Raw genomic sequence first — 57518 nt, 5'->3', positions numbered from 1 at the left:
AAAGGCGTGGCGGTGAATCTTGATGTAGAAAGCAACATCAATATTTCCAACAATTCCCGTGTTGCAGGTATTGCCTTGTCTCAGGGAAATACTTACAACAACACTTATACGACGGAATCCCATAACTGGGATAACAATATTAATGTATTTGACTCTACTGTAACTTCCGGTTCAGATTATATCCTGGATCGTGCTTATGATACTGGCACTGGTACTTTTGGCACTGGTCACTTTGGCAATTCCGATGAGCCGAGCGATTATACTGGTGCGGGCGACGTTGCATTATCTTTCACTGATGACAATGGTGCTTCAGACTATGCAATGAAGAACAATGTGTACTTCAGTAATTCTACGCTGATGGGTGATGTCAAATTTACCAGTACCTGGAACGCCAATTTCGATGCGGATGGTGATGATACTAACGGTGATGGTGTTCCTGATACCAACCATGGCTGGGCTGATGACGGCCTCAACGTCGACGAACTGAACCTTACACTTGATAATGGCAGTAAGTGGGTTGGTCAGGCGACTTATACTGTTGATACAACGTCCCGTATGTATGATGTTGAAACGAACAGCCTTACTCCAGGCGCAACATTGGAAGATAATGCCTGGAATCGTATCGTTGGTAATGAAGTTTTCCAGAGCGGCGTGTTTAACGTGACGCTGAACAATGGTTCTGAATGGGACACCGTTGGGGACTCGACTGTTGATACGCTGGCTGTAAACAATGGTTCTCAGGTTAATATTTCTGATTCTGATTTAACATCAGACACCATTGATTTGACTAATGGTTCTTCACTGAACATTGGTGAAGGTGGTTATGTTGACACCGATCACCTGACAATTGACTCCTATAGTACTGTTGGTTTGACCGAATCTACTGGCTGGAGTACTTACTCAAACCTGTATGCTAATACCATCACCGTAACTAACGGTGGTGTGTTGGATGTGAATGTTGGTCAGTTTGATACCGAAGTATTCAGTACTGATAAACTGGAACTGACCAGCGGCAATACTGCTGATCACAACGGTAATGTTGTTTCTGGTGTGTTCAATATCCATAGCAGCGATTATGTTCTGAATGCTGACCTGGTGAACGACCGTACCTGGGATACCACTCAGGCTAACTATGGTTACGGTACTATCGCGATGAACTCTGACGGTCACCTGACCATCAACGGTAATGGCGATATCAACAACGGCGACGAACTGGATAACAGCTCTGTTGACAATGTTGTAGCGGCTACCGGTAACTATAAAGTTCGCATCGACAACGCTACTGGTGCCGGTTCTGTTGCAGATTACAAAGGCAACGAGCTGATTTATGTCAATGACGCAAACACCGACGCAACCTTCTCTGCAGCAAACAAAGCTGACCTGGGTGCTTACACCTATCAGGCTAAGCAGGAAGGCAACACTGTCGTGCTGGAACAGATGGAACTGACCGACTACGCTAACATGGCGCTGAGCATTCCTTCTGCGAACACCAATATCTGGAACCTGGAACAAGACACCGTTGGTACTCGTCTGACCAACGCTCGTCATGGCCTGGCGGATAACGGCGGCGCATGGGTAAGCTACTTCGGCGGTAACTTCAACGGCGACAACGGCACCATTAACTACGATCAGGATGTTAATGGCATCATGGTCGGTGTTGATACCAAAGTTGACGGTAACAACGCTAAGTGGATCGTTGGTGCGGCAGCAGGTTTCGCGAAAGGCGATCTGAGCGATCGTACCGGTCAGGTGGATCAGGACAGCCAGTCTGCCTACATCTACTCTTCCGCTCGCTTCGCAAACAACATCTTTGTTGACGGTAACTTGAGCTACTCTCACTTCAACAACGATTTGTCTGCTAACATGAGCGACGGTACTTACGTTGACGGCAACACCTCTTCTGACGCCTGGGGCTTCGGTCTGAAACTGGGCTACGACTGGAAACTGGGTGATGCAGGTTACCTGACTCCGTACGGCAGCGTGTCTGGTCTGTTCCAGTCTGGCGACGACTACCAACTGAGCAACGACATGAAAGTTGACGGTCAGTCCTACGACAGCATGCGTTATGAACTCGGTGTAGATGCAGGTTATACCTTCACTTACAGCGAAGATCAGGCGTTGACGCCGTACTTCAAACTGGCTTACGTTTACGACGACTCCAACAACGATGCTGACGTAAACGGCGACTCTATCGACAACGGCGTAGAAGGTTCTGCGGTACGTGTTGGTCTGGGTACTCAGTTCAGCTTCACGAAGAACTTCAGCGCTTACACCGATGCTAACTACCTCGGCGGCGGTGATGTTGATCAAGACTGGTCTGCAAACGTTGGTGTTAAATATACCTGGTAATCATTTTCTCTCAGGAGAAATAAAGGTAATTTAAACTGAAAAATGCCCGTCAAGGACTTGACGGGCATTATTGCAAGGAATGCATATGTTATCTTTAAGCAAGCCACTACAGGAATTCAATAAACTCGATAAATGCCTTTCTAAGTATGGTACGCGTTTCGAGTTTGTTAACGATAAAGAGATTATCTGTTCACCTGATGAAAGTAATACCCATACCTTTGTTATTTTAGAGGGGGTTGTTTCGTTAGTTCGAGGTGATAAAGTTCTTATTGGTATTGTGCAGGCCCCCTTTATTTTCGGCTTAGCCGATGGTGTGGCGAAAAAAGAGGCACAATATAAATTAATTGCGGAGAGCGGTTGCATCGGTTATCGCCTCTCATCATCACAAACTCTCGCCATCATTGAGCAGAACCAACTGTGGCGTGAAGCCTTCTGTTGGCTAGTATGGAAAAGTCAGGTACTGGAACTTCGTGACAAGCAGCTCATTGGTAATAATTCTTACGACCAGATTCGTGCGACGTTAATGACAATGATTGAGTGGGATGAAGAACTTCGATCACGTATTGGTGTTATGAACTATATTCATCAACGAACGCGTGTATCGCGATCGGTGGTGGCGGAAGTCCTCGCGGCCCTGCGTAAGGGTAATTATATTGAAATGAATAAAGGCAAACTGATCAGTATTAACCGTTTGCCCTCCGAATATTAACAAAAATGTTGCGCCTCGTCTGATATAGCGCGAGGCGCGACGACTCAGGATGCAGGAATAGCAATCGGTTTATTGCCGCTTAGCTCAGTAACCAAATCGTTAATCCCGTCGCTCATATTGGTAAAACGAGTGAGGGGGGAACGGGTTACGACCACAAAAGCGCCAATATTATATTGTGGGATCATCGCCATATAGGTAATAAAACCGCCGCCGCCGCCTGTTTTCTGGATAATGCCAGGACGTCCGTCTTTTGGCGCCATATAGACCCAGCCCAGACCGAGCGCGTCGGCTTTACCTGGTACGTCCATCCCGATGATTTTCTTTAACTGTGTGCGCTGATAAATCAACGTTTGCATACGATCGGCCTGATGGCTACGGTGATAGAAATCTGACGACAGATACTGTTGCATCCAGCGCATCATATCTCCTGGCGTAGAATAGACCCCGCCGCTGCCAATGGCAGCCAGCGTATTATTACAGGGGCTTGCGCCTTTTTCTGCCACCATCAGACGCTTACACTGATCGGGAGAGGGGGTAAACGTGGTGTCTTTCATTCCCAGCGGGCGGGTAATCTTTTCTTCAAACAGTTGCGTATAAGGTTTGCCGGAGGCGGTCGCCAGCGCGTCGGCTAACAGGTCGAACGCCAGATTGGAATAGGCCGCCTGCGAGCCTGGCGCGACTTTTAACGTTGCTGTGGAGAGCCAGTTCCAGCGTTGTTCGCGGGTTGGCCAGACAAATACCGGACGATGCGCCGCGCCGCCGGGCTGTTCTCGCGGAAGCGCGCTGGTGTGGGTCGCTAAGTTGACCAACGTAATCGGCGTGCCTTGATACGTCGGGACATGCGCGCCGGGAGGCGCATATTTGCTGAGAGGATCGTTTAATTTTACCGTTCCCTGATCGAGCAATTTTACCAACATTTCACTGGTCATTAGCTTGGTGAGAGAAGCGATACGAATGACCGAATCAAGCTGTGGACGAACATTATTGCCCGGTCTGGTGTCACCGAAACTACGAAACACGCGTTGATTGCCGTCGATCACCACCAGCGCCATGCCCGTGGCGCCGCTACCATAAAAGATATGCTCGGCATAACGATCAACGATATCAGAGGCAAAAACCGGATCGGCAATCGGCTGAGCCGCCTGGACAGAAGTAAGTGATGCCGCAAACAGCATGGCAGTAAAAAGCAGACTACGTTTCAACGGTGATGTCCATAAGTGAAATAACGGTGGTTATGCGTATTTATACTACCCGGCGGCACATTGCAAAACGTTAAAGAGAAAAAAGTGGGTGAAAAAACGTAACGGCGGGTTTTCGTGATGAAGAATGTTTACTTTTGTGATAAAGCGCTTGTGATAACCTAATAGCGCCAGCCTGCCTGCTTAGAATGAAACTCGTCGAAACAATTCTGTTGAGCAGAAGTGCGAACTAAGCGTCACAACGTAGGTCACAATGCCTGGTTTAGCCCTTTCATTTGCGTGGGCATGGCGTGCTATTGCCGCCGTCACAGCAGCCGTAATAAAGATAAGAAGTTAGCAGGAGAGCATGATGTTTAAATCTTTTTTCCCAAAGCCAGGGCCGTTTTTCATGTCGGCGTTTGTTTGGGCGCTGATCGCCGTCATTTTCTGGCAGGCGGGAGGAGGAGATTGGGTGGCGCGACTTGTGGGGGCATCCGATGAAGTGCCTATCAGCGCAGCGCGCTTCTGGTCGCTGGACTATCTGATTTTTTATGCTTATTACCTGATTTGCGTGGGATTATTTGCAACGTTCTGGTTCATCTATAGCCCGCACCGCTGGCAGTACTGGTCGATACTTGGCACCTCGCTCATTATTTTTGTCACCTGGTTTTTGGTGGAGGTTGGCGTCGCGGTTAACGCCTGGTACGCGCCGTTCTATGATTTGATTCAAACGGCGCTCAGCTCGCCGCACAAGGTCACTCTTGGTCAATTTTATCATGAAGTGGGGGTGTTTCTCGGTATTGCGCTTATCGCCGTGGTGATCGGTGTGCTGAACAACTTCTTTGTCAGCCACTATGTATTTCGCTGGCGTACCGCAATGAATGAGCACTATATGGCGCACTGGCAGTACCTGCGCCATATCGAAGGGGCCGCCCAGCGTGTGCAGGAAGACACCATGCGTTTTGCCTCTACACTGGAGAATATGGGCGTGAGTTTTATCAATGCCATTATGACGCTCATCGCCTTTCTGCCGGTGTTGGTCACCCTGTCAGCGCATGTGCCGGATTTACCCGTCGTAGGACATATCCCTTACGGCCTGGTCATTGCCGCCATAGTCTGGTCATTAATGGGGACGGGCCTGCTGGCAGTCGTCGGGATCAAATTGCCGGGGCTGGAATTTAAAAATCAGCGAGTGGAAGCAGCTTATCGTAAGGAGCTGGTCTACGGTGAAGATGACGCCAGCCGCGCCACGCCGCCAACCGTCCGTGAACTGTTTAGCGCGGTGCGCCATAACTACTTCCGTCTCTACTTTCACTATATGTATTTCAACATCGCGCGCATTCTCTATTTGCAGGTCGATAACGTTTTCGGTTTGTTCCTGCTGTTTCCTTCCATTGTTGCCGGTACGATTACGCTGGGGCTGATGACGCAAATCACCAACGTGTTTGGCCAGGTGCGCGGTTCGTTCCAGTATTTGATTAACTCCTGGACGACTCTGGTGGAGCTGATGTCTATTTATAAACGTTTACGTAGCTTTGAACGCCAGTTAGATGATCAGCCAGTTCAGGAAGTGACCCACTCTTTTAGCTAACAGAAGGAAACGTTATGTCGGCGGCGTCCCGTCTTTATCCTCTGCCTTTTCTGGCGGTTGCCATATTGGCTGGCTGTAGTAGTCAATCCGGGCAGCCGGTGAGCAAGGGCGAGAAGCCTGTCGACGTGGCAAGCGTAGTACGTCAGAAAATGCCGGCCAGTGTCAAAGACAGAGAGGCCTGGGCGAAAGATATCGCGACAACGTTTAAGAGCCAGGGGCTGGCGCCGACGGTAGAAAATATCTGTTCGGTGCTGGCTGTCGCCCAGCAGGAGTCCGGTTATCAGGCGGATCCTGTCGTGCCGGGGCTAAGTAAAATCGCCTGGCAGGAGATTGATCGTCGTGCTGAACGACTACACATTCCGCTGTTTCTGGTGCACACCGCGCTGAAAATTAACTCCCCCAACGGCAAGAGCTATAGCGAACGCCTGGACACGGTAAGAACCGAAAAACAGCTTAGCGCTATTTTTGACGACTTTATCAATATGGTTCCTATGGGGCAGACGCTATTTGGCTCATATAACCCGGTGCATACGGGCGGCCCGATGCAGGTCAGCATTGCCTTTGCCGAACAGCACGCGAAAGGCTATCCGTGGAAGATGACGGGTACGGTACGTCAGGAGGTCTTTACGCGCCGTGGCGGGTTGTGGTTTGGAACCTACCATTTGCTGAATTACCCGGCGAACTACAGCGCGCCTGTTTTCCGCTTCGCCGACTTCAACGCGGGATGGTACGCCAGCCGTAACGCTGCGTTCCAGAATGCCGTCAGTAAAGCCAGTGGGGTAAAACTGGCGCTGGATGGCGATCTGATTCGTTATAACAGCAAGGAACCGGGCAAAACAGAGTTAGCGGTGCGCAAACTGGCAGGGCAGTTGGGAATGAGTGAGCGTGAAATTCGCAGCCAACTGGAGAAAGGCGATAGCCTGGCGTTTGAAAAAACGGCGCTCTACAAGAAAGTCTATAAACTGGCCGAGGCCAAAACGGGCAAGACGCTTGCGCGGGAAATGTTGCCCGGTATTCAACTGGAAAGCCCGAAGATCACGCGCAAGCTGACGACCGCCTGGTTTGCTAAACGAGTTGATGAGCGGCGGGTGCGGTGTATGGGGCGATAAATTTCGCGCTGGGATATTTTCTCCAGCGCGCTAAGGTTTATTGGTGACGGTGACGCCAGCGTAAAAACGCGGCGATAACGGCAAAAATGAGGCAGCCCGTGAGGAAGGGTACCAGGCCAAAAATCGTCCCGACGCCCAGCCCAATTTCTACCCGCGGTCGACCTGTATCCTGTACCTGCATCAGATGCTCATAGATGCCCGGCGCATGAACCAGCAGGTTTAAGAGTTGCGCTCCGGCCCAGAAGCAAAACAGTACAAATATGGCGTAAGCAATATTTCCGGGCGTAGAGGAGGTTTCTCGATGCTTCCCGCTGAACAGCGATTTTGAGAGAGTGAAATCAGCCATAAAGACCTCCAGGATGATCGGCTACGATCTGGCGTTATGCCATCGGCTTACTGTGAAGTCTGACAGGTCATTGTGTTTGTCAATATCAGAATCATGGTAATTTCACATACGAAATGTATCCATCGCGTAAATTTTTGTTAGTTGTCACAAAACGATCACTTTTATCAAAATCAATTAACATTTAAGAAATTCCGTATCCCCCACAGACTCGCTCGCCAGAAGTATGCAAAAATACGTTTTTGTTGCTGTTAATACGTCGGAGTCGTTATGCGTTTGCCTGTAAAAATTCGTCGTGACTGGCACTACTATGCCTTCTCTATTGGCCTTATCTTTATTTTGAATGGTGTCGTAGGATTGCTGGGTTTTGAGGCGAAAGGATGGCAAACCTATGGCGTTGGGCTGGTAACGTGGATTATCAGCTTCTGGCTGGCGGGGTTCATCATTCGCCGGCGCGAAGATGATGAGGTAAAAGACGCCCGATAAACGTTGCGCTATCGGGCGTGCGCTATTACATCGTGGTTTTTAAGGCGTTATTCGCCGTATGGCGTTCCAGCGCCAGCTCAATCAGGCGACTGATCAAATCGGTATAGCCCAATCCGCTCGCCTGCCAGAGTTTTGGATACATACTGATATTGGTAAAACCTGGCAGCGTATTGATCTCGTTAATCACGACCTCATTGTCTGCTGTTAAGAAGACATCGACACGCGCCATACCCGCGCACCCCAGCGTCTGATAAGCCTGGATCGCAATCGCGCGGATCTTGTCATTCACCCCGGAAGGGAGCTGCGCAGGCACGACAACTTGTGCGCCGTTATCATCAATATACTTAGTATCGTAGGCGTAAAATTCGCTATTCAGTACGATTTCGCCGCAGGTACTGGCCTGTGGGTTATCGTTACCTAATACGGCGCATTCGATTTCGCGCCCTTTGATCCCTTGCTCCACCACCACTTTATGATCGAATTCGAAAGCCAGCGCGACCGCCTGCTGATATTGCGCTTCGTTAGCGACTTTACTGACGCCGACCGAAGAGCCCTGATTGGCGGGCTTAACGAACAGCGGCAGCCCCAGACGGGATTCAACCTCGGCAAAACTAAACGCGTGACGATTCGTTCGGGTGAGTGTAATAAACGGGGCGATATTCAGTCCTGCATCGCGTAGCAGTCGTTTGGCGACGTCTTTATCCATGCAGGCTGCGGAGCTCAGCACGTCTGAACCGACAAACGGTAAGTTTGCGACGCGCAGCATCCCCTGCAATGAGCCGTCTTCGCCCAGCGTACCGTGGACGATAGGAAAAATAACATCTACCGTCGGTAGCGGCTGCCCGTTCTGGGCGTTAATCAATTGGTGTTGGTGTTTGCCAGGCACCTGGGCCAGACTGATTGCCGAAGGACGTAGCGCGATATGTGCCGGATCGTCTGCATTCTGCAAATAATTTTCCGCATCGTTAACATGCCATTGTCCTGCCTTATCTATCCCTAACAGCACCACGTCGAAGCGGGTTTTATCGATCGCATCAACGATATTTTTCGCTGATTGCAAAGACACTTCATGTTCCGCCGACTTACCGCCAAATACTATTCCTACCCGCAATTTCGCCATCTTAAAAACCCATTCCATCGAATGCAAAGCGTATACATTACCACGACAAAACGCGGGTTTCGCGGGCTTCTGCCATAATGTTTATGGGATGTGAGAACGGAGGCCGTGTGAGAGGTAAGGGTTTTCTGATTATTGTGCTGTTGGGCGGCATTGGCGGGCAGGGATATCGTTATCTTCCCTCTTATTATAATCCTTTTGCTCCGCTACAACTTGCCGATCCGCCAGGCTGGATCACTACCTTTAAACTACAGCGCCTTACGCCGTCGCAGTGCCGGGAGCTTTTAACGGCGGCCAATCAACAGGGATTAATTTCATCACAACCTGTTGCGGATAGCGCTGGTGAATGTCCCTTGTCCCATGTTGTGCGCGTCAGAGATTTTGGCCAGGTCAAACTGAGCAGCAGTTTTTTAGCCTCCTGCCCGCTGGCGCTGCGCTCCGCGCTGTTTGTCGAACAGCAGGTAAAACCTTTAACAGAAACGTGGATGAAGCGCCGCCTGACCCGCATCGAACATCTGGGCAGCTATGCCTGCCGTAATATTTATCACCGCCCGGATGCGCGTCGCAGTGAACATGCCAGCGCAGAAGCGCTGGATGTCAGCGGGTTTCAGCTATCGGATGGCCGAAAAATCACTATCCTGCGCGGCTGGGAGCGCGATGAGACGGGGCCCTGGTTACGCGCTATGTTAAACGCCAGTTGCCATTATTATGGCAATGGGCTCGGGCCTGACTATAACGCTGCGCATGCTAACCATTTTCATCTTGGAATGCGGGGCTACGGCGTGTGTCGTTAAAGCATAAACGTCTGCCTTGCGCGGCTATATAATGTGACATGTTTCACAAAAATGATGAACGGGGAGACAAAATAGCAAAGTGTGACGTATCGCACCTCTGGAACCACCAGGAAAAAGAGAGCCTGCTAAGCTAACGCGTATTTTCAGCTACTTATCGTTACGAGTCTTATGGAATCCTGGAAAGTTAATCTAATTTCCGTCTGGTTTGGATGTTTTTTTACCGGTCTGGCAATCAGCCAAATCCTGCCATTCTTACCCCTTTATATTTCCCAGCTTGGCGTCTCTTCCCATGAAGCGTTATCAATGTGGTCCGGGTTAACGTTTAGCATCACGTTTCTTATTTCCGCCATTGTGTCGCCGATGTGGGGCAGTCTCGCCGATCGTAAAGGGCGTAAACTGATGCTATTGCGCGCGTCGCTCGGGATGGCGATAGCTATTCTACTGCAGGCATTCGCGACCCATGTCTGGCAACTTTTCCTGCTGCGCGGAATCATGGGGTTAACGTCAGGCTATATCCCCAATGCCATGGCGCTGGTAGCCTCTCAGGTACCGCGCGAACGTAGCGGCTGGGCGCTCAGTACGCTTTCTACCGCGCAGATCAGCGGCGTTATCGGCGGGCCGTTAATGGGCGGCTTTGTCGCGGATCATATCGGGCTGCGGGCGGTATTTCTGATTACCGCCATGCTGTTGGTGGTGAGCTTTCTGGTCACGCTATTTTTAATTAAAGAAGGCGTGCGTCCGGTCATCAGGAAAAGCGAACGCCTGAGCGGTAAAGCCGTTTTTGCGTCGTTACCTTATCCTGCGCTGGTGATCAGTCTGTTTTTTACCACGATGGTCATTCAACTCTGTAATGGTTCCATCAGTCCAATTCTGGCGCTGTTTATCAAATCAATGATGCCGGACAGTAATAACATCGCCTTTCTTAGCGGGTTAATTGCCTCGGTGCCCGGTATCTCCGCGCTTATCTCCGCGCCTCGCCTGGGAAAACTTGGCGACAGAATCGGCACGGAAAGAATTCTGATGGCCACGCTTATCTGCGCAGTGCTGCTTTTCTTCGCGATGTCCTGGGTCACCACGCCGTTCCAGTTGGGGCTGTTGCGTTTCTTGTTAGGCTTTGCCGATGGCGCGATGTTACCCGCCGTACAAACGCTATTGGTGAAATACTCCAGCGACCAAATTACCGGACGTATTTTTGGCTACAACCAGTCATTTATGTACCTGGGCAACGTGGTTGGGCCGTTGATGGGCGCGACGGTATCGGCGATGGCCGGTTTCCGCTGGGTTTTTATCGCTACGGCGGCGATCGTATTGATCAATATTGGGCAACTGACTCTGGCGTTACGTCGTCGGCGTAACGCGCAAAAAGCGAAAGGCCAATAGCGGTGCATCGTAACGGCGCTTCTGCCGTTACGATATGGTTTAAATTAAAAGATATATTCTTTATCCGTGAAGTTTTTCTATAGATGGCATAACTTTAAATTATGATATAGCGTGATTATTGTTTTTTGATGGTTTATTATCGTCTCGTTTACGGTCTGAGAAACGTTTCGCTGCGGCGACAGTGATAATTATTTGTGTAAAGTTCTTCCTGTATCATAAAAATAGTACTTTCAGCCTCTAGGCAGTGGTTCTTCATAGTGATAACGTCATCCTGGAACTAATAAGGAAATATGGTCATGAAAAATCTCATAGCAGAGTTGTTGCTTAAGCTAGCCCAAAAAGAAGAAGAGTCGAAAGAACTGGTTGCTCAGGTAGAAGCGTTAGAGATTATCGTCACAGCAATGTTACGTAACATGGCGCAAAGCGAGCAGGAGATGTTGATACGTCAGGTAGAAGGGGCACTTGAAGGCGTAAAGCCGGATGCCAGCGTTCCTGATCACGATACGGAATTGCTGCGCCAATATGTAAAAAAGTTGCTGAGACACCCCCGGCACTAATCGTATCTAAAACAACACAGTTGTTATAACGTTACTTTTATGAAATAACATAGCTGCTTCGTTTTTATTTTCTTCTGGTTAATTCAGAGCAAAATAAAAACGAAGCGGCTATGGTAATAACAGTGTAACGTTATGCGTTGTTCTTCTGTATCCTGCCAGTGTGACTGTGGATAATCGAATTGCACAGTAGCCTACGGTTTGTCAATCAATAAAGCCTATATTGCTAACGGTAAGTAATACTTTTACTGCCGGGTGGTATTTTTGCCAGTAACAGCCAGACTTATATAAAGTCCCTGGGATATCTCCCAAAGGGACAACGTGTAATGTGTACACTGACAAAAGGATGGTGCTATGAAAATAACATTACTGGTGACTTTACTTTTTGGCCTGGTCTTTTTAACCGCCGTCGGCGCAACCGAGAAACCGTTAACGCCGCAACAGCAGCGCATGACGACCTGTAATCAGCAGGCGACAGCGCAAGCGCTGAAAGGCGATGCGCGTAAAACTTACCTTAGCGACTGCCTGAAAAACAGTCAGTCAGCCCCTGGCGAGAAAAACCTGACGCCGCAACAGCAGAAAATGCGTGAATGCAATGTTCAGGCGACGGAACAATCCCTGAAAGGCGATGACCGTAACAAGTTTATGAGCGCCTGCCTGAAAAAAGCGGCGTAGTGCTATCGGGTGAGCCCTGAAAAACACTCACCCGAAATTTCATACTCCCTCCATGCGCTCTGTTTCTATAATTTGGGAAAATTGTTTCTAAATGTTCCCAAAAATAATGAATGATGAAAATTTTTACCGAAAAGCGGTTGAACAGGCGGTAGCGCCGCCTGACCCTTCTGATGATCGTCAGCGCTCCGGGTTGCGCTTCGCCCGGCGCATCAGGCTACCGCGTGCGGTGGGGTTAGGGGGGATGTTTTTACCGGTGGCCGCCGTGTTAGTGACGCAACCTGTCTTTGGCGGCTGGTGGCTGTTGCTGGTCGGCTGGTCTTTTGTCTGGCCGCATCTGGCGTGGCAGTGGTCGGCGAAAGCCCTTGATCCGCTACGTCAGGAAATTTACAACCTGAAAGTGGATGCGATCCTCTCCGGCATGTGGATCGCGCTGATGGGCGTCAATATGTTGCCTGCCGCCGCGCTGTTTATGATGATGAGCATGAATCTGATGGGGGCTGGCGGGCGGCGGCTATTCACTGTCGGAATGGGCCTTTTGCTGGCGTCATGTCTGGTGACGTTGCAGCTTACCGGGCTACCCGTCGCGATGCGAAGCTCGTCGCTGGAAGTCACGCTCTCTTTGCCCGTCATTATGTTGTATCCGCTTCTGTTCGCCTGGGTAAGTTATCAAACGGCCATTAAATTAGCGGAACATAAGCGACGCTTGCAGGCGATGAGCTCGCGGGATGGCATGACCGGCGTCTATAACCGACGCCACTGGGAAATTTTATTACGTAATGAATTCGATCACAGCCGACGCCACCATCGGGAGGCGACATTGTTGATTATCGATATCGATCATTTTAAGAGCATTAACGACACCTGGGGACATGATGTTGGGGATGAGGCTATTATCGCCCTGACGCGTCAATTACAGATAACGCTACGCGGGAGTGATATTATCGGGCGCTTTGGCGGCGACGAATTTGCGGTGATTATGTGCGGAACGCCGGCAGACAGCGCGATTACCGCCATGTCGCGAGTGCATGAACGGCTAAATACCTTACGCTTGCCGGGCGCGCCGCAGGTCATGTTACGTATCAGCGTGGGCGTGGCGCCGTTAACGCCACAAATCGGTCATTATCGGGAATGGTTAAAGTCTGCGGATATGGCGCTTTACAAAGCAAAGAATGCCGGACGTAACCGCACCGAAGTGGCGGCATGACGTCCAGCCGGGCCTCAGGATTTACTGAGCGCCTCTGATTTTTCCATACACTTCGTCATCGCTTCTATTACCGCAGCGCGGAAGCCACGTTCTTCCAGAACGCGTACGGCTTCAATCGTCGTTCCGCCAGGCGAGCACACCATATCTTTCAGTTCGCCGGGATGCTTTCCGGTTTCGAGTACCATTTTCGCCGATCCCATAACGGCCTGCGCGGCGAATTTATAAGCCTGAGCGCGAGGCATACCGCCCAGAACGGCTGCGTCCGCCATCGCCTCGATAAACATAAACACATAGGCCGGCGAAGATCCGCTCACGCCAACCACCGGATGGATCATCGGCTCAGCAATCACTTCCGCCTCGCCAAAGCAGCGGAAAATATTCAGGACATCAGCCGTATCTTCCGGTGTGACCAGCGCGTTTGGCGTGACGGAGGTCATTCCTGCGTTGACCAGCGATGGCGTATTCGGCATAGCGCGAATGATTTTACGGTCATGTCCCAGCGCGCGCGCAAGCTGATCAAGCGTTACGCCTGCGGCGATAGAGACCACCAGCGAGTCTTTGTTCAGGCTGGAGGAGATTTCACTGAGCACTTTCACCATAATGCCCGGTTTTACCGCGCCGAAAACGATATCCGCGACCTGAGCGACCTCCTGCGCGCTTTGCGCCGCATTAATGCCGTACTGGTCATGCAGGGCGGCAACTTTATCGGGGGAGGGGGTGTAGACCCAGATCTGACCGGGAAGTACCTGACCGCTGGCAATCAGTCCGCCAAGAATAGCCTTGCCCATATTACCGCAGCCAATAAAACCGATTTTCTTCTCCATCTCGTCACTCCCTATGTTTGTGTGTTATGGGGAATGGTTAGCTTAACGCGGATTGAAAACGGGCAGAAGGAGAAACAGCACTTTGATGAAAGGCAAAAGCGCGAGACAATAAAAGATTGTATACCGTACGGGAGACATTATGACCATCTGGGTGGATGCGGATGCGTGTCCGAATGTCATTAAAGAAATTTTGTACCGCGCCGCCGAGCGGATGCAGTTGCCGCTTATTCTTGTTGCCAATCAGGCCTTGCGCGTGCCGCCTTCGCGTTTTATCCGCACGCTCCGCGTGGCCGCCGGGTTTGACGTGGCGGACAATGAAATTGTGCGTCAATGCGAAGCGGGCGATCTGGTGATTACCGCGGATATTCCGCTGGCGGCTGAAGTGCTGGAAAAAGGCGCTGCGGCTCTTAATCCCCGGGGAGAACGCTATAGCGACGCCACGATTCGCGAACGTCTGACGATGCGTGACTTTATGGACACGCTACGCGCCAGCGGCGTACAAACGGGGGGACCAAACAGTCTCTCGCCGCGCGATCGTCAGCATTTTGCCGCCGAGCTGGATAAGTGGTGGCTGGAAAGCCAGCGTAAAAAATAAATCGTGTAATGAAAAATTTACAGTTTATTCATTTCTGATTCTTGCTATAGTACTAATATTGTGACTTTAGTACCTTTGTGTAAATTATTATTTACATTTATGCGTTGTACTAGTTAGATGATATGATTATAACATTGCTGATATCAAATCCTGCGTATGCGCAGTTCCTGGGGGAACGCCTGCTATGATGCAACCTCTTTATCTTGTTGGCCCGCGGGGCTGTGGGAAAACCACCATCGGTATGGCGCTGGCGCAGGCAACCGGTTTCCGGTTTGCAGATACCGACCGCTGGCTGCAATCGCACGTGCAGATGAGCGTCGCTGATATCGTTGAAAAAGAAGGCTGGGGAGGGTTCCGCGCCCGGGAAACCGCGGCCCTGGAGGCGGTAAGCGCGCCTTCGACTGTCGTGGCGACGGGGGGCGGTATTATTCTCACGGAGTATAACCGACGTTATATGCACCGTGTTGGCGTAGTGATTTATCTGTGCGCGCCGGTATCCACGCTGGTTAACCGGCTTGAGGCTGAACCTGAAGCGGATCTGCGCCCGACCCTCACCGGCAAGCCGTTGAGCGAAGAGGTTCGGGAAGTGCTTGAGCAGCGTGACGCGTTGTATCGCGAAACGGCGCATTACATTATTGACGCGACGAAAGCGCCGGCCCAGGTCGTTTCTGAAATTATTGCGGCGCTGCCGCCGTCGATGCAACGGTTACAGGGAGATGTCTATACTTAACGCTCACCCAGAATAAAGGAAACACTATGCCAACCAGACCACCTTATCCGCGGGAAGCTTATATCGTCACCATTGAAAAAGGCGTGCCTGGCCAGACGGTGACGTGGTATCAGCTACGGGCTGACCATCCAAAACCTGATTCGCTCATCAGCGAGCATCCGACTGCAGAAGAAGCGATGGATGCGAAAAAACGTTACGAAGATCCGGATAAATCATAGACGCATGAACCACTCGGAAGGGATTCTGAGTACCCCTGAATTGTATCTTCATCACATTCTTGAAACATTTATACTGACAACCAAAACCGTAAATTAAGCGATAACAATACAATATTGGAGTTATTTGGAATCTTTACACAATACGTTGCTCATCTGCTGCTACGCTTTCTGAGATTTGTAGGGCAGGTAGCGCGGTGGACGTGTGCATATTTGCCCAGGAATTACGACGAAGTAATAAGGTGGAATAAAAATGAGTGCGTCGTTGGCAATCCTCACAATCGGCGTTGTGCCAATGAGCGAAGTGTTACCGCTTCTGACGGAATACATCGACGAACAACACATCACCCATCATAGCCTGCTGGGAAAAATGAGCCGGGAAGACGTTATGGCGGATTACGCTGTAGAGCCTGGCGACGATCCGCTTTTGACGTTGCTGAATGATAACCAGATAGCCCATGTTTCCCGCCAGAAGGTGGAGCGAGATTTACAGAGCGTTGTCGAGGTGCTGGATAACCAGGGTTATGATGTCATTATACTGATGAGCACCGCGGCGATTAAAAGTATGGCTGTCCGTAATTCTATTTTGCTTGAGCCGCTGCGTATTATTCCACCGCTTGTCGCCTCTATTGTGGATGGGCATCAGGTTGGCGTGATTGTGCCTGTTGCAGAACTTCTGGCGGCCCAGGAGAAAAAATGGCAGGTATTGCAAATGCCGCCGGTGTATTCGCTGGCGAATCCGGTTCACGGTTCTGAGCAACAGTTAATTGATGCCGGGCAGGCGCTACTGGATCAAGGCGCGGACGTCATTATGCTTGATTGTCTGGGGTTTCATCAGCGTCATCGGGATATTTTACAGCAGGCGCTGGATGTGCCGGTTTTACTCTCTAATGTTTTGATTGCGCGCTTAGCTTCAGAACTGCTTGTCTAATTTTACGTGACAGGCCGAACGTCAGGACTCTATATTGGGTGTTAATTTAATAATGAGACGGGGCCTGATTATGCTACAAAGCAATGAATACTTTTCCGGGAAAGTGAAGTCTATTGGATTTACCAGCAGTAGCACCGGCCGGGCCAGCGTTGGTGTGATGGCGGAAGGGGAGTATACCTTTGGCACCGCCGAACCCGAAGAGATGACGGTTGTGAGCGGCGCGTTGAAGGTACTGTTGCCGGGAACTGTCGAATGGAAAGTGTATACAGCCGGTGAGGTGTTTAATGTGTCTGGCCACAGCGAGTTTCATCTCCAGGTTGCTGAGCCCACCTCGTATCTGTGCCGCTATTTGTAACGGTGAGCCCCCTCTCCGCCGGAGAGGGGACCCTCTGGTTAGCGCTGCGCTTCGCCGCCTAATCCTTCCACCAGGCTTTGAATCAGCGCCGCCAGCTCGCCGGTCATCAGGATAAAGTCCGCGTCAAAACGTTGGGCAAAATCTTCCCGGTCGATATCTTCGTTTTGATCGCGCAGCTCATCGCAGAATTTCAGACGCTTAATGGAGCCGTCGTCGCACATGACGAATTGAATGCGCTGCTGCCAGTCGAGCGCCAGCTTCGTGACCACTTTACCCGCTTCAATATGAACGGCGATCTCGTCGCTGACCAGATCCTGCTTTTTCGCGCGGATCACGCCGCCATCTTCCAGCATCGCTTTCAATTCGGCTTCGTCCAGCAACTGGAAACCCTGAGCGACCGTCCCGGAGCGCACCCACTCTGTGAGCGTCAGCTCAATCGGATTTTCCAGCGTCAGCGGGACGACCGGCAGCGAGCCAAGACTTTTACGCAGTAGCGCCAAAGTATCTTCCGCTTTTTTCGCGCTGGCGCAGTCAACCATAATCAGGCCGTTAACGGTATCAATCCACATCATTGTCTGACTGAAGCGGCTAAACGCGCGCGGCAGCAACGAATGCAACACTTCATCCTTCAGGGAATCTTTTTCCGTCTTCTTCAGCTTGCGACCCTGATCGGCTTCCAGTTTCTGGATTTTCGCCTCCAGTGCCTGTTTGATCACTGGCGATGGCAGGATTTTCTCTTCTTTGCGCGCGCAAATAATAATTTGGCCATTGGCGGTGTGCGTTAACGCATCGCTGTGAGAGCCCATCGGCGGAACCCAGCCCATTTTGGCCATATCCTGGCTACCGCATGGGGTAAACGTCATTGAGGCGAGCTGTTTCTCCATCTCTTCGGCGCGTAATGTAATATCGCGGCTAAGACGGTAAACCATTAAATTTTTGAACCACAGCATGATAATTTCCACGGCCTTGTCGTTAAATCCAGGCGGTATAGTAACGAATTGTCGGCAGGCTTGCATTGCCAATCAGAACGGTGAATTCTACCCTGTTGATATTCCCAAAAAATGAGGAGCGGTATGTGCGTATTGGTATCGATTTAGGCGGCACAAAAACGGAAGTCATTGCGCTTGATGATGCAGGAGAGCAGCGGTTTCGCCATCGTCTGCCTACGCCGCGGGAGGATTATCAGCAAACGATAGAAACCATCGCTACGCTGGTCGACATGGCGGAACAGGCGACCGGCCAGACCGGTAGCGTCGGCATTGGCATTCCCGGTTCTCTCTCGCCTTACACCGGCGTGGTGAAAAACGCTAACTCTACGTGGCTTAACGGCCAGCCGTTCGATAGCGATGTGAGCCGTCGTCTGAAGCGTGAAGTGCGGTTAGCCAACGATGCCAATTGCCTGGCGGTATCAGAGGCGGTGGATGGCGCGGCGGCGGGGGCGCAAACGGTATTTGCGGTGATTATCGGTACCGGGTGTGGCGCGGGCGTAGCGCTAAATGGCCGGGCGCACATCGGCGGCAACGGTACGGCAGGTGAATGGGGCCACAATCCGTTGCCGTGGATGGATGACGATGAGTTGCGTTACCGCGAAGAAATTCCCTGTTATTGCGGTAAACAAGGCTGTATCGAAACCTTTATTTCCGGTACGGGATTTGCCACGGATTACCAGCGTTTGAGCGGTAACGCGCTAAAAGGCGATGAGATTATTCGTCTGGTCGACGCGCAGGACGCCGTGGCGGAACTGGCGTTAAGCCGTTATGAGCTGCGGCTGGCGAAAGCATTATCTCATGTCGTGAATATTCTGGATCCGGATGTCATTGTGCTGGGCGGCGGTATGAGCAATGTTGAGCGCCTGTACAAGACGGTTCCGTCGCTGATGAAATCGTTTGTTTTTGGCGGCGAGTGCGAGACGCCGGTACGTAAGGCGCGGCATGGCGATTCGAGCGGCGTGCGCGGCGCGGCCTGGCTGTGGCCGCCGGCGTAACGTTTTTAGCCGGATGGCGTCATCCGGCAACCGGCGTGACCGATGGCTGCTTGTGTTTTAGACGTCCGTATACCAGCAACGACGACATGGCGGAAAACGAGAGCAGGGCGGCGGGAAGCGCTACGTAGTGGTACGTAAAACCTAGTGTCAGCATCAGCCCGCCGCACCAGGCGCCAATCGCGCTACCGAGATTAAACGCGATTTGTCCTCCCGCCGCGCCCAGAAGTTCGCCGCCTTTGGCGTTTTGCAGCAGCAGGATTTGCAGTGGCGCAGAGAGCGCAAACAGACCAGCGCAGCAGATAAACGCGAAAGTCAGCGATGCCGTTTTGTATCCGCTGAAGAAAAAGAGCGCCGTGAGAGAGAGCACGATAACGAGGTCAGTCACTACCGCGATGCGCAGCGGAGTATATCTGCCGGAGAGTTTGCCGCTTAACAGATTGCCTAACACCATCCCCAGCCCGACCAGCATCATAATAAACGTCATGCTCGTCTCCGAAAAACCGGAGATGTACATCATAAATGGCTTGATATAGCTGAAGCAGGCAAAAACGCCCGCATTGCCGAACATCGTGGCGGCGAAAATGAGCCACGGCGCGGGGCTACGCAAGAAGTGGAACTGCTCGCGCAGGCTGCCTTGGGCTTTGTCGCGAATATCCGGCACCCAGAAGAAAATCGCGGTGAGCACGGCGATGTTGAAAACCGCGATCAATAAAAAGGTGTAGCGCCAGCTAAATTCCTGGCTCAGGTACGTGCCGAACGGAATGCCCACCAGATTCGCCACCGTCATCCCTGAAACCATACCCGCGACGGCGGCGGTGACCTTCCCGGGGCGGATAATCTTTGACAAGACAATGGCGCCGACGCCAAAAAAGGCGCCGTGCGGAAAGCCGGAAACCAGTCTGCCGACGACGAGCATCAGATATGACGAGGAAAAGGTAAATATGGCATTGCCCATCACGCACAGCATGACCAGAAACAGCAATATATGTTTAAGCGAAAAGTGGCTGGAAAAGAGCGCTATAATGGGAGCGCCCAGCACGACGCCGAAGGCGTAAAACGAGATCATATGCCCGGCGGCGGGAATCGTTATCCCGACATCGCGTGCCAGCTCCGTCAGTACGCCCATAATGCCAAACTCGGCCATCCCCAGTCCGAACGTACCCAGCGCCAAAGAAAAAATAACTTTTTTCATACCACCTGCCGAAAATAAAGGCGCATGTTGCGCGCTGCGGCTGTGAATTGTCACAGCCAATCAACATATAGCTTGCGGATAAGCGCGAGGTAATACCATTCCTTATCCGTCTTTGTGTATTCATTATTATGCTATGTCATGACAGTATGTTGTGCCCAGGATGACACTGGCGTTACTCCACGGCAAACGCTTTGTCCAGTTTGCTATAACCAAGTCCATTGATTTTTTTCACTTTTATCTGCACGGGGATACGTTCTTTCATGGCTTCCACGTGGCTAATCACACCGATGGTCTTCCCGCTGGCATTCAGCGCGTCGAGCGCATCCAGCGCGGCGTCCAGCGTTTCGCTATCAAGCGTGCCGAAGCCTTCGTCGAGGAACAAAGAATCAATGCGCGTTTTATGGCTGACCAAATCGGATAACGCCAGCGCCAGCGCCAGGCTGACCAGGAAACTTTCGCCGCCTGATAACGTTCGTGTATCGCGCACGGCGTCGGCCTGCCAGGTATCGACAACCTCCAGTTCCAGCGCGTCGCTGGCTTTGCGCTGCAACAAATAGCGGCCATGCAGGCGGGTGAGCTGGTGATTCGCCAGCCAGACCAGATTATCCAGCGTCAGTCCCTGGGCGAATTTGCGGAACTTATCACCTTCTTTAGAGCCGATCAACGCATTGAGATAGCCCCAGTCTTCCACTTGCTGAGAGGCTTGCTTCATTTCCGCCATCAGCGCCCGTTGGCGCTGCCGATTATCTGCATCCTGTTTAATTTGCTGGCGGATTTCCCCCTGACGTGTCGTGTTTTCACGCAGTTGTTGCGCCAACTGCGCCAGCCGCTGCGAGAGCTGCTCCGCCGTACACGTTGGGTCCAGACCGGCGGGCGGCTGTTGCTGATGGTCAGCCAGCGCCTGCGCGGACTGCGCGCTTAACGCCTTCGCTTGTTGTAGCTGACTTTCCAGCGTTTGTTGTTGTTTTTCCAGACGGGTCACGGTCTCTTCATCCAGCAACGCCGCCAGGAACGTTGCCTGGCTGTCAAACGGGCTATTTTTTAACGCTGCATCAAAGTGCGCTATCGCCTCGGCGGCGCGCTGCTGCTCCTGTGTCGTCTGTTCCTGCAGGGTTTGCAACTGGCTTTGTAATGACACGCACTCATCATGCGCCTGCCGCCAGTTATCCAGCGGCACGTCATCGTCGGAATCCGCGGTATCCGTTTGCGGTAGCGTCTCCAGCAACGGGGTAAGCCTGTCGATCTGCGTTTGCAAATCCGCGAACTCTGTCTGACGCCGTTGCCATATTTTCGCTTCGTCGACGCGCTCATTCAGCCATGCGGCCTCGTCTTCTGGCGCAGGAAGGGAAAGCGTATACTGCGCCAAATCAGCCGTCAGCGACGCCTGACGCTGCGCAATCTGCGCGGTAAAGCGCGCTACCTGTTCAGTATGCGCCGCGATTTGCGTTTGTAGAGCATGACGCTGGCTGAGCTGATCCAACTGTTGCTCATGCTCTTCCGCGGCGGCCAGCCAGCCCGCGAGGTCTTCTTGCGGCTGGAGCTGGACGCCCAGCGTAGCGCACAGCGTTTGCCATTCCTCAGTAAGCGCTTGCTCCTCCTGCAACAACGACTGCGCCTCGCTTTCATCCCGCTGTAATTGTTGCGTTAAGGCATCTAACTGTCCTCGCAGCGCGGCGCCTTCTTCCGCCAGCGTTTTGACCTCTTTTTCCAGCGCGTCGCGGCGGGTTTGATTCGCGCTCAGTTCCAGCGCCTGATAGGCGGCGATGGCGGGGTGTGTCGTCGAGCCGCAAAGCGGGCACGGCTGGCCGGACTGTAAGTGCGCCCGCTGGCTTTCCAGATTTTTGATGCGCGCCTCCTGCTCGCAAATAGTGCGAACGTCCGCAAGCTCCTGCGCTTTAGTCTTATAACTCAGGCGCTTATCCGCCAGACGTTGGGTGTATTGCGCCTGCTCCTGATGATGACGCGCGATAGCTGCCTGTAGCTGCGCCTGACGCTTTTGTTTCGGGACAATTTGCCCCTGAAGCGCGGTGAGACGATGGCGTAGCGGACGCTGCCGGGTATGCAATGCTCTGGCTTCCGCCAGCGCCTGTAGCGTGAGGTCGAGCGTGAGCGGCGGTAGCGCATCACGCTGACGCGTATCGCTCAGCAACTGCTGTTGCCATTGGCTCAGTTGCGCCCGATCGTGGGATTGTTGTGTTAATAATGCTCGCCACCCCGCCAGTTCGCTGCGCCAGACGCGGATGCCGTCGTGTTCCGCCAGCCATGTCTTCAACCGCTGCCCTGTGGCGTTCAGTTGCGTGAATTGTCGATGCGCGCAGGCGTGGATACGCTGGCGCAGGCGATACGCGCTTTGTAAGCGAGCATTCACTTCATCACTGTGCTGACGAACACGCTCAACGGCGCGGGTTTGTTCCTGAATGCGCTCCCAATGCGGGCGCAACTGGCGAGCAGGTTGCGCCAGAGTCAACGCCGCGAGCTGCGGCTGCGCTTTTTCTCGCGCCTCTTGCGCCGCGTACAGCGCCTGCTGCCGGGCGTGTAATTCAGTGTGGAGCTCGTTTTTTCGGGTCAGCCAGTGAAGGTGCTGCTGCTGTCCCTGCTGGTCGGCCAGCAGGCGTTTCTCTTCGTCAGTAAGCGCCTGCAAACTGGCTTCCAGTTGCTGTAACTGTTCGTCCGCCAATAGGGCGACGCCGCTGGCCTGCGCTTGTAACTTTTCCAGTTCGAGACGGGCTGATTTATGTTTTTCAAATACCTGTGCGGAGATCTGCCCGTAAATCTCAGTGCCGGTGAGCTCCTCCAGAAGCTCTGCGCGCTCTTTCGCTTTGGCGTTAAGAAAGGCGGCGAACTGCCCCTGTGATAACAACATCGAACGGGTGAAGCGCCCGTAGTCCAGCCCGGTCAACGTGGCGATCATCTCCAGTTTATCCTTTACCTTATCGGCAAAGATCTTTCCGTCTGAACACCGCGCCAGCTCCACGCGTGGGGCCTGGAGATTGCCGTCAGGCTGATTTCGGGCTCGGTTCTGGCTCCAGAACGCGCGCCAGGCCTCGCCTTTTACCTCAAACTCCACTTCGGCCAGACATTCCGCCGTATCGCGCGTCATCAAATCGTTTTGCGACTGTGATACCGTATTCAGGCGCGGCGTTTCGTGGTACAGCGCCAGGCAGATGGCGTCAAGCAAGGTGGTTTTTCCCGCGCCGGTCGGGCCGGTAATGGCGAATAACCCGTTACTGGCAAACGGTTCGGCGGTAAAATCGACCTTCCATTCTCCTTTCAGCGAGTTCAGGTTTTTCAGACGCAAACTGAGAATTTTCATGCCTCATGCTCCTCATTCAACGCGTAGAGCGTGCTGGAAAAGAGCTGATTCAGGCGCTCGCGCTGCGGGGGATCTAACGCTTCCAGCGCCAGACGCCGCGCAAAAACCTCTTCCACGCTAAGCTCGCTTAATGTTTCCCGCCGTTCGTTCGCCAGCGAGCGCTCGCGCTGTTCGCGGCTACGGCGCACCAGTAACACCTCTACGGGTAGCGACTCCGTTAGCGTCTGTATTCTGCGTTGGATATCGTGCAGATAATCATCGGTGGTGATTTCAATATCCAGCCAGACGGGAGGCGATTGCTCAACGCCGCGCCACTGCTCAAGCTGTTCGGTAATTGACGCCAGGTCGCCTTTTAAAACCGCCAGCGGTTGAGTAACGGGGACAGCCAGACTTTCGGTGCTTTGCCATTTCCCCTGGTCGAAGGTCACCAGATGCACGCATTTGCTTTTGCCGCACTCATCAAAGCTGAGGGCGATAGGCGAGCCGCAATAGCGGATATGCTCTGTACCGCCGACACATTGCGCGCGGTGAATGTGTCCCAATGCGATATAATCCGCTGGGGGGAAATGCTGCGCCGGAAAGGCATCCAGCGTACCGATATAAATGTCGCGAACCGCATCGCTTTTGCTGGCGCCGACGGTGGTTAAATGTCCCGTCGCGATAACCGGCAACTTCCGCTCGCCGCGTAGCAGGCACGCTTCCTGATACTGCTGTTGATAATAATCGGCAATCGCATGAAGAAGTTGCTGCTGTTTCTCGCTGCCGGATAACCCCGCCTGACTGGTAAGAATGTCGCGCGGGCGCAAAAAGGGAATGGGGCACAGTACGGCGCCCGGAGAACCGTCGCGACGATGAAGTAGCTGCGGCGCATAGCCCGCACTGGCGATCACGGTTGTATTGAGAAACGCCAGAATGTCGCGCGACTCGTTTAGCGTAGCGACGGAATCATGATTACCGGCCAGCACCACCAGATGACAGCCCGTTTGCTGTAAATTAACGACGAAACGGTTATAAAGTTCTCGGGCATAGCTTGGCGGCGAACCGGTATCAAAAATATCGCCAGCGACAATAATGGCATCCACCTGATGGGCCTGCGCGGTCTCCAGCAGCCAGTCCAGAAAAGCCTGATGCTCCGCGGCGCGGCTTTTACTGTAGAAGTTTTGTCCCAGATGCCAGTCAGAGGTGTGGAGGATGCGCATAATAGTTCCATGCAAAAAAAGCGTGAATGGGATTATACACGTCATCCCCTCCATTTTTGGGCGCAATTTACCGCCGATATACGGTAATGCACGGTTTCACCGCTGTCATAAATCATCAACATGCTGTCAATGCCGCCTTTTTTTTCATAAATCTGTCATAAATCTGACGCATAATGGCGCGGCATTGATAACTAACGACTAACAGGGCAAATTATGGCGAGACGTATTCTGGTCGTAGAAGATGAGGCGCCGATCCGTGAAATGGTGTGCTTCGTGCTCGAACAAAATGGCTTTCAGCCCGTAGAAGCCGAAGATTATGACAGTGCGGTGAATAAACTTAATGAACCCTGGCCGGATCTCATCCTTCTTGACTGGATGTTGCCCGGCGGGTCAGGGTTACAGTTTATTAAACATCTTAAACGTGAAGCCATGACCCGGGATATTCCTGTGGTTATGCTGACCGCGAGAGGTGAGGAAGAAGATCGCGTGCGCGGGCTGGAAACCGGCGCTGACGATTACATTACCAAGCCGTTTTCCCCCAAGGAGTTGGTGGCGCGCATTAAAGCCGTTATGCGGCGCATCTCGCCGATGGCGGTCGAAGAGGTGCTCGAGATGCAGGGACTGAGCCTTGATCCTGGCTCTCACCGCGTGATGACCGGCGACAGCCCGCTGGATATGGGGCCGACCGAATTTAAATTACTCCATTTCTTTATGACGCACCCGGAACGGGTTTACAGTCGCGAGCAGCTACTCAATCATGTCTGGGGCACCAATGTGTACGTTGAAGACCGGACGGTCGACGTGCATATTCGCCGTTTGCGTAAGGCGCTAGAGCACAGCGGCCACGACCGGATGGTGCAAACGGTACGCGGGACAGGGTATCGTTTTTCGACCCGCTTTTAATGCCTTTTCCGCCAGTTGATCACAGGTTTCTGGCGGAGAAGGCTTTCCATTCTTGAGGGAGTATGACGCGTGCTGGAACGGCTGTCATGGAAAAGGCTGGTGCTGGAGCTGGTGCTCTGTTGCATCCCCGCGCTTATCCTTAGCGCTTTTTTGGGTTATCTGCCGTGGTTTTTACTGGCGGCGGTGACGGGACTGCTTGTCTGGCATTTCTGGAATTTATTACGTCTCTCCTGGTGGCTTTGGGTCGACAGAAGTATGACGCCGCCGCCGGGACGGGGAAGTTGGGAACCGCTGTTATACGGTTTACACCAGATGCAGTTGCGAAATAAGAAGCGTCGCCGCGAGCTGGGGAACCTGATTAAACGTTTTCGCAGCGGTGCGGAGTCGCTGCCTGATGCCGTGGTACTGACCACAGAAGAGGGCGGCATTTTTTGGTGTAACGGTTTGGCGCAACAGATACTGGGGCTACGCTGGCCGGATGACAACGGGCAGAATATTCTCAATCTACTGCGTTATCCGGAGTTTACCCAGTATTTAAAAACGCGTGATTTCACCCGTCCGCTTCATTTGGTGCTCAATACCGGGCGGCACCTGGAGATCCGCGTCATGCCTTATACCGATAAACAACTTCTGATGGTAGCGCGCGATGTGACGCACATGCATCAGCTTGAAGGCGCCAGGCGTAACTTTTTCGCCAACGTTAGCCATGAATTGCGTACGCCATTGACGGTATTGCAAGGCTATCTGGAAATGATGCAGGAACAGGCGCTGGAGGGGGCGACGCGAGAGAAAGCGCTGCATACGATGCGCGAGCAAACGTATCGTATGGAAGGGCTGGTAAAACAACTGCTTACTCTGTCTAAAATTGAGGCGGCCCCGGCGCTGTTATTAAATGAAAAAGTGGATGTACCGATGATGCTGCGGGTCGTGGAGCGGGAAGCGCAGACGCTCAGCCAGCAGAAACATACCTTTACGTTTGAGGTCGACGATAGTCTTAGCGTTCTGGGCAACGAAGAGCAGCTACGTAGCGCGATCTCAAACCTGGTGTATAACGCGGTAAACCATACGCCGGCGGGAACGCATATTACGGTGAGCTGGCGACGTGCCGCGCATGGCGCTGAGTTTTGCATTCAAGATAACGGTCCGGGGATTGCTGCCGAGCATATTCCTCGTCTGACCGAACGCTTCTACCGTGTCGATAAAGCGCGTTCGCGGCAAACGGGCGGCAGCGGCCTGGGATTGGCGATTGTGAAACATGCGTTGAATCACCATGAAAGCCGCCTTGAAATCGACAGTTCGCCTGGCAAAGGAACGCGATTTAGCTTTGTGCTGCCGGAACGTTTAATTGCCAAAAATAGCGATTAATTGCCTTTCGTAAGTATAACTTTCCATAAGCCAGCGAATGCTGGCTTATTTTCTTTGCAGTTAAGACGGGCTCGTTGAAACATTCAACGTTTGGTGATTTTTTGTTCGCATGATTAGCCATAACTTTTTCATGAGAATGGTGTTTTATTCTGGTTGTAAATTTCATATCGCTATATTCATCTGGTTTTTAGATCCCACCTTGCTTTAAAACGTTATAAGCGTTTAAATTGCGCTTCAGGTGCTGTCATTACGACTGCATTTGCGCGGTAAATCGAAAAACAATTCTTCGCCGCATCGGTCCGGGAGCTTTTCCCGCTGAAATTGATAAAAAACGCCGCTTTATAATCCTCCGGGAAAGGCAAAAATTTTAATGTTTACAACATCACCATCCACAGGCAGTAAGACTTTATGACCCATCAGTTAAAATCGCGCGATATCATCGCCCTGGGCTTTATGACATTTGCGCTGTTCGTTGGCGCAGGCAATATTATCTTTCCTCCTATGGTCGGTTTGCAGGCGGGTGAACACGTCTGGACAGCCGCTATTGGCTTTCTGATTACCGCCGTGGGGCTACCGGTTCTTACTGTTGTGGCGCTGGCGAAAGTCGGCGGCGGCGTAGACAGCCTCAGTACGCCGATTGGTAAAGTGGCGGGACTCCTGCTGGCGACCGTTTGCTATCTGGCCGTCGGGCCGCTATTTGCGACGCCGCGTACCGCGACGGTGTCGTTTGAGGTCGGTATCGCTCCGTTGACCGGCGATTCTGCAATGCCGTTGCTGATTTACAGCGTGGTCTATTTCGCTATCGTTATTCTGGTTTCCCTCTATCCGGGTAAACTGCTGGATACGGTAGGGAATTTCCTGGCGCCGTTGAAAATTATTGCGCTGGTCATCCTTTCCGTCGCGGCTATCGTTTGGCCTGCCGGTCCAATCAGCAACGCCCTGGACGCTTATCAGAATGCGGCCTTTTCTAACGGATTTGTGAACGGCTATCTGACGATGGATACGCTGGGCGCGATGGTGTTTGGTATCGTTATTGTGAACGCGGCGCGTTCTCGCGGCGTTACCGAAGCGCGCCTGTTGACGCGTTACACGGTCTGGGCCGGCCTGATGGCGGGCGTGGGGCTGACGCTGCTTTACCTTGCCTTGTTCCGCTTAGGTTCTGACAGCGCGACGCTGGTCGATCAGTCAGCGAACGGCGCGGCGATTCTTCATGCCTACGTTCAGCATACCTTTGGCGGCGCGGGAAGCTTCCTGCTGGCGGCGCTGATCTTTATCGCGTGTCTGGTGACGGCGGTGGGGCTGACCTGCGCCTGCGCTGAGTTTTTCGCGCAGTATATTCCGCTGTCTTACCGCACGCTGGTCTTTATTCTCGGCGGCTTCTCGATGGTGGTGTCAAACCTTGGACTGAGCCATCTGATTCAAATCTCCATTCCGGTGCTGACCGCTATCTATCCGCCGTGTATCGCACTGGTTGTATTAAGTTTTACCCGCTCATGGTGGCATAATTCCACCCGCATCATCGCGCCGGCCATGTTTATCAGTCTGCTTTTTGGTATCCTTGACGGCATCAAAGCATCTGCCTTTGGCGATATGTTGCCAGCCTGGAGTCAGCGTTTGCCGCTGGCGGAACAGGGACTGGCGTGGTTGATGCCAACGGTGGTGATGGTGATCCTGGCGATTATCTGGGATCGCGCGGCGGGTCGGCAGGTGACCTCCAGCGCTCACTAAAATCGCTGACATATGTGTACACCACGGGGCTTAACGCCCCGTGGTTTTTTATTGTATTGATAGGTCAGAAATTGATGGAAAGCAATAATAAGCTAAAGCGTGGGCTGAGCACCCGGCACATTCGCTTTATGGCATTAGGTTCGGCAATCGGCACCGGCCTGTTTTACGGCTCGGCGGACGCCATCAAAATGGCGGGGCCGAGCGTGCTGTTGGCCTATATTATTGGCGGGGTCGCGGCATATATCATTATGCGCGCATTGGGGGAAATGTCCGTTCACAACCCTGCCGCCAGCTCATTTTCGCGCTATGCGCAGGAAAACCTCGGCCCGCTTGCGGGCTACATTACCGGCTGGACCTACTGTTTTGAGATCCTGATCGTCGCCATTGCCGACGTGACCGCGTTCGGCATTTACATGGGGGTCTGGTTCCCCGCCGTGCCGCACTGGATTTGGGTGCTTAGCGTGGTGCTGATCATTTGCGCTATCAACCTGATGAGCGTCAAGGTGTTCGGCGAGCTGGAGTTTTGGTTCTCCTTCTTCAAAGTCGCCACCATTATTATCATGATTGTCGCGGGTATCGGCATCATTGTGTGGGGAATTGGCAACGGCGGGCAGCCCACCGGCATTCATAACCTGTGGAGCAACGGCGGCTTCTTCAGCAATGGCTGGCTGGGAATGATCATGTCGCTGCAAATGGTGATGTTCGCTTACGGCGGGATTGAAATTATCGGTATCACCGCCGGGGAAGCGAAAGACCCGGAGAAATCCATTCCGCGCGCTATTAACTCAGTACCGATGCGTATCCTGGTATTTTATGTCGGCACGCTGTTCGTCATTATGTCTATCTATCCGTGGAATCAGGTCGGCACAGACGGCAGCCCATTTGTGCTGACGTTCCAGCATATGGGGATTACCTTTGCCGCCAGCATTCTGAACTTTGTGGTATTGACCGCCTCGCTTTCCGCTATCAACTCCGATGTGTTTGGCGTAGGCCGTATGCTGCATGGTATGGCGGAGCAGGGGAGCGCGCCGAAAATCTTTGCTAAAACGTCACGCCGTGGTATTCCGTGGGTCACTGTGCTGGTGATGACGATTGCGCTGCTGTTTGCGGTTTACCTGAACTACATCATGCCGGAAAACGTCTTCCTGGTGATTGCCTCGCTGGCGACGTTTGCGACGGTATGGGTATGGATTATGATCCTGCTGTCGCAAATCGCCTTCCGCCGTCGTTTACCGCCGGAAGAGGTAAAAGCGTTGAAGTTTAAGGTGCCGGGCGGTGTCGTAACGACGATAGCGGGTCTGATTTTCCTGGTCTTCATTATTGCGCTTATCGGCTACCATCCGGATACCCGCATCTCACTGTATGTGGGCTTCGCCTGGATAGTTCTGCTGTTGATTGGCTGGATATTTAAACGCCGTCGCGACCGTCAATTGGCGCAGGCGTAGTCGTTTTTCTCTGCCTTATCCGGTCTGCAGGCAACGGTAGGCCGGATAAGCGGAGCTGCTTCTCCTCCTGGAGTCTCCTCCCCTAATAAACCCCTGGATGATGAGTTATCCTTTAAATCTCTATGGCAAGGTGGCCCCATTTTCAGTAGAGGGGATACGAGATGTTGAATGCCTTGCACTTACCGGTTGCCCCATTTGTGAAGCAACATAGCGATAAATTAACCATTACGCTGTGGCTGAGCGGAGAAAATCCGCCGTCTCGCGTGACGTTGCGCTCAGAATTCGATAATGAAGAAATCTCACTGGCGATGCGCAAACAGCGCCGCCAGCCGCAGCCGGGCGTGACGGCGTGGCGAGCGACGCTCAATATCGCGTTAGGGCAACCCCGTCGCCGTTACAGTTTTAAATTGCTTTGGCATGACCGCCAGCTTTGGTTTACGCCGCAGGGATTTAGCCGTTTTCCGCCTGCGCGTCTGGAACAATTTGCCGTTGATGCGCCGGATAGCGGCCCGCAGTGGGTCGCCGATCAAATTTTTTATCAGATCTTCCCGGATCGTTTTGCCCGCAGCGCGACGCGTGAAGCCGATCAGGACCGGGTGTACTACCATCATGCCGCGGGTCAGGAGATTGTGCTGCGCGACTGGGACGATCCTTTAACTCCCCAGGCGGGCGGTTCCACCTTTTACGGCGGCTGTCTGAATGGCATTTGTGAGAAGCTGCCGTATCTGAAAAAACTGGGCGTCACAGCGCTATATCTGAATCCGGTATTTACCGCGCCGAGCGTCCATAAGTACGACACGGAAGATTATCGCCATGTCGATCCGCAATTTGGCGGCGATCGGGCGCTGCTACGCCTGCGGCGTGAAACCCAGGCGCAGGGCATGAGGCTGGTGCTGGATGGCGTATTTAACCATAGCGGCGACTCGCATGCGTGGTTTGACAGGCATAACCGCAGCACTGGCGGCGCGTGCCATCACCCGGACTCGCCGTGGCGCGACTGGTACTCCTTTTCACCACAAGGCGTGGCGCTGGACTGGCTGGGTTATCCGAGCCTGCCGAAACTCGATTATCAATCAGAAACGCTGGTGGATGAGATCTATCGCGGTGAAGACAGTATCGTTCGTCACTGGCTAAAGGCTCCGTGGAATATGGACGGCTGGCGGCTGGATGTCGTACATATGCTGGGCGAGGCGGGCGGGGCGCGTCATAATTTGCAGCACGTCGCCGGTATTACCCGGGCGGCAAAAGAAGCGCAGCCCGAAGCCTATATTGTGGGGGAACATTTCGGCGATGCGCGGCAGTGGCTACAGGCCGATGCGGAAGATGCCGCCATGAATTATCGCGGCTTCACCTTCCCGCTGTGGGGATTTCTCGCCAATACTGATATCGCTTACGAACCACAGCATATCGATGCCCGGACCTGTATCGCGTGGATGGATAACTACCGCGCCGGATTATCGCACCAGCAGCAACTGCGCATGTTTAATCAACTCGACAGCCATGATACTGCGCGCTTTAAAACCTTGCTCGGTAAAGACGCGGCGCGCCTGCCGCTGGCGGTGGTCTGGCTGTTTACATGGCCCGGCGTGCCATGTATTTATTACGGCGATGAAGTCGGCGTGGACGGCGCAAATGACCCCATGTGCCGCAAACCGTTCCCGTGGGATGAACGCAAGCAGGACGGCAACTTGCTGGCGCTGTACCAGCGTATGGCGAAACTGCGCCGGCGCAGTCTGGCGCTACGTCGTGGCGGATGCCAGGCGCTGTATGCCGAAGGTGACGTAGTGGTATTCGTGCGAGTTTATCAGCAGCAGCGGGCGCTGGTGGCGATTAACCGGGGTGTGGCCTGTGAAGTGGCGCTGGAAGCGTTGCCGTTGCTGAACGTGGCCGGATGGCAATGTAAAACAGGAAGCGGTGACATCCGTGAGGGAAGACTTAATTTACCCGCGATTTCCGCGACGGTATGGATGAATCGTTGAGCCGGGGTGGTTCGTAACACTTCACGCATAAAAAAGCTCGCATTCGCGAGCCTTTTATCAATGCACTGACTTACAGGCTGGAAATGTTCTCAGCCAGGTATTTAGCCACGCCGTCCGGAGAGGCGTTCATGCCTTCTTTGCCTTTTTCCCACTGCGCCGGGCAGACATCGCCGTGCTCTTCGTGGAACTGCAACGCGTCGACCATACGCAGCATTTCGTCGATGTTACGACCCAGCGGCAGATCGTTTACGACCTGGTGGCGAACAATACCGTTTGCGTCAATCAGGAAAGAGCCGCGCAGCGCAACGCCTTCGTCCGGATGTTCGATGCCGTAAGCTTTCTGAATTTCACGCTTCACGTCGGCGACCATTGCGTATTTCACCGGGCCAATGCCGCCTTTATCGACAGGGGTGTTACGCCATGCGTTGTGGACGAACTCAGAGTCGAAAGAAACGCCGACCACTTCAACGCCGCGCTTCTGGAATTCTTCATAACGTTTATCGAAGGCGATCAGCTCAGACGGGCAAACAAAAGTGAAGTCCATCGGCCAGAAGAACAGAACGGTTGTTTTACCATTGGTGTGCTGTTTGAAGTTGAATTTATCAACAATCTCACCGCTACCCAGTACCGCCGCAGCGGTGAAATCCGGGGCCTGACGAGTAACCAGTACCATAATAATTCTCCTGCAATATTAAGGGTTTTAGAACGCAACGCGGGCAGTATAGGGAGGGCGAAGCGACAAAACAATGCGGTCTTGACAATCAATGAGACAGCTTTTGTCTATCGATCGGATCATTATAAATCGTAATGATGACCCCTTTATGACAGCGAACCATCTTTCTGCCAACGGCGGATCTGACGCACGCCCTCGCTATCAGGCCGTCACAGCGCTTTGCGGGCGGCCTGTGCCATCATACGCGGATAAAAATGCCAGAAGCGCTCTTCTAACGCGTCGTAGTGCGCGTCCAGATCGTACCAGGAATCACGCAAGGCATCCAGCCGGGGACGGCGATTCGCCATGCCATTCAGCACGTTTTGAATGAAATCCATATCGCGATACCGCTCTAACCATTTTTCTGACCAAAGATAATCATTTAGGTTGACAAAGCGCGGCGGGGAGTCGGGCAGAATCGTCGCGACCTGCGCATGGGCGTAGCCGACAAACGCCTGAAGTGGAAAATCAGGGGAGATTTGCGTCCAGTGGCGCGATAAAAAATGATCCCACATGACGTCCAGCGTAATGGGCGCCACGCGCCGCGTTTCATGGCGGAACCACTCTCGCGCCTCACGAACTTCCGGCAGGTTGTCGGTCATGACGTCAATACGCCGATGCATATAAATACCCTCTACCACGTCAGGAGGATAATGCGTTGCCGGGTTACCGCGGACAAAATCGGCCAGCAGATTACCGGAAAGCGAGCTGTCGGCAAGGTGCGCCAGATGCAGGTGAGCAAGAAAATTCATTATTGATTCTCTGTCCAAAAAGCGGGTAACGGTTGCAGCGGGAACGTCCCGGCACTAGACTACCCGCCTCTTATTTTAGTCTGAGTCAGAGTCATGCGCGTTACCGATTTTTCCTTTGAACTACCCGAATCCCTGATTGCCCACTACCCACAGCCGGAACGCAGTCGCTGCCGTTTGCTGTCATTAGAGGGGCCGACGGGCGCGCTGACGCACGGTACTTTCACCGATCTGCTCGATAAGCTCAACCCTGGCGATTTGCTGGTCTTCAATAATACCCGCGTGATCCCGGCGCGGCTCTTTGGCCGTAAAGCCAGCGGCGGCAAGATAGAAGTGCTGGTCGAACGTATGCTCGATGATAAACGTATCCTGGCGCATATTCGCGCTTCTAAAGCGCCAAAACCGGGCACGGAACTGCTACTGGGCGACGACGAAAGTATTCACGCGACCATGACCGCGCGTCACGGCGCTCTGTTTGAAGTTGAGTTTAATGACCCGCGTCCGGTGCTGGATATTCTTAACACCATCGGCCATATGCCGTTGCCGCCGTACATCGACCGTCCGGACGAAGACGCCGACCGCGAACTGTACCAGACGGTCTACAGTGAAAAACCGGGCGCCGTCGCCGCGCCGACCGCGGGGCTGCACTTTGATGAGCCGCTGCTGGCGGCGCTTCGTGAGAAAGGTGTCGAAATGGCGTTTGTTACGCTACACGTAGGCGCGGGCACTTTCCAGCCGGTGCGTGTCGATACCATTGAAGATCACATCATGCACTCCGAATATGCTGAGGTGCCGCAGGAGGTGGTCGACGCGGTGCTGGCGGCGAAAGCGCGCGGCAACCGGGTTATCGCCGTCGGCACGACCTCGGTACGCTCACTGGAAAGCGCGGCGCAGGCGGCAAAAAGCGATTTGATAGAGCCCTTCTTCGGCGATACGCAAATCTTTATTTATCCAGGTTATCAATACAAAGTGATTGATGCGCTGATCACCAACTTCCATCTGCCGGAATCGACGTTGATTATGCTGGTTTCCGCATTTGCCGGTTATCAACACACCATGAATGCCTATAAGACTGCGGTAGAACAAAAATATCGCTTTTTTAGCTACGGGGACGCGATGTTTATCACGTACAATCCGCAGGCTATTTTTGAGCGTCCGTAAGAAGGCTATCTCACTTGCCATTTTGACGCCGGGCAGTGCTCGCTATCCTCACGTACTGCGTGTACGCTCCGGTGACTGCGCGCTGGCCGACCCCAAACTGGCTGCGCCGATGACGCCTTCGGGAATTTATTAGCTATGGAATCATTCCGTAGCGAGTCGTTAAACGTCAGACTGTTTTTCTGACGCAGGAGTGATAATGAAATTTGAGTTAGATACCACCGATGGTCGCGCGCGTCGCGGTCGTCTGGTGTTTGATCGTGGCGTAGTGGAAACGCCTGCTTTTATGCCTGTGGGTACTTACGGTACCGTAAAAGGCATGACGCCGGAAGAAGTGGAAGCGACCGGCGCGCAGATTATTCTCGGCAACACTTTCCACCTGTGGCTGCGCCCGGGTCAGGAAATCATGAAGCTGCATGGCGACCTGCACGATTTTATGCAGTGGAAAGGGCCGATTCTCACCGATTCCGGCGGCTTCCAGGTCTTCAGCCTCGGCGATATTCGTAAGATTACCGAGCAAGGTGTGCACTTCCGTAACCCGATCAACGGCGATCCGATTTTCCTCGATCCGGAAAAGTCGATGGAGATCCAGTACGATCTCGGTTCCGATATCGTGATGATCTTTGATGAATGTACGCCGTACCCGGCAGACTGGGACTATGCTAAACGCTCGATGGAGATGTCGTTGCGTTGGGCGAAGCGTAGCCGCGACCGTTTTGATAGCCTTGGCAATAAGAATGCGCTTTTTGGCATCATTCAGGGCAGCGTTTACGAAGATTTACGCGATATCTCGGTGAAAGGTCTGGTAGAGATTGGCTTTGATGGCTACGCTGTCGGCGGTTTGGCTGTTGGTGAGCCGAAAGCAGATATGCACCGCATTCTGGAGCACGTTTGCCCGCAGATCCCGGCTGACAAACCGCGTTACCTGATGGGCGTGGGTAAACCGGAAGATCTGGTGGAAGGGGTGCGTCGCGGTATTGATATGTTTGACTGTGTCATGCCAACGCGAAATGCCCGTAATGGTCATCTGTTTGTGACCGACGGCGTGGTGAAGATTCGTAATGCAAAGCATAAAAGCGACACCAGCCCGCTTGACGCCGAGTGCGATTGCTACACCTGTCGCAATTATTCACGCGCTTACTTGCATCATCTTGACCGTTGCAACGAAATATTAGGTGCGCGTCTCAATACCATTCATAACTTGCGTTACTACCAGCGTTTGATGGCGGGTTTACGCAAGGCTATTGAAGAGGGTAAATTAGAGAGCTTCGTAACCGAGTTTTACCAACGTCAGGGGCGACCCGTTCCACCTTTGAACGTTGATTAATTTTAATAATGAGGGAATTTGAATGAGCTTTTTTATTTCTGATGCGGTAGCGGCAACAGGTGCTCCGGCGCAGGGCAGCCCGATGTCTCTGATTTTAATGCTGGTGGTGTTTGGTCTGATTTTCTATTTCATGATCCTGCGCCCGCAGCAGAAGCGCACCAAAGAGCACAAAAAGCTGATGGACTCCATTGCGAAAGGTGATGAAGTTCTGACGAATGGCGGTCTGGTTGGTCGAGTGACCAAAGTAGCGGAAGCCGGCTACATTGCCATCGCGCTGAATGACACCACGGAAGTGGTTATCAAACGTGACTTCGTAGCTGCCGTTCTGCCGAAAGGCACCATGAAGGCGCTGTAATATTTCGTTTTCCCAAAGGGAACTGCCGTGTTAAACCGTTATCCTTTGTGGAAGTACATCATGCTGGTCGTCGTAATTATCGTCGGCCTGCTTTACGCACTTCCCAACCTGTATGGTGAGGATCCGGCTGTTCAAATCACTGGCGTGCGCGGCGTCGCCGCCAGTGAGCAAACGCTGATCCAGGTCCAGAAAACGTTACAAGAAGAAAAAATTCCCGCTAAGTCTGTGGCACTGGAAGAGGGCGCTATTCTTGCGCGCTTCGACACCACCGATACCCAGCTACGCGCCCGTGAAGCACTGATGAGCGTGCTGGGGGATAAATATGTCGTGGCGCTTAACCTTGCGCCGGCTACGCCGCGCTGGTTGGCGGCTATTCACGCCGATCCGATGAAGCTCGGTCTTGATCTGCGCGGCGGCGTTCACTTCCTGATGGAAGTGGATATGGATACCGCGTTAGGTAAACTCCAGGAACAAAATATCGATAGCCTGCGCAGCGATCTGCGTGAAAAAGGCATTCCTTATACCACCGTTCGTAAAGAAAATAATTATGGGCTGAGCATCACGTTCCGTGACAGCAAAGCGCGTGATGAGGCGATCGCCTATCTGACGCCGCGTCATCGTGACCTGGTGATTTCCAGCCAGAGCGGCAATCAACTTCGCGCGGTAATGACCGACGCGCGCCTGAGCGAAGCGCGTGAATACGCCGTTCAGCAGAACATTAATATTCTGCGTAACCGTGTTAACCAACTGGGCGTCGCGGAGCCAGTCGTACAACGTCAGGGCGCAGACCGTATTGTGGTTGAGCTGCCGGGTATCCAGGATACCGCTCGCGCGAAAGAAATTCTCGGCGCGACCGCGACGCTGGAATTCCGTCTGGTGAATACTAACGTTGACCAGGCCGCCGCTGCCGCCGGGCGCGTACCGGGTGATTCCGAAGTGAAACAGACCCGCGAAGGTCAGCCAGTGGTATTGTACAAACGCGTGATCCTCACCGGCGACCATATCACCGACTCGACGTCCAGCCAGGATGAATATAACCAACCGCAGGTTAACATCTCGCTGGATAGCGCTGGCGGCAATATCATGTCTAACTTCACTAAGGACAATATCGGCAAACCGATGGCGACCCTGTTTGTGGAGTATAAAGACAGTGGTAAGAAAGACGCTAACGGTCGCGCCGTACTGGTGAAACAGGAAGAGGTGATTAACATTGCCAACATCCAGTCTCGGCTGGGTAACAGCTTCCGTATTACCGGTATCAGCAACCCGAACGAAGCGCGCCAGCTCTCGTTGTTGCTGCGCGCGGGTGCCCTGATTGCGCCGATTCAGATCGTTGAAGAGCGCACCATTGGCCCAACTCTGGGTATGCAGAACATCAAGCAGGGCCTGGAAGCCTGTCTGGCCGGTCTGGTGGTCTCCATCCTGTTCATGATCTTCTTCTATAAGAAGTTTGGTCTGATTGCGACCAGCGCGTTAGTGGCTAACCTGGTGTTGATTGTCGGTATCATGTCGCTGTTGCCGGGGGCAACGCTCAGTATGCCGGGGATTGCGGGTATCGTGTTAACCCTTGCGGTGGCGGTCGACGCCAACGTTCTGATTAACGAACGTATCAAAGAAGAGTTGAGTAATGGCCGCACGGTACAGCAGGCGATAAACGAAGGCTATGCCGGCGCGTTCAGTTCCATCTTCGATGCGAACATCACGACGCTGATTAAAGTCATCATTCTGTATGCTGTCGGTACCGGGGCAATTAAAGGGTTCGCGATTACGACCGGTATCGGTGTGGCGACGTCGATGTTTACCGCGATTATCGGTACGCGTGCTATCGTAAACCTGCTATATGGCGGCAAGCGCGTCACTAAGCTGTCAATCTGAGGAGTGCGATGTGGCACAGGAATACACTGTTGAACAACTAAACCACGGCCGTAAAGTCTATGACTTTATGCGCTGGGACTTCTGGGCATTCGGCATCTCCGGGCTGTTGCTGATCGCGGCCATTGTCATTATGGGCGTACGCGGGTTTAACTGGGGGCTGGATTTCACCGGTGGTACGGTAATTGAAATCACGCTGGAAAAACCGGCTGAAATGGACGTGATGCGCGAAGCGCTGCAAAAAGCGGGCTATGAAGAGCCGCAGTTGCAGAACTTTGGCAGCAGTCACGACATTATGGTGCGTATGCCGCCAACCGAAGGTGAAACCGGCGGTCAGGTACTGGGTAGCAAAGTGGTGACGATCATTAATGAAGCCACCAACCAGAACGCGGCCGTGAAGCGTATTGAATTCGTGGGGCCAAGCGTGGGCGCCGATCTGGCGCAAACCGGCGCCATGGCGCTGCTGGTGGCGTTGATCTCTATCCTCGTTTATGTCGGTTTCCGCTTTGAGTGGCGACTGGCGGCAGGGGTGGTCATCGCGCTGGCGCACGACGTGATCATTACGCTGGGGATACTGTCGCTTTTCCATATCGAGATTGACCTGACCATTGTGGCATCATTGATGTCGGTGATCGGTTACTCGCTGAACGACAGTATCGTGGTCTCCGACCGTATTCGTGAAAACTTCCGCAAAATCCGTCGCGGGACGCCTTATGAAATCTTTAACGTGTCGCTGACCCAGACGTTGCACCGTACGTTGATTACCTCCGGGACAACGTTAGTGGTAATTCTGATGCTGTACCTCTTCGGCGGTCCGGTACTGGAAGGCTTCTCGCTGACGATGCTGATCGGTGTCTCTATTGGTACGGCATCTTCTATCTATGTCGCATCGGCGCTGGCGCTGAAACTCGGTATGAAGCGCGAGCATATGCTGCAGCAGAAAGTCGAAAAAGAAGGGGCGGATCAACCGTCCATTCTGCCGTAAGCTGGCGTTAACATGACTGAAAAAAGCCGCAACATCGCAGGGTGCTGCGGCTTTTTATTATCCAGAATAAACTCGATTGCATGAGGAACTATCATGGCTATCATCCCAAAAAACTACGCGCGCCTGGAAAGCGGCTATCGTGAAAAAGCGCTGAAGCTGTTTCCGTGGGTGTGCGGACGTTGTTCCCGTGAGTTTGTGTATTCAAATCTGCGTGAGCTGACGGTGCATCATATCGATCATGACCACACCAATAATCCGGAAGACGGCAGCAACTGGGAGCTATTGTGCCTCTACTGCCACGATCATGAGCATTCTAAATATACCGAAGCCGATCAATACGGTTCGACGGTCATTGCCGGGGAAGATGCGCAAAAAGATGTCGGCGAGGCGACTTATAACCCGTTTGCCGATCTGAAAGCGATGATGAACAAGAAGAAATAAGCAGACTGCTGGCAAAGCTGTTGGTGCTGTTGAATGTTAGGTTACGCTTCGCTCCACCCAACGGAATCCGCAATATAAATGAATTATTGGTTTTCGTAGGTCGGATGCAATCTGACATTTTTTCAGCCCCGGAGTTTGTCGCCAGCCCCAAACGTCCTGTAACGCATACATTGTCACTGGAATCCCGATCGCAAGGTTGGGATTTTTTTGTTTTTAATTCATGCCGATACTGGCGAGCAGAGTAGAATCAGCGGTAAGCCGGGGCAACCCGGTGAGGCGCAATGTTGCGGGGGCTTGATCCCCGGTGGCCTTGTCGCTGGAAAGAGAAAACCCCCGCACATTGTTCGGTATTCACCGGCAACATTACGGGGGCTAACTTGACCCTAGACAAGTTGAGGATAGCCGCGAACCGTTGCCATTGCAACAAAGGCGGCAATATGACGCTCACAGAGTTGAGCATTACTATCTGGCACGATCTGGCGGCACCAACGCTGGTCGGGATTGCGACAGGTCTGTTTTTAGGCTGGTGGCATCGCCGGAAGTAATGTGAAGTGGGCGCGACTCGCCGCCGCATGGCAGCATGCGCCCGAAACGGGCCAGAGGGCGACCTCTGGCCTTTTTTGCAGGTTTAGAAGTTATAACCCACGACCAGGTAGCCGCCCCAGCCGGTAGATTTCGCGCTGAAATCGCCGTCGCCCCAGTTCAGTTTTGCGCCATTCTGCCACTGTCCGCCGTTATGGAAGTAACGCGCAACGACCGAGTAGTGCCAGTGATCGTAGTTCAGCGCCAGGATATGGCTGGAAGCGATGGAATTGCTGGTACGGTTCGGATCGTCGCCTAAATCAGATCCCCAGTCAAAGTTGGTAAAGCCGATATAGCTCAGTTTACCGCCCCACAGATCGGTGATGGGGACGAAGTATTTCACTTTGAAACGGTAGCCGTCCCATTCGTTTTCATTGGACGCGCCGTAGTTTTGCCACTGATATTTCGCATACACGTTCAGCGACAGGCCCATCGGCAGGCCGGTGTCAATATCGGTCCCCAGACCCATATACCACGTGCTCTGGCGGCTGGCTTTGTTATCGCCCATATCGTAGATGTAGTTGTTGGCGAAATACCACTCTTTAAACGGGCCGAAGCTCAGGTCTGCGCCGGTCAGCTTATCAATCGAGAAACGCGGTTCGATTTCCATGAACAGCGGAGAACCGTCGGACCAGATACCTTTATCGTTGCCGTTACCCCAATCAAAGGTTTTGGGAATATCGATATAGCCGTAGAAATCAAACCAGTCTTTTTTGGCAAATGCTTCATATTCCAGATAGACGTCGTTGTTCAATTTCGGCGAGAAACGGGTATGGTAGCTGCCTACCACGTTTACGCTCTGGTGCCACCAGTCGGACAAATACTGCGGCTGATCATTTTCTGCTGCGTTAGCAGTAAAAGATGAGGTGAGCGCCAGCGCTGCGCTGACTGCGAGTAAAGTTTTTTTCATATGTATGCCACTGTTTGAAATCCCTTACGGGAGTGAAAAGAACGCAATTTGCGTTTCTAAATATTTCGTGTTTCTGCGGAGCCTATTATAAAAATCATTGCTCACAAAAATATGTCTTGTTTCACATATCTATCATTTACGTAATCGATTGCGTTCACGTTTGCGCATTTTAGGTGCGGCGACAGTACTGTCTTTCATGAATATTACCAATCTATGTTATAAATGACGGAAATGTCAGTAGGGCAACAAAAGTCGCGCGGGGGATGTTGCGGAACGCACAAAACGCTCCGCCAGAACGTTTATTGATTAACAGGCTGAATATCATGGATGCGAATGAAGCCTAACTGCGCCGGAGTGATCCCCTTCAACGGTAACGAAATATTGACATCACTGGGCGCCAGCAAGCTGGCAGGCGCATTTACCAGAAGGCTCTGTGCATTCACCTCTTGATAGTTCTCCGTAGTGCCCTGAATTTGCCCGTACTCTACGGTAGCGCTGAATGCCGGCAGCGGATCGCGGGACTCGCCCTGAATGCGTAACGTTGCGTGAGCGCCGTCTGCGACAGGCGTAATCTCCAGCAATGTCATACGTAGCGTACCGATCTGACTCTCCAGCCGGGCAGGCGTATTGGCGCCAGGCAACAAATAGACGCCGCGGGTTGACTCCGCATTCAGCTTATTTTGTTGGGTAATTTTTACCGTTTCCTGATTCAGTTGGGTCATCTCTTTATTCAGGGTGCTAATGCTTTGATGCATCTGGCGAACTTCGCTCTGCGGCGCGCAGGCGGTCAGGCTCAAGAGACTTCCCACCAGGAGAATTCTTAGGTAACGTCTTGTCATGTCGATCATTTCCTTCATGGTACGATAGCGTAATGGTAGTGCGCTATACGCATAAAGGCACCGATCCTTTATCTCAAAAGCGCTCCGCCTTTGTTGTCGCGCCAGTTCAGGGTAAAATAGTGTTTTCTAAATCATCTGGTCAGGACGCCGTATGCATTGCCCATTTTGTTTCGCCGTAGATACCAAAGTCATTGACTCTCGTCTTGTAGGCGAGGGCTCGTCCGTGCGCCGCCGTCGGCAGTGCCTGGTGTGTAATGAACGCTTTACGACCTTTGAAGTGGCTGAACTGGTCATGCCGCGCGTGATAAAAAGCAACGATGTGCGCGAACCCTTTAATGAGGATAAGCTGCGTAGCGGCATGTTGAGAGCGCTGGAAAAAAGACCCGTCAGCGCAGACGATGTTGAAATGGCATTGAATCATATTAAGTCACAATTACGTGCCACTGGCGAGCGTGAAGTTCCCAGCAAGATGATTGGCAACCTGGTCATGGAGCAACTGAAAAAACTCGATAAAGTCGCGTATATTCGCTTTGCCTCCGTCTATCGCAGTTTCGAAGATATCAAAGACTTTGGCGAAGAAATCGCTCGCCTACAGGACTAAGCCATGCAGGATGAGTTTTACATGGCGCGAGCGCTCAAACTGGCGCAGCGTGGACGTTTCACCACTCACCCCAACCCTAATGTCGGCTGTGTCATTGTTAACAATGGCGACATCGTCGGCGAAGGTTATCACCAGCGCGCCGGAGAGCCGCACGCCGAGGTCCATGCGCTGCGGATGGCGGGCACAAAAGCCAAAGGCGCAACCGCCTATGTCACGCTTGAACCCTGTAGCCATCATGGGCGAACGCCGCCATGTTGCGATGCGCTGATTGCGGCCGGCGTCGCGCGCGTGGTCGCCGCGATGCAGGACCCAAATCCACAGGTCGCCGGGCGCGGGCTGTATCGCCTGCAACAGGCGGGTATTGCGGTCAGCCACGGGTTAATGATGAGTGAAGCGGAGGCGCTCAATAAAGGCTTCCTCAAGCGGATGCGTACCGGATTCCCTTATCTTCAGCTTAAACTGGGTGCCTCCGTGGATGGACGGACGGCGATGGCCAGCGGCGAAAGCCAGTGGATCACCTCGCCGCAGGCCCGGCGCGACGTTCAGCGCTTGCGTGCGCAAAGTCACGCTATTTTAACCAGTAGCGCGACGGTATTGGCTGACGATCCGGCCTTGACGGTGCGTTGGGCGGAGCTAGACGCTTCTACGCAGGCGTCTTACCCGCAGGAAAATCTGCGCCAGCCGGTGCGAATTGTTATCGACAGCCAAAACCGGGTAACGCCTGCGCATCGTATTGTGCAGCAGCCTGGCGAAACGTGGATCGCGCGTACCCAGGAAGATAGCCGCGCGTGGCCCGATGCGGTTCGTACTATCAGCGTGCCGGCGCACAACGGACATTTGGATCTGGTTGTGCTGATGATGCAGTTAGGCAGGCAGCAGATTAATAGCATATGGGTTGAAGCCGGACCGGGACTGGCGGGCGCGTTGCTGCAAGCCGGGCTGGTGGATGAACTGATTGTCTATGTCGCGCCTAAATTGTTGGGAACCCAGGCGCGGGGATTATGCGAATTGCCGGGGCTTGAGAAGCTCGCCGACGCGCCGCAATTTACCTTCAGCGAAATACGCCATGTCGGCCCGGATGTTTGCCTGCATATGGTGAGCGCATGAGTTCTCCCGTCGAAAGGGGAGCAGCGCTCAAATTATTATGATAAAATCCGCCCCCCTGCGGGGCCAAATGAACCCTGGAAGAGAGAATATGAACATTATTAAAGCTAACGTTGCAGCCCCTGACGCTCGCGTCGCCATCACTATTGCGCGTTTCAATCAGTTTATCAACGACAGCCTGCTGGATGGCGCGGTTGATGCCCTGACGCGTATTGGTCAGGTAAAAGATGATAATATTACCGTAGTGTGGGTGCCTGGCGCCTATGAACTGCCGCTGGCGACCGATGCGCTGGCGAAAAGCGGTAAATATGACGCCGTGGTTGCGCTGGGAACCGTGATTCGCGGGGGGACTGCGCACTTTGAATATGTGGCAGGCGGCGCCAGCAATGGCCTGGCAAGCGTTGCCCAGGACAGCGGCGTGCCGGTAGCCTTTGGTGTTCTGACCACCGAGAGTATTGAACAAGCCATCGAACGTGCTGGTACAAAAGCCGGTAATAAAGGCGCAGAAGCTGCGCTGACCGCGCTTGAAATGATTAATGTATTGAAAGCCATTAAGGCCTGATTTTTTGTAAGGGGAATTCCGTGAAACCTGCTGCTCGTCGCCGCGCCCGTGAGTGTGCCGTCCAGGCGCTTTACTCCTGGCAGTTGTCCCAGAACGACATCGCTGATGTTGAATACCAGTTCCTGGCGGAACAGGACGTAAAAGACGTCGACGTTCTCTATTTCCGTGAACTGCTATCCGGGGTGGCGACTAACAGCGCGTACCTGGATGGTTTAATGAAACCGTATCTGTCCCGCCTGCTTGAAGAGCTGGGACAGGTTGAAAAAGCCGTGCTGCGTATTGCGTTGTTTGAGCTGTCAAAACGCAGCGATGTGCCTTATAAAGTGGCCATCAACGAAGCGATTGAACTGGCGAAAACCTTTGGCGCTGAAGACAGCCACAAATTCGTCAACGGCGTACTGGATAAAGCAGCTCCGGTGATTCGTCCCAACAAAAAGTGATTCACAGGCCGGAAAGATAGCGGGCGATCGATACCCGCCGTCTCCGGCCTTTTCTTTTTTTCTGCTGAGGCATAACGTATGGCATGTGGCGAGTTTTCCCTGATTGCCCGTTATTTTGACCGTGTAAGAAGCTCTCGTCTTGATGTTGAAACCGGTATTGGCGACGATTGCGCGCTCCTGAATATTCCTGAAAAGCAGACCCTGGCGATCAGTACCGATACGCTGGTGGCGGGCAACCACTTCCTCCCTGATATCGATCCTGCCGATCTGGCTTATAAAGCGTTGGCGGTGAATTTAAGCGATCTGGCCGCGATGGGGGCCGACCCGGCCTGGTTAACGCTGGCGTTAACGTTGCCGGAAGTGGATGAGCCGTGGCTGGAAGCTTTTAGCGACAGTCTGTTTGCGCTATTGAATTACTACGATATGCAGCTCATTGGCGGCGACACCACGCGTGGACCGCTGTCGATGACGCTGGGTATCCACGGTTATATCCCGGCAGGGCGCGCGCTCAAGCGATCTGGCGCGAAGCCGGGCGACTGGATTTATGTCACCGGTACGCCGGGCGACAGCGCTGCCGGGCTGGCGGTTTTGCAAAACCGGCTACAGGTGTCGGAGGAGACAGACGCTCACTATTTAATTCAACGGCATTTACGCCCGACGCCGCGTATTTTACACGGCCAGGCGCTGCGTGATATCGCCAGCGCGGCTATCGATCTCTCCGATGGTTTGATTTCCGATCTGGGGCATATCGTCAAGGCCAGCGGCTGTGGAGCAAGAGTAGATGTTGATGCGCTGCCAAAATCCGATGCGATGATGCGCCATGTTGATGACGGGCAGGCGCTGCGTTGGGCGCTTTCCGGCGGCGAAGACTATGAGCTGTGCTTTACAGTGCCGGAACTGAACCGTGGCGCGCTGGATGTCGCCATTGGTCAACTGGGTGTTCCCTTTACCTGCATAGGTCAAATGAGCGCAGATATTGAAGGGCTGAATTTTGTACGTGACGGAATGCCTGTCACCTTTGACTGGAAAGGATATGACCATTTTGCCACGCCATAAAGATGTTGCGAAAAGCCGCCTGAATTTGCGCAACCCGTGGCACCTGCTCGCTACCGGCTTTGGCAGCGGGCTGAGCCCCGTGGTGCCGGGCACGATGGGCTCGCTGGCGGCGATCCCCTTCTGGTATTTGATGACGTTTCTGCCGTGGCAGCTTTATTCGCTGGTCGTGATGTTTGGGATCTGCATTGGCGTTTATCTTTGCCATCAGACGGCGAAAGATATGGGCGTACACGACCACGGCAGTATTGTCTGGGATGAATTTATCGGTATGTGGATAACGCTAATGGCGTTGCCGACGACGGACTGGCAGTGGGTGGCTGCCGGGTTCGTTATTTTCCGCATTCTGGATATGTGGAAACCCTGGCCGATCCGTTGGTTTGATCGCAACGTACACGGCGGCATGGGGATTATGATCGATGATATCGTCGCCGGGGTGATATCCGCCGGCATACTGTATTTTATCGGTCATCACTGGCCGCTCGGTATTATTTAAAGGGTTTGCCGGATGGCGGCGTAAACGCCTTATCCGGCCTATCCCCGAACAATATGTCGATTTCGCAGGCCCGATAAGCGCCGCGCCATCGGGCAATGGCAGATTATTTAAATCCCACCACCGGATGTTGTTTGTACGGCGTTTCGAGTTCAGCAATCTGCTCCGGTTTGAGCGTTAAATCAACGGCATTCAGCAACTCATCTAACTGCTCTTCACGCGAAGTGCCGATAATCGGCGCGGCGACGCCTCGTTTGCTGAGCAACCAGGCCAGCGCGACCTGCGCTCGCGTTGCGCCAAGCGCCTCGCTGACGCCAGCCAACCGTTCCGCTATTTGCGCATCATTTTTATCGCTTTCATTGTATAAATTTTTGCCCACGTCATCCGAGACCCGCCGGGCCGTGGTTTCTCCCCAGGGGCGAGTTAAGCGCCCGCGCGCCAGCGGACTCCACGGAATCACGGCGACGCCTTCCTGCCAGCACAGCGGTAGCATCTCACGCTCTTCCTCGCGGTAGATCAGGTTATAGTGATCCTGCATGGTGACAAACGGTGCCCAGCCGTGTTGTTTTTGTAGCGCCAGCGCCTGGGCAAATTGTGAGGCGTGCATTGAGGAAGCGCCGATATAGCGGGCTTTACCCGCCTTCACCACGTCGTTTAGCGCTTCCAGAGTCTCTTCTATCGGCGTGGTGTAATCCCAGCGGTGGATTTGCAGGATATCGACATACTCCATTCCCAGACGGGCGAGGCTATCGTCAATAGAGCGCAGGATTTGCGCGCGGGACAATCCTTCCGGCAGATCGCCGACGCGATGGAAGACTTTCGTCGCTACCACCACCTCGTCGCGCCGGGCGAAATCACGCAGCGCGCGGCCGACAATCTCTTCGCTGCTGCCGTCGGAGTAGCTGTTGGCGGTATCAAAAAAGTTAATGCCGCCCTCAAGGGCGCGCTTGATGATGGGACGGCTGCTCTCTTCGGGAAGCGTCCAGGCGTGATTGCCGCGACTCGGCTCGCCGAATGTCATACAGCCCAGACAAAGGCGGGACACCCGAAGATCGGTATTTCCTAACGTGTTGTATTGCATGACTCCGCTCCTGTTATACCCGTCACTCTTCAAGCATAGCAGGAGCAAAGAGGAGATTATGCCAGCCAGGCCTTGATTTTGGCTTCAATGCCTGCGGCGTCAAGCCCCAGTTCCGCGCGGGCTTCTTCCTGCGTTCCTTGCGGGATAAAGAAATCCGGAAGACCGATATTCAGCACAGGTACAGGTTTACGATGGGCCATTAGCACTTCGTTTACGCCGCTGCCAGCGCCGCCCATAATGGCGTTTTCTTCCAGCGTCACTAGCGCGTCATGCTGCGCGGCCATCTCCAGAATTAGCGTGTCGTCCAGCGGCTTAACAAAGCGCATGTCGACCAGCGTGGCGTTCAACGCTTCGGCGACTTTCGCCGCCTCAGGCATTAAGGTGCCAAAGTTCAGAATCGCCAGTTTTTCGCCATGACGCTTCACAAGGCCTTTACCAATAGGCAGTTTTTCCAGCGGGGTTAGCGCCACGCCCTGCGCATTACCGCGTGGATAACGTACTGCCGTCGGGCCGTCGTTATAGTGATACCCGGTAAATAACATCTGGCGACATTCGTTTTCGTCGCTTGGCGTCATGATCACCATATCCGGGATGCAGCGCAGATAGGAGAGATCGAACGCGCCCTGGTGCGTTTGCCCATCCGCGCCAACGATACCGGCGCGATCGATGGCGAACATGACCGGTAGTTTCTGGATAGCGACGTCATGGATGACCTGATCGTAGGCGCGTTGCAGGAAAGTAGAGTAGATCGCCACGACGGGCTTATAGCCGCCAATCGCCAGACCTGCGGCGAAGGTGACGGCATGCTGCTCGGCGATGGCGACGTCAAAATAGCGATCCGGGAATTTACGTGAAAATTCCACCATGCCGGAACCTTCGCGCATTGCCGGGGTGATCGCCATCAGCTTGCTGTCTTTGGCGGCGGTTTCACACAGCCAGTCACCGAAGATTTTTGAATAACCGGGCAGACCGCCGCTGCTTTTCGGCAAACATCCGCTGGAAGGATCAAATTTAGGCACCGCATGGAAAGTGATCGGATCTTTTTCCGCGGGCTCATAGCCGCGGCCTTTTTTGGTCATGATATGCAGGAACTGCGGGCCTTTCAGGTCGCGCATGTTTTTCAATGTGCTGATAAGCCCCATGACATCGTGACCATCGACCGGCCCGATGTAGTTAAAGCCCAGCTCTTCGAACAGTGTTCCCGGCACAACCATGCCTTTAATATGTTCTTCGGTACGCTTGAGCAGTTCTTTAATTGGCGGTACGCCGGAGAAGACCTTTTTTCCGCCTTCGCGCAGAGAAGAGTAAAGCTTACCGGAAAGTAGCTGCGCCAGATGGTTGTTGAGCGCGCCGACGTTTTCCGAAATCGACATTTCATTGTCGTTCAGAATGACCAGCATGTCGGGCCGGATATCGCCTGCGTGATTCATTGCTTCAAACGCCATACCGGCGGTGATGGCGCCGTCGCCGATCACACAGACGGTGCGGCGATCTTTGCCTTCTTTCTCCGCCGCCACGGCAATACCGATACCGGCGCTGATGGAGGTGGAGGAATGCCCAACGCTCAGCACATCGTATTCGCTTTCTCCGCGCCACGGGAACGGGTGCAGACCGCCTTTCTGGCGAATGGTGCCGATTTTGTCGCGACGACCGGTAAGGATTTTATGTGGATAAGCCTGGTGTCCAACATCCCAGATTAGCTGGTCAAACGGGGTGTTGTAGACATAATGCAGCGCCACGGTAAGTTCTACCGTGCCCAGCCCGGAAGCGAAGTGCCCGCTGGAACGGCTTACGCTGTCGAGTAAGTAGCGGCGTAGCTCGTCGCAGAGTTTCGGCAGACTCTCTTTCGGTAACAGTCGTAACTCCTGGGTGGAGTCGACCAATGCCAGGGTAGGGTATTTGGCTATATCAAAACTCATCGCAAGCTCATTGGATATGGGGTTTATTTATCACGCTGGATTATGTAGTTCGCTAGCGCTTCCAGTGCCGAGGTGTCCAGTGATTGCGCGGCCAGCTGATGTAACGACTGACGGGCGTCCTCTATCAGGTCCCGGGCTTTATTCCGGGCTTGCTCAAGACCCAGAAGTGCAGGGTAGGTACTTTTGCCAAGCTGCTGGTCTGCGCCCTGACGTTTACCTAACGTTGCAGTATCGCCCACCACATCCAGAATGTCATCCTGAACCTGGAAGGCAAGGCCGATACTCTCTGCATAGCGGTCAAGTATCGGCAGAGTATTCCGTCCTTTATCGCCCGCGCTCAACGCGCCAAGTCTAACGGCGGCGCGAATGAGCGCGCCGGTCTTATGGCGATGAATGCGTTCCAGCGCGTCCAGAGTGATCCGCTGGCCTTCTGCCGCCAGATCCAATGCCTGACCGCCGCACATACCGGCGATGCCGCTGGCGTTTGCCAGTTCGGCGATCATCGCGATACGATCGCGATCGGCGACTTCCGGCATCGGCGCGTCGCTGATAATGGCAAACGCCAGCGTCTGCAACGCGTCTCCCGCCAGGATTGCGTTGGCTTCGCCAAATTTAATATGGCAAGTCGGCAGGCCGCGACGCAAATCGTCATCGTCCATTGCTGGCAGGTCGTCATGGATCAGCGAATAGGCATGAATGCATTCGACCGCCGCAGCTGGCGCATCCAGCGTTGCCGTACTGACGCCAAACATTTGACCGGTGGCGTAAACCAGAAATGGCCGCAGGCGTTTACCGCCTAATAATGCGCCATACTGCATGGCTTCGACCACGGGAGTGTTCTGAAAGGGCAGTGGTGCGATAAAACGGCTCAGCGCCTGATTCGCTTGCGTTACGCAAGCCTGTAGCTGCTGCGTAAAGTCCATTTACTCATTATCCGCGATAAAAGGCTCAGGTGAAGCCTCTTCATTATCAGACAGCAAAATTTGCACGCGCTGTTCCGCCTGCTGCAGTTTTGCCTGCCCCTGACGCGCCAGTTGTACGCCGCGCTCGAATTCATTCAGCGCGTCTTCCAGCGGCAAATCGCCGCTTTCCAGGCGGGTAACAATATGTTCCAGCTCGCTCAGCGCAGTTTCAAAGCTGGCGGGCGCCTCATTTTTCTTCGGCATGATGACTGTTTGACTCTCTGTAATGGCAGCACAAGTCTATGGTAACGGACTCACACTGATAAGCAAATAACGCGCAATGGTAAGGGGAAATGCGCAAGATGTCCGTGATAGTGATATACTTCCGCGCCTGGATGCAGCCGTAGATATGGGCTGCTGTACTATTTCTCCACGACAAGCCTTAGATAGCTTGCTAAAGAACCATTGCCGCCATGAAGTTTATCATTAAATTGTTCCCGGAAATCACTATCAAAAGCCAATCTGTGCGTTTGCGCTTTATAAAAATTTTAACCGGGAACATCCGTAACGTTTTAAAGCACTACGACGAGACCCTCGCGGTTGTCCGTCACTGGGATAACATTGAAGTTCGCGCCAAAGATGAAAACCAGCGTCTGGCGATTCGCGACGCGCTGACCCGCATTCCGGGAATTCACCATATTCTTGAAGTCGAAGATGTGCCGTTCACCGATATGCACGACATTTTCGAGAAAGCGTTGGCGCAGTATCGCGAGCAGCTTGAAGGCAAAACCTTCTGCGTGCGCGTAAAACGTCGCGGTAAGCATGAGTTTAGCTCCATTGAGGTGGAGCGCTATGTCGGCGGCGGATTAAATCAGCATATTGAATCGGCGCGCGTGAAGCTCACTAACCCGGATGTGACGGTGCATCTGGAAGTGGAAGATGATCGCCTGCTGCTGATCAAAGGGCGTTATGAAGGTATTGGCGGTTTCCCGATTGGCACCCAGGAAGATGTGCTGTCGCTGATCTCCGGCGGTTTTGACTCCGGCGTCTCCAGCTATATGCTGATGCGTCGCGGCTGTCGCGTACACTACTGCTTCTTTAACCTTGGCGGCGCGGCGCATGAAATCGGCGTTCGCCAGGTGGCGCATTACCTGTGGAACCGCTTTGGCAGCTCCCATCGCGTGCGTTTTGTGGCGATTAACTTCGAACCGGTGGTCGGCGAGATTCTGGAGAAAGTTGACGACGGCCAGATGGGCGTGGTGCTCAAACGTATGATGGTACGCGCGGCGTCGAAAGTGGCGGAACGTTACGGCGTACAGGCGCTGGTGACCGGCGAAGCGCTGGGCCAGGTGTCTAGCCAGACGCTAACCAACTTGCGCTTGATCGATAACGTGTCTGACACGCTGATCTTGCGCCCGCTGATCTCTTACGATAAAGAGCACATTATCAACCTGGCGCGCCAGATTGGTACGGAAGATTTTGCCCGTACGATGCCGGAATACTGTGGCGTGATTTCAAAAAGTCCGACGGTGAAAGCCATTAAAGCGAAAATTGAAGCCGAAGAAGAAAATTTCGACTTCAGTATTCTCGATAAGGTGGTAGAAGAAGCGAACAACGTCGATATTCGTGAAATCGCCCAGCAGACCCAGCAGGAGGTGGTGGAAGTAGAAACCGTGAGCGGTTTTGGCGCCAACGATGTGATTCTGGATATCCGTTCTATCGATGAGCAGGATGACAAGCCGCTGAAAGTGGAAGGCGTCGACGTGGTTTCGCTGCCTTTCTACAAGCTGAGCACTAAATTTGGCGATCTCGATCAGAGCAAAACCTGGCTGCTATGGTGCGAACGCGGCGTAATGAGTCGCCTGCAGGCGCTCTATCTGCGCGAGCAGGGGTTTGCCAATGTGAAGGTGTATCGCCCGTAATGACCATTTGCCCCGGACCGATACGCGCCGGGGCAAAGCGCCTCCCGTTAATGCAGAGGGGCGAGCGCGTGTAGTAGCTGGCTGGCGATATCTGGAATGGCTTCTGTGCTAAAAAATCCCATCGTCACCGCAATCGCAATTAACTTCTCTTTACTATCCAGAAGCGGGCAGGCAATAGACTGCGCGCCAGGGATCCCTTGCGTTGGATTGTAGCGAACCGCATAACCCTTCATTTTTGCCTGGCTAATCAGCTCTGCTTGCGTTTTGTCTTGCGCCTCAAAGCCGGAAAAACTCATCCATATTTGCCCTGCGGCGCTGGCGTGGAGCGGAACCGGCGTATTGGGAAGAAAATCGATATCAACGTTACGGAAGCTGCGATGATAATGTTTAAGCACTAACCCGGCATCCGTCGCCACCACAACGCCGGTGGAGTGATTAAAGGTATCGCGAAACGTGATCAATACGTTGTTAAGGTCGCGGATCGGATCGTGTTCAAATGAACGACTTTCTACCAGTTGGCGTAGCGTTGCGCCCAACAAATAAAGCCCTTTCTCATTTTGGCATAACATGCCAGTACGACACAGAGAGACCAGATATTTATGTAAGCGGCTTTTAGACAGGTTACAGCCTGTCGCGATATCAATAGCCCTGGCCTGACCGTTCTGGCTGGCAACAAAAGTCAGAATGTTAACGGCGATATCAACCGAATTCACGCCTTGAGATATTTCAGCCATATTTTTTCTCTTCTCAAATTCCCCGCAATTATACCATCGTGCGGGAAATCATGACTGCTTTTGCCTTTTAAAAAGATCTACCACTAAGTGATTAGATCTTGATACATCTCAAGTTAATCAATGGTGTGCTTTAGTTCACTAATAGTGAACATTCTGGAGATTGAATCATGGAAGCATTACGTCATATTCGTTTAAAAAGAAGAACCTTATTGAAAGGGTTGGGAGTCGTGGGGCTGGCCTCGTTGAGCGCGAGTTTTCTAACGTTACGGCAGGCTAACGGTACGCCGCTGCCGCGTTTTCGCCTGAAGGCGTCGGATTACCGCACATTTCAGTCGACCTGTGCCATGGAGTGTCTGCACTGCAATCTCACCGCTTACGTATGGAAAGATCGCTTAATGAAAATCGAAGCGACGAAAGGTTTCAACGTGAAGTGCTGTTTGCGCGGAATTAGCCGCACGAAATGGGTGTACCACCCGTTACGTCTGACACAACCTTTGCTGCGGACGGGAGAAAAAGGCGAAGGCAAATTTAAACCGATTACCTGGAATGCGGCGCTGGATTTAATTGAGGAGAAAATTCGCGAAACCCTCGCTACGGACGGCAACAAAGGTTTATTACTGACTGCCGCATCAGGGAACATGGACTCCATCAAGAATGATATGGGTAAGGCATTTTTTGATTATCTGGGCGGCTCGACAAAACATGCCGGATCGTTATGCTGCGCCGCCGTCACTGCGGCTATGATGCCGATGGTCGGTTTACGCTATGCCGATACCCGCGACACAATAGCCGAAAGTCGTTATATCCTGTGCTGGGGAAATAACCCGGCAGTGACCATGCACGCCTATTTTAAACATTATTCGCAGGCGCAACGTAATGGGGCGCGGCTGGTGGTTATCGACCCCCGATTTAATGAAACCGCAGCCAAAGCGGACGAGTGGGTGCCGATTGTCCCCGGTACGGATATCGCGCTGGCGCTGGGAATGATTAACATTATTATGCAGGAAAAGCGGCACGATGCTGATTTTCTGCGCGCGCATACGGGCGCGGTGTATCTGGTGGATGACCAACAGCAGCTCATGCGCGCCGATCCACAGGATAAAGATAGCTATCTGGTCTTTGATACCGTGACCAAAACGTTGAAGCGGCATGATGAAGCGGGCGTGGTTCCGGCACTGCTCAGCGAGGAGCTGCCGACCAATAGCGCATTTACCACGGTGCTGGATGCGGTGTGGGAACAGGCGAAACCCTGGACGCCGCAGAAAGTAGAAACCGAAACCGACGTGCCTGCGCAGACCGTGTTACGCCTGGCGCGCGACTATGCCTCTACCCAGCCGGCGATGATTATCCAGAATATGTCAGGGGCGCAGCGAACGGAGTTTGGCACCTATGTCGCCGCCAGCCAGTTTTACCTGGCATTGATCACTGGCAATATCGGTAAACGTGGCGCGGGCGTTTGTGATGCTGGCGGCGTCAGACAGATGGCAAAATTTTCGCCGATTATTCCTCCTGCGTCCCATGCGGCAAAAATCCCCCCGATTCCCATTCCTAAAATCGGCGACTGGATCGTTAATGAAAAACCGCATCCTATTAAGTTCTGGTGGAACATGACGCTGGGCGCGATGACGCAACTTCCCAATACTAATCAGGTCCGGGAGGCCTTTAAAAAAGTACCGTTTGTCGTGGTAGCGGATAACCTGATGAGTTCGTCTGCGTTGTATGCCGATCTGGTGCTGCCCGTCACGACGATTTTTGAAGATGTCAGTTTAATGGCGGGCGTGCGCAGCCACTATGTACAGTTAATGGAAAAAGCGGTAGAGCCGCCTGGAGAAGCAAAGCCCGACTACTGGATTTTTGCCCGTCTGGCTGAACGTTTTGGTTTTGGCGAGGTGTTTAATCAACCTATCGAGCACTATATCGACGCCTGTCTTAAAGGATCGGGTATCACCCGTGAAATGTTGAAGAAAGGACCGGTGTGTCCCGTTGAGGAGGACTGGGTTCCCTTCAAAGATGGTCAGTTCCGCACGTCTACTGGCAAGGCCCATTTTTATATTGAGGAGTGGGCGAAAAAGCAATTTCTGCCCGTAGTGACGTGGAAACAGGTCAGCGAGTCGGTGAAAGGATCGCCAGAACTTGCCCGCCAATATCCGTTGATGGCGGTACAGCGCAAACTGGCGCGTAGCGTGCATTCCAGTCATGGTATGAATGAATGGATTCTGGAAGTTCAGCGTAATCGCCCTAACGTGATGATCCATCCGGAAGATGCGCGTCAGCGCCAGATTAAGGCGGGAGAATGGGTCGTCGTCTTCAACCATCGTGGCGAGCACCGGGCCATTGCCGACGTCACAACGCATATTAAGCAAGGCGTGGTGAGCCTCGATAATGGCTGGTGGGAGCAGCAGGGCGGAAGCAGTAGCCATGTGACCAACGATCAGGTGGAGCTATTGAGCAACGGACACTGTTGTAACAGCACACTGGTTGATGTGAGAAGGGAGGCTTAATCGTGACGAAGCAATATGGATTTCTTATCGATATGCAGAACTGTTATGGCTGCAAGACCTGTAGCATGGCCTGCAAATCCGAAAATATGACGCCGCTTGGCGTGTTATGGCGTCGAGTGCGCGAATGCCGTACCGATGAACCCAACACGCAGGCGTTTATCAGCATGTCCTGCAACCATTGTGACGATCCCCAGTGTATGAAGGTGTGTCCGGCGGGCACGTATACCAAGCGGGTGGACGGTATTGTGGTACAGGATCATGAACGCTGTATTGGCTGCCGGATGTGCATCATGGCCTGTCCGTGGAGCGCGCCGGTTTACGATCCGCAAGAGGGAAAAACCAGTAAGTGTAATCTGTGTGCGGAGCGGCTGGATGAAGGATTGCTGCCGCGCTGCGTGGAATCCTGTCCGGCAGGCGTGCTGCGCTTTGGTGATATTGAGGAGCTACGCAAAGAATACACTACGGAGTGGACGGTGCTGGAAAAACGCTACGGCTTGCCGGATCACAATCTCAGCGGACCTAATATCGTCATTATTCCGGCGCGGAGCTAAGGAGCGAAAAATGGAACACTATGAATTGCCATTGGTCTTTTTCACCGTTTTCGCGCAATGGGGAATTGGTGGCGTGCTGGCGTTAACGCTGTGTCAGCATTTCAGCTCGGCGAAATTTAGTGCAAAACAGCACCGCCTGTTAGCGTTGCTATTCTGGATCGTTACGGTGACAGGTTCACTGGCCTCTCTCGTGCATCTGGGGACACCTGCTGGCGCATACCGCTCGCTGGCTGGGTTAGGCGAGTCCTGGCTTAGCCGGGAAGTGGTAGCCTTTATTTTGCTGAATGGCGCGATGTTTTGCTGGTTAGCGTTAGGCTGGCTTAAGCCGAATCATTATCTGGTGCGCATTTTGGGCGGGGTGACGGCGCTGGTGGGGCTGGCTTCTATTCTGGTGACGTCGCAAGTCTATTATCAGATGGCGCTGCATCCGCTGTGGCACACGGTCGCTACGCCGGTGGGGTTCCTGGGCACGGCGGTACTGCTTGGTTTTATGTGCGTCGCGGTGGCGTATGGTTATTGGTATAACTCGTTTTCAGCGTTGTGTCGGGGAGGCATTGTGCTTGGCATCGTGCTGAGCGCAGGCGCGTTGTGGGTCCGATACCGTGTTCCGGGCGCTGATGCTGCAAGCCCGTTACTCTGGTGGCAGTTATGCGCCAGCCTTTGTGTCGCGGTATGGGGCGTTTCTCGTTTGCGCTACGGTGTGCATAGTTGGGCGTGGATCGCCTTCATTGTGACCGGTGAGCTGGCGGGAAGAATGCTGTTTTATAGCAATGTGATGAGCGGATCGCCGTGGTTCTAATCAGCACGGAAGCTGAGTATTGCCCGGTGGCGCAACGCTTACCGGGCCGACGGTTCTTGCACATTTGTAGGCCGGATAAGGTGTTTACGCCGCCATCCGGCAATCATTCTTATTCGTAGTAGTTATAAATCCCCGCCGCCATCACCAGTTGCGAAGCCACTTCATGCGCTTTTTCACGACCAACCAACAGGTCGATGATTTTCAAACCAAAATCGATAGCGGTACCCGGTCCCTGGCTGGTTAATAATTTTACCCGCGCATCCCACACCACACGCTTATCCTGCCACTGTTCGGCGGGGATCTTATCTTTCAGCGCCGGAAAACCGGTCATATTGCCGATAGGGAAGATATCGTGCGGCACGAGCACTGTAGCGGCTGCGGCACAAATGGCTGCGACAATGCGCCCGGAGCGGTGAAACTGTTTTACGGTTTCGACCAGCAGCGGGCTGTCGCGAAAGCACTCGGCGCCTTTAATTCCGCCGGGCAACACGATGATGTCATAATCGCCGTCGGCAACTTCAACCAGCGGCGCATCCGCCAGTAGCTTTACACCGCGCGAGCAGACAATCGTCAGGCCGCCATCGCTGGCGACGCTGGCGGTAGTGACGTGGATTCCGCCGCGAACCAGCAGATCGATAGTGGTGACCGCTTCGGTCTCTTCACTACCAGGGGCGAGGCA

Annotated in this window: 57 protein-coding genes and 1 pseudogene (3 of these 58 only partly in view); 38 read left to right on the top strand and 20 right to left on the bottom strand. The window is 53.3% G+C overall.

The genetic code is table 11. The features are described 5' to 3' along the window. Together ACLD4K_RS04575 and iprA are read left to right on the top strand one after the other, a co-directional pair. Positions 1-2349, top strand: the 3' portion of a protein-coding gene (locus ACLD4K_RS04575) for an autotransporter outer membrane beta-barrel domain-containing protein (protein ID WP_411011451.1). It extends 588 nt beyond the left edge of the window; only the last 2349 of its 2937 coding nucleotides appear in the window; the start codon falls outside the window, past its left edge; it ends in the stop codon at positions 2347-2349. Between the two features lie 85 nt (positions 2350-2434). Continuing rightward, positions 2435-3058, top strand: a complete 624-nt coding sequence (iprA, locus tag ACLD4K_RS04570; RefSeq protein WP_411011450.1) for a hydrogen peroxide resistance inhibitor IprA — start codon at positions 2435-2437, stop codon at positions 3056-3058. Between the two features lie 44 nt (positions 3059-3102). Here the strand turns inward: iprA and ampH are convergent, their stop codons facing one another. Further along, complete coding sequence (gene ampH, locus ACLD4K_RS04565; protein ID WP_000830775.1) at positions 3103-4260, bottom strand: D-alanyl-D-alanine-carboxypeptidase/endopeptidase AmpH; 1158 nt, start codon at positions 4258-4260, stop codon at positions 3103-3105. Positions 4261-4606: 346 nt separating this feature from the next. On the opposite strand from ampH, the gene sbmA reads away from it, so the two are divergent. Both sbmA and yaiW read left to right on the top strand, forming a co-directional pair. After that, entirely contained in the window at positions 4607-5827 is a 1221-nt protein-coding gene (sbmA, locus tag ACLD4K_RS04560; RefSeq protein ID WP_183074141.1) for a peptide antibiotic transporter SbmA, read from the top strand. A gap of 14 nt (positions 5828-5841) precedes the next feature. Beyond that, complete coding sequence (gene yaiW, locus ACLD4K_RS04555) at positions 5842-6936, top strand: surface-exposed outer membrane lipoprotein YaiW (RefSeq protein WP_411011449.1); 1095 nt, start codon at positions 5842-5844, stop codon at positions 6934-6936. 37 nt (positions 6937-6973) lie between these two features. On the opposite strand, the gene ACLD4K_RS04550 is transcribed toward yaiW, so the two are convergent. Further along, positions 6974-7282, bottom strand: a complete 309-nt coding sequence (locus tag ACLD4K_RS04550) for a YaiY family protein (RefSeq protein WP_000763139.1) — start codon at positions 7280-7282, stop codon at positions 6974-6976. Positions 7283-7549: 267 nt separating this feature from the next. Between ACLD4K_RS04550 and ACLD4K_RS04545 the strand changes: the two genes are divergently transcribed. Then, positions 7550-7765, top strand: a complete 216-nt coding sequence (locus tag ACLD4K_RS04545; RefSeq protein ID WP_001239240.1) for a DUF2754 family protein — start codon at positions 7550-7552, stop codon at positions 7763-7765. Positions 7766-7790: 25 nt separating this feature from the next. Here the strand turns inward: ACLD4K_RS04545 and ddlA are convergent, their stop codons facing one another. Further along, the gene (gene ddlA, locus ACLD4K_RS04540; RefSeq protein WP_001096593.1) at positions 7791-8885 is read right to left on the bottom strand and encodes a D-alanine--D-alanine ligase; all 1095 of its coding nucleotides are present in this window, start codon (positions 8883-8885) and stop codon (positions 7791-7793) included. Positions 8886-8962: 77 nt separating this feature from the next. Here ddlA and ACLD4K_RS04535 point away from each other — a divergent pair, with 77 nt between their 5' ends. The 5 genes from ACLD4K_RS04535 to adrA all read left to right on the top strand — a co-directional run bounded on the left by ACLD4K_RS04535 (position 8963) and on the right by adrA (position 13489). Next, positions 8963-9676, top strand: coding sequence for an extensin family protein (locus ACLD4K_RS04535; protein WP_411011448.1), 714 nt, complete (start codon positions 8963-8965; stop codon positions 9674-9676). Between the two features lie 168 nt (positions 9677-9844). Continuing rightward, positions 9845-11056, top strand: coding sequence for a multidrug efflux MFS transporter (locus ACLD4K_RS04530; protein ID WP_000446772.1), 1212 nt, complete (start codon positions 9845-9847; stop codon positions 11054-11056). A 296-nt stretch (positions 11057-11352) separates the two neighbouring features. Next, a complete protein-coding gene (iraP, locus tag ACLD4K_RS04525) occupies positions 11353-11613 on the top strand; it encodes an anti-adapter protein IraP (protein ID WP_183058721.1) in 261 nt (86 codons plus the stop codon). Between the two features lie 351 nt (positions 11614-11964). Then, positions 11965-12285 carry a phosphate starvation-inducible protein PsiF gene (gene psiF, locus ACLD4K_RS04520; protein WP_411011447.1) on the top strand — a complete coding sequence of 107 codons (321 nt, stop codon included), beginning with the start codon at positions 11965-11967 and terminating at the stop codon, positions 12283-12285. Between the two features lie 91 nt (positions 12286-12376). Next, on the top strand, positions 12377-13489 hold the full coding sequence (gene adrA / locus ACLD4K_RS04515) for a diguanylate cyclase AdrA (protein WP_023182345.1): 1113 nt from the start codon (positions 12377-12379) through the stop codon (positions 13487-13489). Between the two features lie 14 nt (positions 13490-13503). Here adrA and proC read toward each other — a convergent pair whose 3' ends face one another. Beyond that, positions 13504-14313: a pyrroline-5-carboxylate reductase gene (gene proC, locus ACLD4K_RS04510; RefSeq protein WP_000412193.1), complete on the bottom strand. Its 810-nt coding sequence runs from the start codon at positions 14311-14313 to the stop codon at positions 13504-13506. A 139-nt stretch (positions 14314-14452) separates the two neighbouring features. Between proC and ACLD4K_RS04505 the strand changes: the two genes are divergently transcribed. The 5 genes from ACLD4K_RS04505 (at position 14453) to ppnP (ending at position 17139) form a co-directional block, all read left to right on the top strand. Beyond that, positions 14453-14908 (top strand): YaiI/YqxD family protein, encoded by a 456-nt coding sequence (locus ACLD4K_RS04505; protein ID WP_000158134.1) that lies wholly within the window; start codon positions 14453-14455, stop codon positions 14906-14908. Positions 14909-15092: 184 nt separating this feature from the next. Next, complete coding sequence (aroL, locus tag ACLD4K_RS04500; protein ID WP_172496735.1) at positions 15093-15638, top strand: shikimate kinase AroL; 546 nt, start codon at positions 15093-15095, stop codon at positions 15636-15638. Positions 15639-15664: 26 nt separating this feature from the next. Next, positions 15665-15856, top strand: coding sequence for a protein YaiA (gene yaiA, locus ACLD4K_RS04495; RefSeq protein ID WP_001143166.1), 192 nt, complete (start codon positions 15665-15667; stop codon positions 15854-15856). Positions 15857-16106: 250 nt separating this feature from the next. After that, complete coding sequence (locus tag ACLD4K_RS04490; protein ID WP_411011446.1) at positions 16107-16784, top strand: AroM family protein; 678 nt, start codon at positions 16107-16109, stop codon at positions 16782-16784. Positions 16785-16854: 70 nt separating this feature from the next. Next, a complete protein-coding gene (gene ppnP / locus ACLD4K_RS04485; protein WP_115178581.1) occupies positions 16855-17139 on the top strand; it encodes a pyrimidine/purine nucleoside phosphorylase in 285 nt (94 codons plus the stop codon). Positions 17140-17177: 38 nt separating this feature from the next. On the opposite strand, the gene rdgC is transcribed toward ppnP, so the two are convergent. Continuing rightward, a complete protein-coding gene (gene rdgC, locus ACLD4K_RS04480) occupies positions 17178-18089 on the bottom strand; it encodes a recombination-associated protein RdgC (RefSeq protein ID WP_058712718.1) in 912 nt (303 codons plus the stop codon). A gap of 125 nt (positions 18090-18214) precedes the next feature. Between rdgC and mak the strand changes: the two genes are divergently transcribed. Continuing rightward, positions 18215-19123, top strand: coding sequence for a fructokinase (mak, locus tag ACLD4K_RS04475; protein WP_411011445.1), 909 nt, complete (start codon positions 18215-18217; stop codon positions 19121-19123). 19 nt (positions 19124-19142) lie between these two features. Here mak and araJ read toward each other — a convergent pair whose 3' ends face one another. The 3 genes from araJ to sbcD form a co-directional block, all read right to left on the bottom strand. Further along, a complete protein-coding gene (gene araJ, locus ACLD4K_RS04470) occupies positions 19143-20315 on the bottom strand; it encodes an MFS transporter AraJ (protein ID WP_411011444.1) in 1173 nt (390 codons plus the stop codon). A gap of 172 nt (positions 20316-20487) precedes the next feature. Beyond that, a complete protein-coding gene (gene sbcC / locus ACLD4K_RS04465; protein ID WP_411011443.1) occupies positions 20488-23628 on the bottom strand; it encodes an exonuclease subunit SbcC in 3141 nt (1046 codons plus the stop codon). Beyond that, positions 23625-24827, bottom strand: a complete 1203-nt coding sequence (gene sbcD / locus ACLD4K_RS04460) for an exonuclease subunit SbcD (RefSeq protein WP_411011442.1) — start codon at positions 24825-24827, stop codon at positions 23625-23627. The genes sbcC and sbcD overlap by 4 nt, the downstream gene beginning before the upstream one ends. 213 nt (positions 24828-25040) lie before the next feature. On the opposite strand from sbcD, the gene phoB reads away from it, so the two are divergent. The 5 genes from phoB to malZ all read left to right on the top strand — a co-directional run bounded on the left by phoB (position 25041) and on the right by malZ (position 32247). Further along, positions 25041-25730 (top strand): phosphate response regulator transcription factor PhoB, encoded by a 690-nt coding sequence (gene phoB, locus ACLD4K_RS04455; protein ID WP_411011441.1) that lies wholly within the window; start codon positions 25041-25043, stop codon positions 25728-25730. A gap of 69 nt (positions 25731-25799) precedes the next feature. Next, positions 25800-27095, top strand: coding sequence for a phosphate regulon sensor histidine kinase PhoR (gene phoR / locus ACLD4K_RS04450; RefSeq protein WP_183059570.1), 1296 nt, complete (start codon positions 25800-25802; stop codon positions 27093-27095). A 408-nt stretch (positions 27096-27503) separates the two neighbouring features. Then, positions 27504-28823 carry a branched-chain amino acid transporter carrier protein BrnQ gene (gene brnQ / locus ACLD4K_RS04445; protein WP_000149625.1) on the top strand — a complete coding sequence of 440 codons (1320 nt, stop codon included), beginning with the start codon at positions 27504-27506 and terminating at the stop codon, positions 28821-28823. 74 nt (positions 28824-28897) lie between these two features. Then, positions 28898-30268 carry a proline-specific permease ProY gene (proY, locus tag ACLD4K_RS04440; protein WP_183059574.1) on the top strand — a complete coding sequence of 457 codons (1371 nt, stop codon included), beginning with the start codon at positions 28898-28900 and terminating at the stop codon, positions 30266-30268. Between the two features lie 161 nt (positions 30269-30429). Beyond that, complete coding sequence (gene malZ, locus ACLD4K_RS04435; protein WP_411011440.1) at positions 30430-32247, top strand: maltodextrin glucosidase; 1818 nt, start codon at positions 30430-30432, stop codon at positions 32245-32247. Between the two features lie 70 nt (positions 32248-32317). On the opposite strand, the gene ACLD4K_RS04430 is transcribed toward malZ, so the two are convergent. Further along, a complete protein-coding gene (locus ACLD4K_RS04430; RefSeq protein WP_000244731.1) occupies positions 32318-32920 on the bottom strand; it encodes a peroxiredoxin in 603 nt (200 codons plus the stop codon). A 209-nt stretch (positions 32921-33129) separates the two neighbouring features. Continuing rightward, a complete protein-coding gene (acpH, locus tag ACLD4K_RS04425) occupies positions 33130-33711 on the bottom strand; it encodes an ACP phosphodiesterase (RefSeq protein WP_001009858.1) in 582 nt (193 codons plus the stop codon). 93 nt (positions 33712-33804) lie between these two features. Between acpH and queA the strand changes: the two genes are divergently transcribed. The 7 genes from queA (at position 33805) to ACLD4K_RS04390 (ending at position 40391) form a co-directional block, all read left to right on the top strand. Then, positions 33805-34869, top strand: coding sequence for a tRNA preQ1(34) S-adenosylmethionine ribosyltransferase-isomerase QueA (gene queA, locus ACLD4K_RS04420; protein WP_411011439.1), 1065 nt, complete (start codon positions 33805-33807; stop codon positions 34867-34869). Between the two features lie 196 nt (positions 34870-35065). Further along, entirely contained in the window at positions 35066-36193 is a 1128-nt protein-coding gene (gene tgt, locus ACLD4K_RS04415) for a tRNA guanosine(34) transglycosylase Tgt (RefSeq protein WP_000667305.1), read from the top strand. 22 nt (positions 36194-36215) lie between these two features. Beyond that, the gene (yajC, locus tag ACLD4K_RS04410; RefSeq protein ID WP_000007628.1) at positions 36216-36548 is read left to right on the top strand and encodes a preprotein translocase subunit YajC; all 333 of its coding nucleotides are present in this window, start codon (positions 36216-36218) and stop codon (positions 36546-36548) included. 27 nt (positions 36549-36575) lie between these two features. After that, a complete protein-coding gene (gene secD, locus ACLD4K_RS04405) occupies positions 36576-38423 on the top strand; it encodes a protein translocase subunit SecD (protein ID WP_000934811.1) in 1848 nt (615 codons plus the stop codon). A gap of 10 nt (positions 38424-38433) precedes the next feature. Beyond that, complete coding sequence (gene secF, locus ACLD4K_RS04400; RefSeq protein WP_000046629.1) at positions 38434-39405, top strand: protein translocase subunit SecF; 972 nt, start codon at positions 38434-38436, stop codon at positions 39403-39405. 93 nt (positions 39406-39498) lie between these two features. After that, a complete protein-coding gene (gene yajD / locus ACLD4K_RS04395; RefSeq protein WP_000974818.1) occupies positions 39499-39846 on the top strand; it encodes an HNH nuclease YajD in 348 nt (115 codons plus the stop codon). A 437-nt stretch (positions 39847-40283) separates the two neighbouring features. Continuing rightward, on the top strand, positions 40284-40391 hold the full coding sequence (locus ACLD4K_RS04390) for a type I toxin-antitoxin system toxin Ldr family protein (RefSeq protein ID WP_000176312.1): 108 nt from the start codon (positions 40284-40286) through the stop codon (positions 40389-40391). A gap of 83 nt (positions 40392-40474) precedes the next feature. Here ACLD4K_RS04390 and ACLD4K_RS04385 read toward each other — a convergent pair whose 3' ends face one another. After that, positions 40475-41338 (bottom strand): nucleoside-specific channel-forming protein Tsx, encoded by an 864-nt coding sequence (locus ACLD4K_RS04385; RefSeq protein ID WP_000752021.1) that lies wholly within the window; start codon positions 41336-41338, stop codon positions 40475-40477. Between the two features lie 299 nt (positions 41339-41637). After that, on the bottom strand, positions 41638-42177 hold the full coding sequence (locus ACLD4K_RS04380; RefSeq protein ID WP_000198486.1) for a DUF3251 domain-containing protein: 540 nt from the start codon (positions 42175-42177) through the stop codon (positions 41638-41640). Between the two features lie 151 nt (positions 42178-42328). Here ACLD4K_RS04380 and nrdR point away from each other — a divergent pair, with 151 nt between their 5' ends. The 6 genes from nrdR (at position 42329) to pgpA (ending at position 46433) form a co-directional block, all read left to right on the top strand. Beyond that, a complete protein-coding gene (nrdR, locus tag ACLD4K_RS04375; protein ID WP_000543533.1) occupies positions 42329-42778 on the top strand; it encodes a transcriptional regulator NrdR in 450 nt (149 codons plus the stop codon). 3 nt (positions 42779-42781) lie between these two features. Beyond that, a complete protein-coding gene (gene ribD, locus ACLD4K_RS04370; RefSeq protein WP_411011438.1) occupies positions 42782-43885 on the top strand; it encodes a bifunctional diaminohydroxyphosphoribosylaminopyrimidine deaminase/5-amino-6-(5-phosphoribosylamino)uracil reductase RibD in 1104 nt (367 codons plus the stop codon). Positions 43886-43973: 88 nt separating this feature from the next. Beyond that, complete coding sequence (gene ribE / locus ACLD4K_RS04365) at positions 43974-44444, top strand: 6,7-dimethyl-8-ribityllumazine synthase (protein WP_001021370.1); 471 nt, start codon at positions 43974-43976, stop codon at positions 44442-44444. 20 nt (positions 44445-44464) lie between these two features. Further along, entirely contained in the window at positions 44465-44884 is a 420-nt protein-coding gene (gene nusB, locus ACLD4K_RS04360; RefSeq protein WP_000801129.1) for a transcription antitermination factor NusB, read from the top strand. A gap of 78 nt (positions 44885-44962) precedes the next feature. Continuing rightward, positions 44963-45940 carry a thiamine-phosphate kinase gene (thiL, locus tag ACLD4K_RS04355; protein ID WP_000752138.1) on the top strand — a complete coding sequence of 326 codons (978 nt, stop codon included), beginning with the start codon at positions 44963-44965 and terminating at the stop codon, positions 45938-45940. Beyond that, positions 45918-46433 carry a phosphatidylglycerophosphatase A gene (gene pgpA / locus ACLD4K_RS04350; protein ID WP_000154063.1) on the top strand — a complete coding sequence of 172 codons (516 nt, stop codon included), beginning with the start codon at positions 45918-45920 and terminating at the stop codon, positions 46431-46433. The genes thiL and pgpA overlap by 23 nt, the downstream gene beginning before the upstream one ends. Positions 46434-46437: 4 nt before the next feature. Here pgpA and ACLD4K_RS04345 read toward each other — a convergent pair. From ACLD4K_RS04345 to xseB, 5 genes and pseudogenes are all read right to left on the bottom strand, one after another. Beyond that, positions 46438-46529 (bottom strand): annotated as a pseudogene (locus tag ACLD4K_RS04345) (hypothetical protein); the annotation flags it as partial. Positions 46530-46536: 7 nt separating this feature from the next. Beyond that, a complete protein-coding gene (locus tag ACLD4K_RS04340) occupies positions 46537-47511 on the bottom strand; it encodes an aldo/keto reductase (RefSeq protein ID WP_411011437.1) in 975 nt (324 codons plus the stop codon). Positions 47512-47567: 56 nt separating this feature from the next. After that, a complete protein-coding gene (dxs, locus tag ACLD4K_RS04335) occupies positions 47568-49430 on the bottom strand; it encodes a 1-deoxy-D-xylulose-5-phosphate synthase (protein WP_000006777.1) in 1863 nt (620 codons plus the stop codon). Between the two features lie 23 nt (positions 49431-49453). Beyond that, positions 49454-50353, bottom strand: coding sequence for a (2E,6E)-farnesyl diphosphate synthase (ispA, locus tag ACLD4K_RS04330; protein ID WP_000348074.1), 900 nt, complete (start codon positions 50351-50353; stop codon positions 49454-49456). Continuing rightward, entirely contained in the window at positions 50354-50596 is a 243-nt protein-coding gene (gene xseB, locus ACLD4K_RS04325) for an exodeoxyribonuclease VII small subunit (RefSeq protein ID WP_001124944.1), read from the bottom strand. A 209-nt stretch (positions 50597-50805) separates the two neighbouring features. On the opposite strand from xseB, the gene thiI reads away from it, so the two are divergent. Next, complete coding sequence (gene thiI, locus ACLD4K_RS04320; RefSeq protein WP_411011436.1) at positions 50806-52254, top strand: tRNA uracil 4-sulfurtransferase ThiI; 1449 nt, start codon at positions 50806-50808, stop codon at positions 52252-52254. A gap of 47 nt (positions 52255-52301) precedes the next feature. On the opposite strand, the gene ACLD4K_RS04315 is transcribed toward thiI, so the two are convergent. After that, entirely contained in the window at positions 52302-52988 is a 687-nt protein-coding gene (locus ACLD4K_RS04315; protein WP_000808044.1) for a helix-turn-helix domain-containing protein, read from the bottom strand. A 167-nt stretch (positions 52989-53155) separates the two neighbouring features. Between ACLD4K_RS04315 and ACLD4K_RS04310 the strand changes: the two genes are divergently transcribed. Genes ACLD4K_RS04310 through ACLD4K_RS04300 form a run of 3 tightly spaced genes read left to right on the top strand, consistent with a single transcriptional unit; the run spans position 53156 to position 56839 of the window. Beyond that, a complete protein-coding gene (locus ACLD4K_RS04310; RefSeq protein ID WP_000387839.1) occupies positions 53156-55489 on the top strand; it encodes a molybdopterin-dependent oxidoreductase in 2334 nt (777 codons plus the stop codon). Between the two features lie 2 nt (positions 55490-55491). Next, positions 55492-56040 (top strand): 4Fe-4S dicluster domain-containing protein, encoded by a 549-nt coding sequence (locus ACLD4K_RS04305; protein ID WP_411011435.1) that lies wholly within the window; start codon positions 55492-55494, stop codon positions 56038-56040. 10 nt (positions 56041-56050) lie between these two features. Continuing rightward, on the top strand, positions 56051-56839 hold the full coding sequence (locus tag ACLD4K_RS04300; protein ID WP_411011434.1) for a dimethyl sulfoxide reductase anchor subunit family protein: 789 nt from the start codon (positions 56051-56053) through the stop codon (positions 56837-56839). Positions 56840-56948: 109 nt separating this feature from the next. On the opposite strand, the gene yajL is transcribed toward ACLD4K_RS04300, so the two are convergent. Then, on the bottom strand, positions 56949-57518 hold the 3' portion of the coding sequence (gene yajL / locus ACLD4K_RS04295; RefSeq protein WP_001275803.1) for a protein deglycase YajL. It continues 21 nt past the right edge of the window; 570 of the gene's 591 nt are visible here — the last part of the coding sequence; its start codon lies beyond the right edge, outside the window; the stop codon is at positions 56949-56951. Beyond that, on the bottom strand, positions 57502-57518 hold the final stretch of the coding sequence (gene panE / locus ACLD4K_RS04290; protein ID WP_000705816.1) for a 2-dehydropantoate 2-reductase. Its footprint extends 895 nt past the window's final position; the window shows 17 of its 912 coding nt (coding positions 896-912); its start codon lies off the right edge, out of view; it ends in the stop codon at positions 57502-57504. The genes yajL and panE overlap by 38 nt, the downstream gene beginning before the upstream one ends.

Origin of the sequence: Salmonella sp. 741265055_HSA (assembly GCF_046569525.1) — a bacterium.
Classification (GTDB): domain Bacteria; phylum Pseudomonadota; class Gammaproteobacteria; order Enterobacterales; family Enterobacteriaceae; genus Salmonella; species Salmonella enterica.
This window is presented reverse-complemented; position numbering and strand designations above follow the sequence as displayed.

Coding starts and splice junctions, on each gene's coding strand:
- iprA (WP_411011450.1), top strand. CDS start 2,435: ATGTTATCTTTAAGCAAGCCACTACAGGAATTCAATAAACTCGATAAA.
- sbmA (WP_183074141.1), top strand. CDS start 4,607: ATGTTTAAATCTTTTTTCCCAAAGCCAGGGCCGTTTTTCATGTCGGCG.
- yaiW (WP_411011449.1), top strand. CDS start 5,842: ATGTCGGCGGCGTCCCGTCTTTATCCTCTGCCTTTTCTGGCGGTTGCC.
- ACLD4K_RS04550 (WP_000763139.1), bottom strand. CDS start 7,282: ATGGCTGATTTCACTCTCTCAAAATCGCTGTTCAGCGGGAAGCATCGA.
- ACLD4K_RS04545 (WP_001239240.1), top strand. CDS start 7,550: ATGCGTTTGCCTGTAAAAATTCGTCGTGACTGGCACTACTATGCCTTC.
- ddlA (WP_001096593.1), bottom strand. CDS start 8,885: ATGGCGAAATTGCGGGTAGGAATAGTATTTGGCGGTAAGTCGGCGGAA.
- ACLD4K_RS04535 (WP_411011448.1), top strand. CDS start 8,963: ATGTTTATGGGATGTGAGAACGGAGGCCGTGTGAGAGGTAAGGGTTTT.
- ACLD4K_RS04530 (WP_000446772.1), top strand. CDS start 9,845: ATGGAATCCTGGAAAGTTAATCTAATTTCCGTCTGGTTTGGATGTTTT.
- iraP (WP_183058721.1), top strand. CDS start 11,353: ATGAAAAATCTCATAGCAGAGTTGTTGCTTAAGCTAGCCCAAAAAGAA.
- psiF (WP_411011447.1), top strand. CDS start 11,965: ATGAAAATAACATTACTGGTGACTTTACTTTTTGGCCTGGTCTTTTTA.
- adrA (WP_023182345.1), top strand. CDS start 12,377: ATGTTCCCAAAAATAATGAATGATGAAAATTTTTACCGAAAAGCGGTT.
- proC (WP_000412193.1), bottom strand. CDS start 14,313: ATGGAGAAGAAAATCGGTTTTATTGGCTGCGGTAATATGGGCAAGGCT.
- ACLD4K_RS04505 (WP_000158134.1), top strand. CDS start 14,453: ATGACCATCTGGGTGGATGCGGATGCGTGTCCGAATGTCATTAAAGAA.
- aroL (WP_172496735.1), top strand. CDS start 15,093: ATGATGCAACCTCTTTATCTTGTTGGCCCGCGGGGCTGTGGGAAAACC.
- yaiA (WP_001143166.1), top strand. CDS start 15,665: ATGCCAACCAGACCACCTTATCCGCGGGAAGCTTATATCGTCACCATT.
- ACLD4K_RS04490 (WP_411011446.1), top strand. CDS start 16,107: ATGAGTGCGTCGTTGGCAATCCTCACAATCGGCGTTGTGCCAATGAGC.
- ppnP (WP_115178581.1), top strand. CDS start 16,855: ATGCTACAAAGCAATGAATACTTTTCCGGGAAAGTGAAGTCTATTGGA.
- rdgC (WP_058712718.1), bottom strand. CDS start 18,089: ATGCTGTGGTTCAAAAATTTAATGGTTTACCGTCTTAGCCGCGATATT.
- araJ (WP_411011444.1), bottom strand. CDS start 20,315: ATGAAAAAAGTTATTTTTTCTTTGGCGCTGGGTACGTTCGGACTGGGG.
- sbcC (WP_411011443.1), bottom strand. CDS start 23,628: ATGAAAATTCTCAGTTTGCGTCTGAAAAACCTGAACTCGCTGAAAGGA.
- sbcD (WP_411011442.1), bottom strand. CDS start 24,827: ATGCGCATCCTCCACACCTCTGACTGGCATCTGGGACAAAACTTCTAC.
- phoB (WP_411011441.1), top strand. CDS start 25,041: ATGGCGAGACGTATTCTGGTCGTAGAAGATGAGGCGCCGATCCGTGAA.
- brnQ (WP_000149625.1), top strand. CDS start 27,504: ATGACCCATCAGTTAAAATCGCGCGATATCATCGCCCTGGGCTTTATG.
- proY (WP_183059574.1), top strand. CDS start 28,898: ATGGAAAGCAATAATAAGCTAAAGCGTGGGCTGAGCACCCGGCACATT.
- malZ (WP_411011440.1), top strand. CDS start 30,430: ATGTTGAATGCCTTGCACTTACCGGTTGCCCCATTTGTGAAGCAACAT.
- ACLD4K_RS04430 (WP_000244731.1), bottom strand. CDS start 32,920: ATGGTACTGGTTACTCGTCAGGCCCCGGATTTCACCGCTGCGGCGGTA.
- acpH (WP_001009858.1), bottom strand. CDS start 33,711: ATGAATTTTCTTGCTCACCTGCATCTGGCGCACCTTGCCGACAGCTCG.
- queA (WP_411011439.1), top strand. CDS start 33,805: ATGCGCGTTACCGATTTTTCCTTTGAACTACCCGAATCCCTGATTGCC.
- tgt (WP_000667305.1), top strand. CDS start 35,066: ATGAAATTTGAGTTAGATACCACCGATGGTCGCGCGCGTCGCGGTCGT.
- yajC (WP_000007628.1), top strand. CDS start 36,216: ATGAGCTTTTTTATTTCTGATGCGGTAGCGGCAACAGGTGCTCCGGCG.
- yajD (WP_000974818.1), top strand. CDS start 39,499: ATGGCTATCATCCCAAAAAACTACGCGCGCCTGGAAAGCGGCTATCGT.
- ACLD4K_RS04390 (WP_000176312.1), top strand. CDS start 40,284: ATGACGCTCACAGAGTTGAGCATTACTATCTGGCACGATCTGGCGGCA.
- ACLD4K_RS04385 (WP_000752021.1), bottom strand. CDS start 41,338: ATGAAAAAAACTTTACTCGCAGTCAGCGCAGCGCTGGCGCTCACCTCA.
- ACLD4K_RS04380 (WP_000198486.1), bottom strand. CDS start 42,177: ATGACAAGACGTTACCTAAGAATTCTCCTGGTGGGAAGTCTCTTGAGC.
- nrdR (WP_000543533.1), top strand. CDS start 42,329: ATGCATTGCCCATTTTGTTTCGCCGTAGATACCAAAGTCATTGACTCT.
- ribD (WP_411011438.1), top strand. CDS start 42,782: ATGCAGGATGAGTTTTACATGGCGCGAGCGCTCAAACTGGCGCAGCGT.
- ribE (WP_001021370.1), top strand. CDS start 43,974: ATGAACATTATTAAAGCTAACGTTGCAGCCCCTGACGCTCGCGTCGCC.
- thiL (WP_000752138.1), top strand. CDS start 44,963: ATGGCATGTGGCGAGTTTTCCCTGATTGCCCGTTATTTTGACCGTGTA.
- pgpA (WP_000154063.1), top strand. CDS start 45,918: ATGACCATTTTGCCACGCCATAAAGATGTTGCGAAAAGCCGCCTGAAT.
- ACLD4K_RS04340 (WP_411011437.1), bottom strand. CDS start 47,511: ATGCAATACAACACGTTAGGAAATACCGATCTTCGGGTGTCCCGCCTT.
- dxs (WP_000006777.1), bottom strand. CDS start 49,430: ATGAGTTTTGATATAGCCAAATACCCTACCCTGGCATTGGTCGACTCC.
- ispA (WP_000348074.1), bottom strand. CDS start 50,353: ATGGACTTTACGCAGCAGCTACAGGCTTGCGTAACGCAAGCGAATCAG.
- xseB (WP_001124944.1), bottom strand. CDS start 50,596: ATGCCGAAGAAAAATGAGGCGCCCGCCAGCTTTGAAACTGCGCTGAGC.
- thiI (WP_411011436.1), top strand. CDS start 50,806: ATGAAGTTTATCATTAAATTGTTCCCGGAAATCACTATCAAAAGCCAA.
- ACLD4K_RS04315 (WP_000808044.1), bottom strand. CDS start 52,988: ATGGCTGAAATATCTCAAGGCGTGAATTCGGTTGATATCGCCGTTAAC.
- ACLD4K_RS04310 (WP_000387839.1), top strand. CDS start 53,156: ATGGAAGCATTACGTCATATTCGTTTAAAAAGAAGAACCTTATTGAAA.
- ACLD4K_RS04300 (WP_411011434.1), top strand. CDS start 56,051: ATGGAACACTATGAATTGCCATTGGTCTTTTTCACCGTTTTCGCGCAA.